Genomic DNA, 56,086 nt, shown 5'->3' on the forward strand with positions numbered 1-56,086 from the left:
GGCCGGCCCAGGTGCCGGACGTGATGAACACCTACCCGGACTGGAACAAGGACGCGACCAACTCGCGCGAGGACTGGCGCAATCTCGGCTCGGTCTTCCCGGGCGACAAGCTGTAAGGGGGCGGACATGAAGAAGACGATGATCGGCGGCGCACTGCGCCGCAGCGCGGCCGCGCTCGCCTGCCTGGCCGCCGGAGTCCTGCCCGCCGCAGCGGCAAACGAGGCGCGGCCGCTCGAGCCGGGCAGCGAATACCTGATGGTGGCCAACTACCCGAACAACCTGAACGTGGTCGATCTGGCCAGCGAGAGCGTCTACAAGACCTGCCCGCTGCCCGACGCCTTCGGACCCGGCACCACGCAGATCGCGCCCGACCGCCGCACCGCCTACATCCTCAACAACCGTTTCGGCACGATCTACGGCATCGATCTCGATACCTGCAGGCTCACCTTCCGCGCCGAGATGTCGCAGGGCGACAACGAGCGTGCCAAGTCGATCGCATCCTTCACCGTCAGCGCGGACGGCAAGGAGGTCTATGCGGTGCAGAACCCGACCACCATCCATCGCGACCACTATCGCGTGGGGGCGCCGCGCTTCGCGGTCTACGATACCCGTGCCGGTCTGGAGGCCAAGCCTGTGCGTGTGTTTCCGGCGCCGCGCCAGGCCAACATCATGCAGGCGGGTGAGGACGGCTCGGTCTACCTGGCCGGACCGAACCTCTACAAGGTGGATGTGAACACCGGTGCGATGACCGTCGCCCTGCCGATCCGCGACTGGCAGCGTTCCACGCACGCGCCGCTCGATGTGCTGTACATCTGGCCGGTGCAGACGCCGACGCGGGACTTCACCATCCTCTACACCACGGCGAAGTACCAGGACGACAAGCAGGACATGGCGACCGCCGAGTACCAGTACGGCTATCTGAACGTGAACCTGAAGAGCGGCGAGACCGAGGCACGCGAGTTCGGACCGCTGACCGAGATCTACTTCACCGGGCTGCGTTCGCCGAAGGACCGCAACATCGTCTACGGCCTGCTGCACCGCCTGACCAAGTACGACATCGCGCAGCAGAAGCTGGTGCAGGCCGCCGAGCTCGACCACACCTACTACACCGTGCTGAGCAACCAGGCCGGCAGCCGGCTCTACCTCACCGGCACCTTCAACGACATCTCCATCCACGATGCCGACACGCTGGCCAAGGTCGGGCAGGTGAAGCTGCCGGGCGGGGACATGTCGCTCGGTACCGGGCAGGTCTTCGTGCGCTGAGCGCCCGCTTCCGGACGGGGCAAGCCCGCAGCAGCGGGACACCACGGCGCGCCAAGCGGCGCACCGCGGTGTCCCGCGCGCCAAAACAATCATCGAGGAGACGAACATCATGCGCATGCGCATCACCACGGCCGTCCTGCTGGCCGGACTGGCGGCGCTCGGCACGGCCCGGGCAGAGACCTTGCACGAACGCGACGGCACCACACTGAGCGCGAATATCGACGGCATGGCCGGCGCCTTCTCCACGCGCGAGGACTATCTCGGCGAGGGCGGCAGGCAGTGGCGCGAGGGCTTCATCCATGGCGTGCTCGCGGGCACCACCCGTGCCGGCGGCGGCGAGCTGTACGGCGGCCTGGGCGCGATCGCACAAGGCACCTGGGGCGACGGCGATGCCGGCGGCTATACCGACGGCCGCGAGCGCGACGTCGACCTGGAGGATGCGTACGTCGGCTGGCGCAGCGCAGGTGGCGCGTTCGACGTCTCGTTCGGCCGCCAGCAGTTCGTGCTGGGCGACGGCTTCCTGATCGCGAGCGACCGGATCAACCTCGGCAAGGGGCTCGATGCGCTCGGTGTGGACGTGGATCGGGGCGGGGCCTACTACCTCGCCGCCAAGAAGAGCTTCCGCAACACCGCGATCGTGCGCATCGATCCCGAGGGGCCCTGGCGCGGCGACGCCTTCTGGCTGCAGTCGGGCAACCCCTACCAGCAGGACACCGAGCTCGGCGGCGCGAACCTGGAGTATGTGTCGGAGACGCATGGGACGCTCGGGCTGAGCTGGATGAAGGTGCTCGACGTCGACCAGGGCGCCGGGCTGGGCATCTTCGACCGTCGCGACGGCATGCGCATCGCCAGCGTACGCGGCCAGGGCAGCCTCGGCGTGGAGAACCTGTTCCTCGCCTTCGAGTACGTCGACCAGCGCGGCGGCAGCGCCGCGGTGAAGAACGACGCCGACGCCTGGCACGTCGAGGGCGGGTGGACCTTCGCCGACCTGCCCTGGCGCCCCACGCTCGACTACCGCCACGCACGCTTCTCCGCCGACAAGTCCGCCACCGCCCGCAACGAGGCCTTCGACCCGCTGTTCTTCGGCCTCAGCCGCGGCCTGGGGACCTGGTTCCAGGGCGAGGTCGCGTCCAACTACGCCGGCCCGGCCAACAGCGGCAATCGGGTGGACCGCGTGGAGCTGAGCCTGGCACCCCGCGAGGATCTCTCCATCGGCGTGCAGTACTGGAAGTTCGCGCCCGAGGGCGAGGCCGCGGACCTGGCCGGGCGCGAGTTCGATCTGTTCGCGTTCTGGCAGATCGACAAGCACTTCACCTTCGTGCCCCTGATCGGCCTCTACGAGCCGCGCGGTGCGGACGTGAAGGCGCTGCAGGGCAACGACCGCCGCAATGTCTATCTGCAGGCGGTGCTGATTTTCAACTATTGAGGGGGCGGCCTGCGGCCGTCCCGGGCAACACACATCAAACACGGAGACGAGGAATGGACCGATACAAGGGTGAACTGCTGAGCGACGACACGCGCCGCTTCCTGGCGCAGCCCAAGCGCATGGCGATCGGCGGCGAATGGGTGGAGGCCCTCGGCGGTGGCATGCTCGAGGTGGTGGATCCCGCCAGCGGGCAGGTGTTCGATCGCGTGCCGGCGGGCGAGGCGACCGACATCGACCGCGCGGTGGCGGCGGCGCGGCGCGCCTTCGAGCAGGGCGACTGGCCGCGCATGCGACCGGTGGACCGCGAGCGCCTGCTGCTGCGCCTGGCCGAGCTGGTGGAGGCGCATGCGCAGGAACTGGCCGAGATCGAGGCGCTCGACAACGGCAAGCCGGTGACCATGGCGCGTGCGGTCGACGTGGCGCTGGTGGTGGACTTCCTGCGCTACATGGCCGGCTGGGCGACCAAGATCGAAGGCTCGACGATGGAGGTGTCGGTCCCCCTGGTGCGCGACCGCGAGTTCTTCGGCTACACCCGGCGCGAGCCGGTGGGCGTGGTGGGGGCGATCATCCCGTGGAACTTCCCGCTGCTGATGGTGGCGTGGAAGGCGGGGCCGGCACTCGCCTCCGGGTGCACGATGGTGCTCAAGCCCGCCGAGGAGACGCCGCTGTCGGCGCTGCGCTTTGCCGAGCTGGTGCAGCAGGCGGGCTACCCCGCGGGGGTGTTCAACGTCGTCACCGGCCACGGCCACTCCGCGGGTGCGGCGCTGGCCGCGCACAAGGGCGTCGACAAGGTGGCCTTCACCGGCTCGACCGAGATCGGCAAGCTGGTCGGCAAGGCCGCGCTCGACAACATGACGCGGGTGTCGCTGGAGCTGGGCGGCAAGAGCCCGGTGATCGTGCTCGACGACGCCGACCCGGCGGTAGCGGCTGCGGGCGCGGCGCAGGCGATCTTCTTCAACCAGGGGCAGGTGTGCTGCGCGGGTTCGCGCCTGTATGTGCACAAGAGTCGTTTCGAGCGCGTGGTGGAGGGGCTGTCGGGGATCGCCGCGGACATGAAGCTCGGCGCCGGCATCGAGCCCTCGACGCAGATCGGCCCGCTGGTGTCGGCCGTCCAGCAGCAGCGCGTGCTGGGCTACATCCGCAGCGGCTTCGAGGAGGGCGCGCGCGCGCTGGCGGGCGGCGCAGCGGGCGAGGGCGAGGGCTACTTCGTCAAGCCGACGGTGCTGGTCGATACCCGCGACGACATGCGCGTGGTGCGCGAGGAGATCTTCGGCCCGGTGGTGGTGGCGATGCCCTACGACGATCTCGACGAGGTCGCCCGCCGCGCCAACGACACCCCATACGGCCTCGGCGCCAGCATCTGGTCCAACGACCTGTCGCGGGTGCACCGCCTGGTGCCGAAGATCAAGGCCGGTACGGTGTGGGTCAACTGCCACAACATCCTCGACGCCTCGATGCCCTTCGGCGGCTACAAGCAGTCCGGCATCGGCCGCGAGATGGGGCGCGCGGTGCTCGACCTGTACACCGAGGGCAAGTCGGTGATCATGGCCCTGTAAGGGGGGCGCGTCGCGCGGCTGCGGCGCTCCATGCCCTTTCGATCCCTTGTCGCGGCACCCGAGGCCGCGGGGAGAAAGCGTGATGAGTTTTTCCGAGTTGGCGGTGACGGCAACGCACGCAGTCGATCTGGCGTGGGCCGCGGGGGGGCCCGCGGAGCGCGAACGCCACTGGCTGCGCATCCATGGCGATGCTGCCCTGGCCGCCTGGCTCGCGGGGCTGCAGCCGACGCATCTTCATTTCGGCAGCGAGTTCTGCGAGCACCTCCTGCCCGCGGAGCGGGTGCTGCGCGAGGCGCTGCGGCGGGTGGAGGAGGCGGGCCTGCGCTTCGTGCTGCTCACGCCGGTCGCCTCGCCCGATGTGTTGGCCCGACTGCACGGGCTGCTGCCCATGCTCCCCGCCGGGACGGAAGTGGTGGCGAACGACTGGGGTGTGGCGCACGAGTTGCACACGCGCTTTCCGGCCTTGCTTCCGGTGGCGGGCCGCGTGCTGTGCCGCATGACCAAGGATCCGCGCCTGCATCCCGGCTGGGCGGGGCGCTGCGGTCACGGCCTGGCCGCGCCGACGATGCGCGCACTGTTCGAGCGCCTCGGCATCCTCCGGCTCGAGCTCGACATGCCGGTCTTTGCCGACGATGGGGCGCTCGAGGGGCTGCCGCTCCCCGCCGGCGTGCATCTGCCCTGCGTCTATGTGGCCAAGGGCCGCATGTGCCGGGCAGGTGGGCTTTCCATGAAGGGGCCGGAGCGCTTCGCCGTCGGACGCCGCTGCCGCAAGGAGTGCCTGCGCCTTGCCGCCGAGGCCTCACGCCCGGGACGGGACGATGCCTGCCGGACGACCCAGCTCGGCAACACCTTGTTCAGCCGCCATTCGGACGCGATGGCGCAGGCCTTGCGGCGGGCCGCCGACGCGGGGCGGATCGCCCGCCTGGTCGTTGCCGGAGAACCGCTGTGAGAATCGTCGCGCCTGTTTCGCGCGTCGCCGAGGTTGCAGTGCTCGCCGCGGCCGGCGCCACCGAGCTGTATTGCGGCCTGGTGCCGCCCGACTGGCGCGGACGCTTCCAGTCGATCAGCGCCAATCGCCGGCCGTCGGGCAATCTTGCAAGCTATGCAGACCTGGCGGAGGCGGTGCGGAGCGCGCATGCCCACGCTGCCGCGCTGTCGCTGGTGCTCAATGCCCAGCACTACGCTGCAGCGCAGATCGAGGCCGCGGAAGAGATCGCCGGGCGCTTTGCGGACCTCGGTGGCGATGCCCTGATCGTCAGCGACCTGGGCCTGGTGGAGCGCCTGGCGACGCGTTTCCCGGCGCTGCGCGTGCACGTCAGTTCGGTGGCGACCTGCCGCAACGCGGCGGCGGCGCGGCTGTGCCAAGCCCGCGGTGCGCGCCGGCTGATCCTGCCGCGCGACGTGACCCTCGCCGAGGCCACCGCCATTGCCGAAGAGGTGCCGGACATCGAGATCGAAGCCTTCGTGCTCAATGATGGATGCATCTTCGAGGAGGGCGCCTGCCACACGATCCACCTCCCGGGGCAACTGGGCGGGCCGATCTGCCTCGACCGCTACCGCTTCCGCCATCGTCGGCGCGACGGCGGGGAGCTGTCGGCACGCCTCGCCGCACGCTTGCAGGAGAACGACGAGGCCTACGAGCGCTGGCTGTGGTACCGCTTTTCCTGCGGCTTCAGCACCACGCCCGAAGGCTTGCCCTTCGGACCATGCGGGCTGTGCGCGCTGCCCGCGCTCAGGCGCGGACGGGTAGCCGCGGTCAAGATCGCCGGGCGCGAGGCGCCGACGGCGCGCAAACTGGCGAGCGTGCGCATGGTGAGGTCCGTGCTCGACCGGGTCTGCGCAGGGGCGGATGCCGCCGCGGTGCGCGCGTTCGCCACCCGCCTGCGGCCGTCCGAGGCGCATTGCGCCACCGGCCACATGTGCTACTACCCCGAAGTGCTGCGGGCGGAGGCATGCTGAAGTGAGCGCGCCACGTCGTGACCTGGCGGTCTGGATGCTGGTCGCCGCCGCGACCATCGCCTTGGCATGCCGGGCGGAGCTGGGGTCGTTCGTCCTCGCCGCCGCAGCGGCGCTGGGGGCGTATGCGGCGTGCAGATCGACGGGGCGCGCGAGTGCGCTCGCCCTGTCGGCGGCGCTGCTTTGGAGTTGCACGCTCGCCCTGGGCTGGCACTTCGCAGTCGACCATTTCGCGCTGCGCTACGTCTGGCTGTACAGCAGCACAGCGCTGCCGCTGCACCTGAAGATCGCCAACCTGTGGGGCGGCGATGAAGGCACCACGCTGCTGCTGCTGGCCTGCTGCGCGAGCCTGGCGGCGAGTGGTGCCCGCGCCGGACTGGACCGCGGGCGTCGCTCGGTGGCGGCTGCGATCGTCGCCGCCTATGGCGCGGTCGTCCTGTGGTTGGCTCCCTTCGCCGCAACGCCCGCCGACTGGCTGGCACAGTCGCCCTCGCAGGGCATGAACGCGCACCTGATGAAACCCTGGATGCTGTTCCACGCCCCGCTGGTGATTGCCGCCTACGCCTGGGTGCTGGCACTCGCCGGGCCTGCGCTCGACGCCCTGCGCGGCGGGCAGGGCAAGTGGCCGGCGCGCGCGCGCATGCGTGCGCGGAGGGCCTGGCTGCTGCTCACCGCAGGGATCGGATTCGGCATGCTGTGGGCCTTCGAGGATGCGATGTATGGCCAGGTGTGGCACTGGGATCCGGTCCAGACCGCGGTGTTCGTCCTGTGGTGCCTGCTGGGGGCGCACCTGCACGGGATCAACGGCTGGGGCGTGGGCCGCAGGCACTGGCGCATGATGCCGCTGGCCGCCGTGCTGGCCGCTGCGGCGGTGCCCTGCGTGATGGCGGTGACGCGCAATCCGGTGCTGGCGAGCTCGCACCGCTACGTGGGGGCCGAGTCCTGGGTGGCACATGGTGCGCTCGGCAGCGCGTTGCTGGTGCTCGCCCTCGTCGCAGCGTTTTCCGGTCGCGGTGCCGGCGTGAGCCTGCGGCAGGGGGGGGCGCGTTCGTCCGCTGGCCTGGGCCTGTGGCTGGCACAGCTCTGCTTCCTGGGCGCAGCCGCTGTCGCCGTGGTGCAGTTGCTGCTTGCGTCCGCTGCGGCGGCGAGCGGCGCGCCACGTCCGGAGGAATACAAGCCCTTCCTCGCGATGCTCGCCAACCTCGTGAGCGGAGGCGAACTGGAGGCGCTGCGCGCGGCCTTCGAGCAGTGGGACGTGGACGGCCATGTGCTCGCACGCGGCCTCTTGCCGTCGCTGGCCGGGGCCGGACTGGCTGGAGGCTGGTACTTCTTCCGCCGCATCTCGGTCGGGGCGGGCCGCCTGTCGCTGCTGGCGGCGCTGGCTGTGACGGGGGCGAGCGCAGCCTGGGGCGGGTTGATGACGCGGCACTACGAGGGTGCGGGGATCCTCTCCCAGCAGATCGTGGCGCTCCTGCCGCAGTTCGACGCCGTGCTCGCGGGCTGTGCGTATCTTGCGCTCGGCGGTGGCGCGTGGACGGTATTCATGGTGCATCGGCATGGGCTGCGCGGGATTGCGCCGGCCTTGCCACTGCTGGCCATCCACGCGGGGGTCGCGCTGGCCCTTTCCGGCGGCCTGCTGGCAACCGCGCTGAACAGCTACTCGCAGCATGAGATCGTCTTCGACGGCGCGCCGAGCGCGTGGACGCGCGATCGCCACGGCTACGCCTTCAGGCTGGTCGATCTGAGGGTCGCGAGCGCAGGCGATGGAGGCGTCGGTGGCGCCGCCGGCGTGCATGCGCTGACCGCGATCGAGGCGCGCGCTCCCTCGGGCAGGACCTTCGACGGAGAGACGCTCTACCGGGACTCGCGCGCGCCCCCGGAGCGCTACGATGGCCCGCTGCGGCAGATCTGCGAGATGCTGGACTACCGTTACGCCCGCCACATGGGCAGGCCCGGTTATCTGCTCGACCCCCTGGTCGATCAGGGCTGGAAGCATGCGGTGCAGTTCTGGGTTTCCCCCGCGGGTGTGGTGGAGGCGCTTGCGGGACGCGCTGGAGGCCGGGCGGTGTTCGTCGTGGTGAAGGTCTTCCCCCTGATCTCCCTGCTGTGGAGCGGGCTCGTGCTCCTGCTGCTGGGCAGTGCGTGGCTGGCTCTGGCGCCCCCGGGCGGGCCGGCTCGGGCGGAGCCCGGCGGAGGGCGTTGAATGGGCAGTGTCCGGGTTATTCCCAACGATGCTGCCGCTCATCCGCTCGCAACAAGCAGATACAATCGCGGCTCGTTTCTCGGGAAAACACAAGAATGCAAGCGACCGTCGACTGGATCAACGGCTGGGTCTGGAGCCCCGCCCTCGTTTACCTGTGCCTGATCGTGGGCCTGTACTTTTCCATCCGCACCCGTTTCATGCAGGTGCGCCACATCGGCGAGATGGTGCGGGCGATGTTCCGCGGCAAGAGCTCCGCGGCGGGCGTGTCGTCCTTCCAGGCGCTCACCATCGCGCTCTCCGGTCGGGTGGGTACCGGCAATATCGCCGGCGTCGCCACCGCGATCGGCTTCGGCGGTCCGGGCGCGGTGTTCTGGATGTGGATGGTGGCCTTCCTCGGCGCCGCCACGGCTTACGTCGAGTCGGCACTCGGGCAGATCTACAAGACCGAACACCACGGCCTCTACCGTGGCGGTCCGGCGTATTACATCGAGAAGGGCCTGGGCTGGCGCGTCTATGCGATCGTGTTCGCGGTCGCCACCGTGTTCGCGTGCGGCGTGCTGCTGCCCGGCGTGCAGACCAACAGCATCGCGGCCAGCATGGAAAACGCCTTCGGCGTGGCGCCGGCGGTCACCGGCACCATCATCGTGATCCTGCTCGGCCTGATCATCTTCGGTGGCGTGCGCCGCATCGCCCAGGTCACCCAGGTGGTGGTGCCCTTCATGGCGCTCGGCTACATCCTCGCCGCGGCCGTGGTGGTGGCGCTCAACGTCGACAAGGTGCCCGAGGTCATCCGCCTGATCCTGTCCTCGGCCGTCGGTCTCGACGCGGGCTTCGGCGCGATGATCGGCCTGGCCATCCAGTGGGGTGTCAAGCGCGGCGTGTATTCCAACGAAGCCGGCCAGGGCACCGGCCCGCACGCCGCCGCTGCCGCCGAAGTGCCGCACCCGGCTGCGCAAGGCCTCGTGCAGGCCTTCTCGGTGTATGTGGATACCCTCTTCGTGTGCTCGGCGACCGCCTTCATGGTGCTGATCACCGGCACCTACAACGTCACCGGACCGGACGGCGCGCAGGTGTTCACCGGGCTGGCCAACATCTCGGCGGGCACCGGCTTCACCCAGGCGGCGATGGAGCAGGTGCTGCCGGGCTTCGGCTCGATGTTCGTGGCGGTGGCGCTGTTCTTCTTCGCCTTCACCACGGTGATCGCCTACTACTACATCGCCGAGACAAACGTCGCCTATCTGACGCGCAATCTGCGCTCGGAGGCCTTGATCTTCGTGCTGCGCGTGGCGCTGATCGGTTCGGCCCTGTATGGCTGCGTGCGCACCAGCGACCTGGCCTGGGGCCTGGGCGACATCGGCGTCGGCCTGATGGCGTGGCTCAACATCTTTGCCATCCTGGTGCTGCAGAAGCCGGCGCTGCTGGCGCTCAAGGACTACGAGGCGCAGCAGGCCCAGGGACGCCTCGAGCCCCAGTTCGACCCGCGCGCGCTCGGCATCGTGAATGCCGACCTGTGGGTGAAGATCGCCGATCGCAGGAAGCGCGAAGGCTGATCGGGCGGGGGAAGCCCGCCGTCCCCGCGTGCAGGACCCGCCCGCCGACACTGGGCTATAGTGTGGGCGGGCTTTTTCATCCGGAAGGGCAATGCAGATCGTTCTAATCAGCGGCTTGTCGGGTTCGGGCAAGAGCATCGCGCTCAACGTGCTCGAGGATGCCGGCTACTACGTGGTCGACAACCTGCCGGCGGTGCTGCTGCCACAGCTGGCGGCGCACCTGCACGGTGCGGGCTGGCGGCGGGTGGCGGTTGCGGTGGACATGCGCTCGGGCGCGAGCATCGCGGCCCTGCCGCAGCAGGTCGAGGTCTTGCGCTCGACGGTGCGCGACCTGCGCTTCATCTTCCTCGAGGCGCGCGACGACGCGCTGATCGCGCGCTTCTCCGAGACGCGCCGGCGCCATCCGATGGCGGTGGACGGCTACACGCTCGAAGAAGCGATCCAGCGCGAACGCGACGCGCTCGCCAGCGTGGCCGAGCTCGGTCACCGCATCGACACCAGCGACCTGCACCCGAACACGCTGCGCGCGTGGGTGAAGGACTTCATCCAGATGGCACCGGCCGAGGGCATGACGCTGATGTTCGAGTCCTTCGGCTTCAAGTACGGCATCCCGCTCGATGCCGACCTCGTCTTCGATGTGCGCTGCCTGCCCAATCCGCACTACGACCCGCGCCTGCGTCCGCTCACCGGGCGCGACCAGCCGGTCATCGACTTCCTCCAGGGCGTGCCCGAGGTCGGGCGGATGTCGCAGGACATCCACGATTTCGTCGCCAACTGGCTGCCCGCCTACGTGCGCGACAACCGCAGCTACCTGACCGTGGCGATCGGCTGTACCGGCGGCCAGCATCGCTCGGTGTACATCGCCGAGTGGCTGGCCGAGCGTTTCCGCGGCCAGGTCGAGGTCATCGTGCGCCACCGCTCGACGGCGCGCCGGGCGGCGGACCGCGCTGCCGGCATCGTGGATGCGGCCGGAGACGGGAACGGGCGGTGAGGCTGGAGCTTGCGGACTGGCGCGGGCTGCTGCGGCCCGGCGATGTCCTGGTGGCGATCGGCGGGCTGCTCGTGTGCGGCTATGCGCTGCTCGCGCTGTGGCAAGGCGGTGCGCCGGACGGCGCGGTGGTTCGTGCCGGCGGCAAGGTGGTGGCGCGGGTGGACCTGGCAGCCGAGCGCACGATCGAGGTGCCCGGCCCGCTTGGCGTCACGGTGATCGAGATCCGGCCCGGGCGCGCGCGTGTCGCTTCCGATCCCGGGCCGCGCCAGTATTGCGTGCGTCAGGGCTGGCTCACCCAGGCCGGCGCGGTGGCGATCTGCGCGCCCAACGAGGTGAGCCTGAGCCTCACCGGGCGGGCTGCGGATTATGACTCCCTCAACTATTGAACTGACTCCCACCGCCGAGGACCGCCGCATCGCCCGCCATGCGGCGGCGGCGATCGTGCTGACCGTGGCCGAGGCGGCGATCCCGCTGCCGCTGCCCGGGGTCAAGCCGGGGCTGGCCAACATCGTGACCCTGGTGGTGCTGGCACGCTGGGGCTGGCGCGAGGCGGTGTGGGTGTCGCTGCTGCGCGTGCTCGCCGGCAGCCTGCTGCTCGGCCAGTTCCTCGCCCCCGGCTTCTTCCTGAGCCTTTCGGGCGCGCTCGCCAGCCTGGTGTCGCTCGGTCTGGCGGTGCGCCTGCCGGCACGCTGGTTCGGCCCGGTGAGCCACAGCATCCTTGCGGCATTCGCCCACATCGGCGCACAGCTGGTGGTCGCGCGCCTGTGGCTGGTGCCGCACGACGGGGTGTTCTACCTCACCCCGGTGTTCGCGCTCGCGGCGGTGGTGTTCGGCCTGATCAACGGGCTGATCGCCGCGCGCCTGCTGCGCGAGCTGCAGGCTGCGCAGCGGCCCGCGGGCGATCCGATGGAACGCTGACCCGCTCCTGCCGTCCAACCAGCCGATGCCGGCAAGGCAGCGCCGGCGCAGCGGAGGGTGGTGGCATGCACGGACGGTGGTGGAGGTGGCTTGGCACGGTGCTCGCGGTCGTCAGCGGCCTGGTGTTCGGCTGGGTCGCGGGCTCCGGCCTGGTGCATGCGGCACCCGTCGGGATGTCGCATGCCGTGCGGTACCCGCCGGCGCAGTGTGCGGCGGCGAGTGCTCAGCCGAGCGCCGCGCCAAGGTGCGCGAGCGCGCGCTTCCAGCCGTCCTCGGCCTCGGCCTTGCGGTAGCTCGGCCGGTAGTCGGCGTGGAAGGCGTGGGGTGCGTCGGGATAGACGTGGATGGTGCTGCGGCCGCCCGCAGCGGAGAGCGCCGCCTGCATCTTCTCCACGTCGGCGAGCGGGATGCCCTGGTCCTGGCCGCCGTAGAGCCCCAGCACCGGCGCGTGCAGCCTGCCGACGACGTCGAGCGGGTGCTGCGGGGTGAACTCCGAAACGGCGCCGCTCAGGCGTCCGTACCACGCCACGCCGGCTTTTACCGATGGCTTGTGCGCGGCGTACAGCCAGGTGATGCGCCCGCCCCAGCAGAAGCCGGTGATCGCGAGGCGGGCGGGGTCGCCGCCCTGGCTCGCCGACCATGCGGCGCAGGCGTCGAGGTCGCCCATGACCTGGGCGTCGGGCACCTTGGCGACGATGTTCTGCAGGATCGCGGGGATGTCGGGCTGGGTGGTGGGATCGCCTTGGCGGAAGAAGAGTTCAGGCGCGATCGCGAGGTAGCCCGCGTGTGCGAGGCGGCGGCAGACGTCGCGGATGTGTTCGTGGACGCCGAAGATCTCCTGCACCACGAGCACGACCGGCAACCTGTCGCCTGCGGCGGGCCGCGCGTAGTAGAGCGGCAACTCGCCGCCCTCGACGGCGATGGCGGCCGTGCCCGTGGCGAGGCCGGTGCCGCTCGTGCTGATCACGGTGCTGGCATGGACAGGCTGCACGGCGAGCGCGAAGCCGGTGGCGGCGATGCCTGCGAGAAAGCCGCGGCGGTCGAGGCGGGCGGCGGGGAGCAGGCTGTCGAACTGGCCGCGCTCGTCTTCGGTGGCGTGTTGCGCACGGCTGGGGGTGGCTTGCATCGTGGCGGTCTCCTCTGGGGGGTAGTGGTCATGCCCCGGAGAGACAGCGCCTTGTGCCTGGTCGTTCCGCGCGTGGAGCGGGAAAGGGGGCGCGTAAACGACGCGCGGCCCCCGAGGGGCCGCGTGGGGCTCGAGGGCGCCGCGATGCCGCCTCGAGGACTCAGCGCCGGCGCGGCGGGGGCGCTGCGGCGGCACCGGCCGGACGACCGGGCAGGTGGCGGAAGGTGATCCGGCCTTTGCTGAGATCGTAGGGCGACATCTCCAGCGACACGTTGTCGCCGGCGATGATGCGGATGTGGTGCTTGCGCATCTTGCCGCCCGAGTAGGCGATCAGGTTGTGACCGTTGTCCAGCGTCACGCGGTAGCGGCCGTCGGGCAGCACCTCGGTGACGGAACCGTGCATTTCGATGAGTTCTTCCTTGGCCATGTCGGGGCTCCTGTAGGGGTTCCGGTGCCCGCTCGTGTGCGGGATCGGAGAGGCGCGTTCCGCCGTGCACGGGCCTCGGAAGGGCCGACCGCCACGTTCTTGTGCGGCAGCGACCAAAAAAAAGACGGCACCAGATCGGCGGGCCGGCTGGAATGTTGCGATTGCGCATCCAGGCAAGAAGCCGGAGGCGTGCAGCGAAGGCGAGATCGAAGAGCGTACGCGGGGCGCTCGGGATCGCTGCGGGATGACGATGACGCGCTGCGTCACGCACGGTCGCGCCGGATTGAATGCGTACATTCCAAACCGGCCAAGAATCCAAATCGAACTATACCAGATCAGGCCTTGTCGGTCCATGGCTTCGTATTGCGTCGCAGCAAGCCATCGAGCCGGTTCGTGCAGCTGCGCGCATCGGCTGCGGAGAAGGTGCGCGGGCTGCCGGTGTCGACTCCGGTGCCGCGCAAGGTGCCCATGAAGTTGCGCAGGTCGAACAGCTCGCGGCCGTTCTTGCGGCCCTCGAGCTCGCCGGCGCGGAACAGGGGTGTCCTTGACGAACACCAGGCAGGCGTCGGTATCGCCCCGGATGCGCAGGGAGGGGCTCCTGCGGGACTGACGCAAAAAGAAAATGCCCGGACCGAAGTCCGGGCATTTTCCGTGAAACTTGGTAGGCCGTGCGGGATTCGAACCTGCGACCAACGGATTAAAAGTCCGCTGCTCTACCAGCTGAGCTAACGACCCAAAAGCGAGGCCGAATGATAATGGCCGATGGAAACGTCGTCAAGCGCCTTGCCGGTTTCGCGGTCCCCCGATGGAGCCGCAGGGTGGCTCGTCGGGGCAGAGCGGCCGGCGGTTTGCCTCTTCAGCCTGCGCGGGTCGGTAGCCAGTACTGGAGCTTCATCGTCGCAACGGCTCCCGCGATGATGGCGGCGGTGGTGATCGCTGCGCCGAGCGCGAGGGTCGACAGGCCCGAGACGCCCTGGCCGAGCGTGCACCCGAGCGCAGTGACGCCGCCGAAGCCCATCAGCAGGCCGCCGGCGATGTGACGCACGAGGTCGGCGGGGTCGCGGAAGCTCTCGATGCGGAAGCTGCCCGTGGCCAGCGCCATAGCCGCCGCGCCGGCGATCACGCCGAGCGCGCTGGCGATGCCGAAGCTCATCTGGCGGTTGGCATCGCTCCACAGCAGCAGCAGCTCGAGGGTGAAGGCCTGCGGGGCGACGAAGCTGAGCGACTCGGCGCGGCCGCTGTTGGTGGCGAGGAAGACCTCCTCGAGGGTGTCGGGGTGCTCGGCGATGTGGCCGAGGTGGCCGGTGACGTACCAGCCGGCCACCACCGCGAGGCCGACGATGGCCCCGCCGAGCAGCACCTCGGGGTGGCGCGCGTCGCGGCTGGCCAGCGCCCAGGCGAGCAGGCCGCCGCCGGCGAGCGCGCTGGCGGCGAGCGAGGCCTTGCCTGCCTCCATGCCGGCCGCCGCGAGGAAGGCGGGTAGGGTCTGGCCGTGGGGCAGCTGCAGCGCCACCGGGTCGAGGAACTCGACCCGCCACACGCCGGTGAGCCCGCGCAGCGTCATCGAGGCGCCGATGGCGAGGAAGACGAACACCACGACCGACTTGAGGTTGCCACCGCCGATGCGGATCAGGGTCTTGCCGGCGCAGCCGGAGGCGAGCGTCATGCCGACGCCAAAGGCGAGTCCGCCCACGATGTGTGACAGCCAGGGCAGGCGGGCGCCGGTGTAGAGGGTCTTGGCAGGGTCGAAGAGCCCGAGGGCGTGCAGCGCGCCGGTGCCGAGGGTGGCGAGCGCGACCGCGAGCGCCCACATCCGCATCCGCGTCCAGTCGCCGATGTTCACCGCGTCGGAGACCGCGCCCATGGTGCAGAAGCCGGTGCGCTGGCTGGAAGCGCCGAACGCGGCGCCGATCGCGAAGCCGAGCCAGACGATGGTGGAGGCGGAGACGAGGGCGTGGTCCATGGCGCGGCAGGGGGTCAGGCCGAACGCGGCTGGTAGGGCGTCGGATCGGGCACGCCGGCGGCTTTGAAACCGGCAGCGCGCAGGCGGCAGGCTTCGCAGCGGCCGCAGGCGCGGCCGTCGTCGTCGGCTTGGTAGCAGGTGACGGTGAGGCCGTAGTCCACGCCGAGGGCGGTGCCGCGGCGGATGATGTCGGCCTTGGAGAGCTCGATCAGCGGGGCGTGGATGCGCAGCTGCGCGCCCTCGACGCCGACCTTGGTGGCCAGCCGCGCCATGTGCTCGAAGGCCTCGATGAAGACCGGCCGGCAATCGGGGTAGCCCGAGTAATCGACCGCATTCACGCCGACGAAGATGTCGTTGGCGCCGAGCACCTCGGCCCAGGCGAGTGCGATCGACAGCATGACCGTGTTGCGCGCCGGCACGTAGGTCACCGGGATGCCGGTGTTGTCCTGATCGAGCGGCACCGCGATGCCGGGGTCGGTGAGCGCCGAGCCCCCGAACTGGCCGAGTTCGACGCTGGCGGTGCGGTGCTCGCGCGCGCCGAGCGCTTGCGCCACGCGCTTCGAGGCGGCGAGCTCGGCGGCGTGGCGCTGGCCGTAGGCGACCGACAGCGCGTAGGTCTCGAAGCCCATGTCGCGCGCGATCGCGAGGCAGGTGGCGGAGTCGAGGCCGCCGGAGAGCAGCACGACGGCGCGGGGCGGGGTGTGGAGGCTGGTCATTCCGTAGTCATTCTGGATGGCGGGGCGGGGTGGATCTGCTCGCGGCGTCGCCGGGCCGGAACAGCGGCGCTCAGCGGCCGCGGGCGTCGTTCCACAGGATCTTGTGGAGCTGGAGCTGGAAGCGCACCGGCAGGCGGTCGCGCACGATCCATCCGGCGAGCTCGGCAGGGTCCAGCGCGCCGGCGACCGGCGACAGCAGCACGCCGCAGCGTTCGGCGAGGCGGTGCTCGGCGATCTGCTGCTTGGCCCATGCGTAGTCGGCGGCGTCGGCGAGCACGAACTTGAGCTCGTCGTGAGCGTACAGCAGCGCGAGGTTTTCCCAGCGGTTGCGGGCGAGCTCGCCCGAGCCGGGGGCCTTGAGGTCCACGATGCGCGACACGCGGGGATCGACCCCCGCGATGTCGAGTGCGCCGCTCGTTTCCAGCGACACGTCGTGGCCGGCATCGCACAGGGCGGCGAGCAGCGGTAGGCAGCCCTTCTGTGCGAGCGGCTCGCCGCCGGTCACGCACACGTGGCGCAGACCGTGGCTGGCCACCTCGGCGAGGATGTCGTCGAGCGTGCGTGTCTCGCCGCCGCTGAAGGCGTAGGCAGTGTCGCACCAGGTGCAGCGCAGCGGGCAGCCGGTCAGGCGCACGAACACGGTGGGCAGGCCGACGCGGGTGGATTCGCCCTGCAGCGAGGCGAAGATCTCGGTGATACGGAGGCGCACGGCCGTCGCCGGCGCCGTTTCGACAGCGGACATGGATCAGCGCGCGCTCAGGCGCTGGCGGGCGACCTGGGCGGCGTTGCTCTGCGGATAGCGCTCGACAAGCGATTGCAGGGTGCGCTTGGCGCCGGCGGCGTCGTTCATGGCCTGCTGACTGTTGGCCAGGCCGAGCATGGCGTCGGGCGCGACGTTCTCCTTGGGGTACTTGTCCATCACCGTCTTGAAATGGCGATTCGCACTGGCGACGTCGCGCGCCTGCAGTGCGGCGTTGCCGGCCCAGAAGTGGGCGCCGGCGGTGAAGTTGCCTGCCGGGTAGCGGGTGATGAAGCGCTCGAACGCGGTCTGCGCGTCCTTGTGCTTGCCGTTCTTGAGCAGCGCGAGGGCGCCCTGGTAGTCGGCGGATTCGGTGTTCGCGGATGCGGGGGCTGGCGCGGGGGCAGGTGCCTGCGGGGGCGCGGCCGCAGCCGGTGCCGCCGGCGCCGCATCCCCGGAGGCCGGGGCGGCGGAGGCGGCGCCCGCCGCACCGGATTCGTACCGGCGCAGGCGGGCGTCGAGGTCGACGTAGAAATCCTTCTGGCGCTGCTTGAGCGTCTCCACCTCGTTGGTCAGCAGTTCGATCTGGCCACGCAGGCGCGCCAGCTCGGCGCGCATCTGTTCGTTCTGCATGGCGAGCTCGAGCTGGCCGCGGCTGGTGGTCTCGATCTGCCCCTGAACGTCCTGCCGGAGCTGGAAGATCTGGTTGCGGGCCTCGGTGTCACCCCCGAAGAGCTGGGCGTGCGCCGGGGCGCTCGGGATGAGGACGAACGCTGCGGCGAGCGGCAGAAGGCGTTTCATGTCGGGACTCTCTTAGAACTCGCCCGTGTAGAGCATGTCGCCGCGGCGGTTCTCGGCGTAGCAGTTCTCGGTGCGGTCTTCGCAGCGCGGCTTCTCTTCACCCAGGCTCACGGACTCGATCTGCGATTCCTTGGCGCCGAGCAGCATGAGGGCCTGCTTGACGACGTCGGCGCGCTTCTGGCCGAGGGCGAGGTTGTATTCGCGGCTGCCGCGCTCGTCGGTGTTGCCCTGGACGAGCATGTTCATCTGCGGGTTCTGCACCAGGAAGCGGGCGTGGGCTTCGATCAGCGGGCGGGCTTCCTGCTTGATCACGAAGCTGTCGAAGTCGAAGAAGACGCTGCGCTTGGAGAGGATGTTGTTGGGGTCGGTGAGCGCCGCGATGCCGCTGCCCTTGGCGCTGCCGGCAGTCACGGTGGCGACGCCGGTGCCGCGGTCCTGGACGGAGGCGGCGCCGTTCTCGGGGCCGGTGCTCGAGCAGGCGGCCAGGGTCAGGGCGAGCAGCGCGGGGAGGACGAGTTTCTTCATGGGTGATGCTCCAGTACGAGTGTTGATGACAGCAGAGAGGGGTATGCGGCTTTGTTGCCGCTTCATGGTTACCGGATCTGCGGACCCCAGGCGGGTTCGCGGACATCGGCGGCCTGCACCGTGAGCCGCTGGCGGATGCGCCCGTCGGTCGACACCGCCGACAGCACGCCACGGCCACCGGTGTCGGTGGCGTAGAGGATCATGCGGCCGTTGGGGGCGAAGCTGGGCGATTCGTCGCGTGCCGAATCGGTGAGGATGGTGGTCTGCCGGGTGGCGACGTCCTGCACGGCCACCTGGAAGCGGCCGGCATTGCGGGTGATGAAGGCGAGCAACTTGCCGTCGAACGACAGGCGCGGCGTCACGTTGTAGTTGCCTTCGAAGCTCACCCGCTGGGCGCTGCCGCCACTGGCAGGAATACGGTAGATCTGCGGACTGCCGCCGCGATCCGAGGTGAAGTAGATGTGGCCGTCGGCGCCCCAGAAGGGCTCGGTGTCGATGCCTGAGGATTGCGCGAGGCGGCGCACGCCGGAGCCGTCGGCACCGATCGCGTAGAGCTGCGACAGGCCGTCCTTGGTGAGCACGACCGCGAGCTGGCTGCCGTCGGGCGACCAGCTCGGCGCGGAGTTCGAGCCCTTGAAGTTGGCGACCACGCGGCGCTGGCCGGTGGCGAGTGTGTGCACGTAGACGATCGGCTTCTTCTGCTCGAAGGACACATAGGCCAGGCGCTGGCCGTCGGGCGACCACGAAGGCGAGATGATCGGCTCGCGCGAGCGCAGCGCGGTGGCGGCGTTCATGCCGTCGGCGTCGGCGATCTGGAGCTCGAAGTTGGGACCGGACTTGATCACGTAGGCGATGCGGGTGGCGAAGTAACCCGGCAGGCCGGTGAGCTTCTCGTACACGAAGTCGGCGATGCGGTGGCCGACCAGGCGGTTCTGCGCCGGACTCATCGGCAGCGACATGGCGCCGAGTTCCTGCTGCTTCTGCGCGTCGAAGAGCCGGAAGCGCACGTCGTAGCGGCCGTCGGCCATCGGGATCAGGCTGCCGGTGAGCACCGCGTCGGCGCCGCGGCTGCGCACCGCGGCGAGGTCGGGCGCCACCGATTCGGGCATCGGCAGCGGGCCGGTGTCGATCAGGGTGAACAGACCGCTGCGCTCGAGGTCGGCGCGCACGACGTCGGTGACGCTCTGCGGCAGGCGACCCTCGTTCTCGAAGATCGGGATGATGACCGGAAAGCGCGAGGCGCCGGTGCCGGTGATCTCGATCGAGAGCTGGGCGTGCGCACCCAGCGCGAGGCTGGCGAGCAGGCCGGCGAGGAAGAGGCGGAATGCGTGCAGTGTTTTGATCATGCGGGGTTTTCTCCAGCCGCGGATTATAGACATGACGGACTCAATCGTCCGCCAGCGGACGGAATTTCAGTTCGAGGGTACGCTCGAACTGGTTCTTGTTGTCCGGCAGCGGCAGCGGGCTCGAGCGCCGGATCGCGCGCTCGATGGCCTCGTCGAGGGCGGGCACGCCGGACGAGCGCTTGAGGCGGACATTGAGCACTTCGCCACTCGGCAGCTGGTCGACCTCGAACACCGCCTCCGGGTTGCCGGACAGGCCGGGCGGGCGCAACAGGTTGCCGCGCACCTTGGCAGCGATCGCCGCGCGGTATTTGTCGATGTCGCCACCGGGCGGACCCTGGCGGCTCGGACCGGCCGCGGCCGCGCGCGCACCTTCCTGCGCCATCAGGCTGGACAGGCGGGCCTGCTCGGCGCGCTGGGTCTCCTGCGCGAGGCGCTGCGCCATGTAGTCGTCGATCGGCTTGGTGTCCGGCTTGGGCTGGGGCTTGGGTTCGGGCTTGGCCTGCGGCTTGGGCTCGGGTTTCGGCTCCGGCTTGGGTTGGGGCTTGGGCTCGGGCTCGGGCTTCGGTTCAGGCTTGGGCTCCGGCTTCGGTTGTGGTTTGGGTTCGGGTTTCGGTGGCTCGGGCTTGGGCGGCTCCGGCTTCTTCTCGGGCGCCTTGGCGACGATCTCGGGCTTGGCCTGGGGCTTGGGCGGTTCAGGTCTGGGTTCCGGCTTCGGTTCCGGCTTCGGTTCCGGTTTGGGCTCGGGCTTCGGTTCGGGTTTGGGCTCGGGCTTCGGTTCGGGTTTCGGCTCAGGCCGGGGCTCCGGCGCCGGCTGCGGGCGCGCTGCGGCTGGCGCGCTGCGCTCCGGTGCCGAAGCCAGCCCGACCTCGAGCGCCGCGGGCGGCGGGCTCTGCCAGCGGATGCCGAAGAACAGGAACAGGAACAATCCCAGGTGGACCGCCACGGTCAACCCGAGGGACTGCCACTTGCCAGGCGGCTCGCGGCGGTGCGGTGCGGGGCGGTCCCTCATTTCTGCGAAGTCGCGCTCTGGGTGACCAGGCTGATCTTGCGCACTCCGGCGTCGCGCGCGGTCTCGAGCACGTCGATCACCTTCTGGTAGTCGAGCTTGCTGTCGGCGGCGACCAGGAAGGGCTGCTCGGGGTTCTTCGCGAGGGCGTCCTTGAGCGCGGTCGACAGCTGGTCGCGGCGCACCGGGCGCGAGCTCCCGCTGTTGCTGGCGCGCAGCGCATAGGCCCCGTCGGCCTTGACCTCGATGAAGATGGCCTCGGACTGAGGCGGCGGCGTGCCGGCGCCGGCGGAGGGCACGTTGATCGTGCCCTGCTGGATCATCGGCGCGGTGACCATGAAGATCACCAGCAGCACCAGCATCACGTCAATGTAGGGCACGACGTTGATCTGGTTCATGAGACGGCGTTGGCGCATCGTTGGAACTCCGTCCGGGTCAGCGCAGGTTGCGTTGCAGGATGTTGGAGAACTCTTCCATGAAGCTCTCGAAGCGGATGCCGAGGCGGTCGATGTCGTGCGCGAAGCGGTTGTAGGCCACCACCGCCGGGATCGCCGCGAACAGGCCGATCGCCGTGGCGACCAGGGCTTCGGCGATGCCGGGCGCGACCTGCGCGAGGGTGGCGGCGCCGACGCTGGAGAGGCCGCGGAAGGAGTTCATGATCCCCCACACGGTGCCGAGCAGGCCGATGTACGGCGACACCGACCCCACCGAGGCGAGGAAGGCGAGGTGGGCCTCGAGGTCGTCGATCTCGCGCTGGTAGGTGGCGCGCATGGCGCGGCGGGCGCCGTCGAGCGTGGCGCCGTGGTCGTGGCCCTTGCCGCGCAGCTTGGTGAACTCTCGGTAGCCGGCCTCGAAGATGCGCTCCATGCCTTCGGACTGGTGGCGGCCAGCCGACTCGTAGAGGGTGTTGAGGTCGCCGCCGCTCCAGAAGTCGCGCTCGAACTCGTCGGTCTGTGCACGCGCCTGGCGGATCTGGAAGGCCTTGCGGAAGATCCAGTACCAGGAGACGAGCGACAGGCTTGCCAGCAGCGCCATGACGAGCTGGACGAGGACGCTCGCCTGGGAGATCAGGCTGAGGATGGAGAGGTCGTGGGTGACGGTCATGCTGGGCTTTCGAGAAGGGCGTGCAGGGAGGCGGGGAGGGCTGCGGGCTTCATGCGCCGCATGTCCACGCAAGCCACGAGGACCTGCGCGGTGAAGAGAAGTTCGCCGCCGCGGCGGATCTCGTGGTCGAACACGAGACTCGCGCGGCGCCGGCTGGCGATGCGGGCGCTCACCTCGAGCGCGTCGTCCAGGCGTGCCGGAGCGCGGTAGTCGGCCTGCACCGAGCGCACCACGAAACCCACGCCCTGCTCGTCGAGCAAGGCGTGCTGGGCGACGCCGAGCGCACGCAGCCATTCGGTGCGCGTGCGCTCGCAGAATTTGAGATAGTTTGCGTAATAGACGACACCCCCTGCGTCGGTGTCTTCGTAATAGACTCGGACGGACAGGGAAAAACGCGACGACGCGGGGAGCGATTCGCCGCCCGCGTCGGAAACGGTTTTCGGTTGCATTGCAGCATTCTAGCCGAGCCGCGGCACCGAATGCACGTCTGTCGCGTTCTTGATCGATGGATTTTTCTCGCGCTTATTGCTTGTTGCAAAAGCGCTTTTCTGTGAATGTCGTTGGTTGCGGCGGCTCGCATGGGGCGTCCGCGACATCGGAATACGGACGTGGCGCTCCCCTTCTTCGGCAAGAAACCCGTTTCGCCCGCGCCCGGCGCACCGCGCGACGCGCGAGCCGGGCCGGGAGCGGACGCCCTGCGCGACGAGCGTCCCCCGCCTACCGAGTTGTCCGCGCTCGACTTCACCGGCACCGACCACGGGCGCGCGCTCGCACGCGTGGCCGGGCAGGTCGAGGTGCGCGAGTGCGGAAGCGGGATCGGCGCGGCCTTCGAGGAGGCTGCGGTGCTGTATGCGAACGGTAGCGACGACGACGCGCTCGCCGTGCTCGAGGCCGCCGTCGGCGCGGAAGGTGGCGAGGGCGGTGAGGGTGCCTGGCTGATGTTGCTCGATCTCTACCGCCTGCGCGGGGAGCGCCAGCGCTTCGAGTCGCGCGTGCTCGATTACGCCACCCGCTTCGAGCGCTCGCCGCCGCCCTGGGAGGATCTGTCGCGGGTGGCGGGCAAGGCGGCGGGCACCGAGCTGCCGCTGGTCAACCTGAGCGGGCAGCTCTCGGCAGCCGCCGAGCGCCAGTTCGCCCAGCTCGCCAAGATCGCGCGCCGCAGCGGCGGGGTGCGCATCGACGTCGCCAAGGTGCGCGGGGTGGACGATGCGGGCTGCGCCGTCTGGCGCGGCCTGCTTGCCGGGCTGGCGGCCGAGCGGCTTCAGGTGAGGCTGGTCAATGTGCGCGCGCTCGCCGACATCCTGTCGCAGGCCGTATCCCCCGGGAGGGCGCAGGCGCGCGATACCTGGCTGATGCTGCTCGAGCTGTTGCAGTACGCCGGCGACCAGGCGCGCTTCGAGGATGTCGCGGTCGACTATGCGGTGACCTTCGAGGAGTCCCCGCCGTCCTGGGAGGGGCGCGGCGACGCTCCCACGGCGCGCGCGGCGCAGGCGGACGAGGCGCAGCCGACCGATCCGGAGGCGTTCGCGTTCGAGGGCGAGCTCTGCGGGGCTGCCAACGATACCCTCCGGCGCCTCGCCGCCTTCGCGGTCGAGCGCCGCGAGGTCCGGATCGATTGCCGGCACCTGCGCCGGCTCGATTTCGTCTGCGCCGGCACGCTCTTCAATATTCTCGCCACGTTGCAGGCTCAAGGTAAACTCGTCTGTCTTCGCGACGTGAACGCCATGGTCGCCGGCCTGCTGCGGGTCATGAGCGTCGACAAGGTGGCTCACGTCACCCTGCGTCATTGAACAACACACCAGCCCCGATTTCCGCGGGGACGGAGAATCCTTCATGGAACAGTATCGCGGCACCACCATCCTGTCGGTGCGGCGCGGCAACCGCGTCGCGCTCGGCGGCGACGGCCAGGTCACCCTTGGCAACATCGTCATCAAGGCCTCCGCGCGCAAGGTGCGCACGCTCTACAACGGTCAGATCCTCGCCGGTTTCGCCGGTGGAACCGCCGACGCCTTCACCTTGTTCGAGCGTTTCGAGGCCAAGCTCGACAAGCACCAGGGCAACCTGTTGCGCAGCGCGGTCGAGCTCGCCAAGGACTGGCGCACCGACCGCATGCTGCGCCGGCTGGAGGCCATGCTTGCGGTGGCCGATCGCGAGCATTCGCTGGTGATCACCGGCAACGGAGACGTGCTCGAGCCCGAGCAGGGCATCGTGGCCATCGGCAGCGGCGGCGCCTACGCGCAGTCGGCCGCGCGCGCACTGCTCGAGAATACCGAGCTCGAGCCCAGGGAAATCGTGTCCAAGGCGCTTTCCATCGCCGGCGACCTGTGCATCTACACCAATCACCACCACACCATCGAAGTGCTGGATTGAGGCTGACCGCATGACCCAGATGACCCCGCCGGAGATCGTCTCCGAACTCGACAAGCACATCGTCGGCCAGGACAAGGCCAAGAAGGCCGTGGCGATCGCGCTGCGCAACCGCTGGCGGCGCGCTCAGGTGGAAGAGCCGCTGCGCAGCGAGATCACCCCCAAGAACATCCTCATGATCGGCCCCACCGGCGTCGGCAAGACCGAGATCGCGCGCCGCCTGGCGCGCCTGGCCAACGCGCCCTTCATCAAGATCGAGGCGACCAAGTTCACCGAGGTCGGCTATGTCGGCCGCGACGTCGACACCATCATCCGCGACCTCATGGAGATCGCGGTCAAGGACGGGCGCGAGCGTGCGATGAAGTCGGTGCGCGACCGCGCGCTGGATGCCGCCGAGGACCGCGTGCTCGACGCCCTGCTGCCGCCGGCGCGCCCGGTCGGCTTCAACGCCGAGCCCGAGCCGGCGCAGGATTCGTCCACCCGGCAGAAATTCCGCAAGAAGCTGCGCGAGGGGGAACTCGACGACAAGGAGATCGAGATCGAGGTCGCCGCGCCCTCGATGCAGGCCGAGATCTTCGCCCCGCCGGGTATGGAGGAACTCACCCAGCAGATACAGGGCATGTTCCAGAACCTCGGCGGCGGCAAGAAGAAGCAGCGCAAGCTGCAGATCCGCGAGGCCATGAAGCTGCTCGCCGACGAGGAGGCCGCGCGCCTGATCAACGACGAGGAGGTCAAGCTCGAGGCCGTGCGCGCGGTCGAGCAGAACGGCATCGTGTTCCTCGACGAGGTGGACAAGATCGCTGCGCGCAGCGACGTGCAGGGCGCAGATGTCTCCCGTCAGGGCGTGCAGCGCGACCTGCTGCCGCTGGTCGAGGGCACGACGATCTCCACCAAGTACGGCATGATCAAGACCGATCACATCCTGTTCATCGCCAGCGGCGCCTTCCACCTGTCCAAGCCCTCGGATCTGATCCCCGAGCTGCAGGGGCGTTTCCCGATCCGCGTCGAGCTGGAGTCGCTGTCTGTGGAGGACTTCGCCCGCATCCTCACCAGCACCGACGCCTGCCTCACGCGCCAGTACGAGGCGCTGCTCGCCACCGACGGGGTGAAGCTGGAGTTCGCCGACGACGGCATCCGCCGCCTGGCCGAGATCGCCTACCAGGTGAACGAGAAGACCGAGAACATCGGCGCGCGCCGGCTGTACACCGTCATGGAGAAGCTGCTCGAAGAGGTTTCCTTCGAGGCCGGGCGCAGCAGTGCGGAGCAGACCGTGGTAGTCGACGCCGCCTATGTCGACAGCCGGCTCGTCATGCTCGCCCAGCGCGAGGATCTGGCGCGTTACGTGCTTTGATCCCGGCTCGCGTCCGTTCGCGGACAAGCTCGCTTCGTCCGCGGGGACCGCGCGACGACGGGCTTGTCCGTGACCGCATCCGTCGCACCCCCTTCAGTCCGCTCCCGGTTTGCCCTGAATGCTGATCCGAATCGTCTCCATCCTGTTCCCGCTGTTCGCGATCACCGCGCTGGGCTATTTCGTCGGCCGGCGCATGAAGCCGGACCTGTCGCACGCCAACAAGCTGAACATGGATGTCTTCGTGCCCGCGCTGGTGTTCGGTGCGCTGGTCGGCAAGGACTTCCGCCTCGGCGAATACCTGCCGCTGCTGTTCGCGACCGTGGTGATCATCGTCGGCTCCGGTGTGGCCGGCTGGCTGGTCGCGCGTGCGGCCGGGATCGCCACCAAGACGCTGGTGCCGCCGATGATGTTCAACAACTGCGGCAACCTCGGCCTGCCGCTGGCGGTGCTCGCCTTCGGCGAGTCGGCGCTGGCTCCGGCGGTGGTGATGTTCGTGGTGTCGAACGTGATCCACTTCTCCTACGGCGCCTGGCTGCTGGACCACCATACCAAGCTGACCACGGTGTGGCGCTCGCCCTCCATCCTGGCGACGATCGCGGGCCTGGCGGTCGGCTTCCTCGGCATCGAGGTGTGGCCGCCGCTGCTGATGTCGATCGAGATGGTCGGCGACATCTCGATCCCCCTGATGTTGTTCGCGCTCGGCGTGCGCCTGGCCGATTCGCGCATCAGCGCCGTCGGCTTCGGCCTCTTCGGTGCGGTGCTACGCCCGGTGGTGGGCATGGCGCTGGCCTGGGCCCTGCTGCAGATGCTCGAGCTTCCGCCGCGCGAGCAGGCGCTGTTGCTCGTGTTCGGCGCCCTGCCGCCGGCGGTGCTGAACTACATGTTCGCCGAGCGTTACGACCAGGAGCCCGACAAGGTGGCCTCGATGGTGCTGATCGGCAACCTCGCTGCGGTGGTTTTCCTGCCGATCGCGCTGGCGCTGGTACTCGACTGAGGCACGGGAGTCGGAGCGGAGCCGGTACGGATCGGGCACCGCGAGGGCTCGCGCTTGGGGACGCGAGCTCAGCATCCCCCGAAGCGGTCCATCCTGCGGCGGTCGCGCTTGGTCGGCCGGCCGTGCAGGTCGGCGCCGGGCGCGGCGGCGAACTTGCGCAATTCACGGGCGCGTTCGCGCGCCTCGATGCTTTCCGCGGTCTCCTCGTAGAGCGCCTGCGCCACGGCGGCCGAGCCGCGCTTGTCCGCGATCGCGCGCACGATCACCGTACGCGTATCCTCGCCGATCGTGATGTCGAGGCGGTCACCGACCTTGAGTTCGCGTGCCGGCTTGGCCGCCATTCCGTTGAGCTTGACCTTTCCTCCATCGACCGCCTCGGTCGCGCCCGTACGGTGCTTGAAGAAACGTGCCGCCCACAGCCACTTGTCGAGGCGGGTACGCGCGGTGTCGGAGGGATTGCGGTCGGTCATGATGGTGGCGCTCGGTCGAAGGGCGCCGGATTGGCAAGGCGCCGCCGTGATTATCGAACACCCGGCGGCGTGCTGGGGCAGATGAAGCCTGCGAGCGTTCAGAACAGCCCGGAGATCGAATTGATCAGGCCTTTCTTCAACTCGGGCAGCGCCTCCTCGAAGACGAGGTTGACCTTGTTCGCGGTCGAGCCGATGCGGGTCTGATAAGTCTTGTAGGACGACTCTTCGTCGTACGACACCTGCGAACCACCGCTGTTGCCCTGGCGCAGGCTGTGGTTCGAACTCACCCTTGCCTTGCCGGCACCGCGGATGCGCTCCTTGATCTGCAGGTCGGTGATCATCGAAAAATACACGTCCTTGACCGCGGCGCCGGCGATGCCTTCGGCCAGCGAGCCGATCAGGCCGGCGGCGGCGATGCCACGGCCGCTGGCGCCGCCGGCGTATGCCGCTCCCGCCCCCAGGACCAGGCCGCCCGAGGCGGCTACCCCGTAGCCTTGGTCGATCGCCGCCTCGATCGCGGTGGGTGCCGATTTTCCGACCTGCAGGATGTTCGCCTGCAGGACGTAGTGCGCCGCCTCCGGGTCCTGCAGCAGGGTGTAACCCTTGGTCTGCAGCGCGGCGGCGATCTCGTCATTCACCGCAAGGTCGGGCTTGTCGGAGGTATTGCGGATCTGCAGGAAGATGGTGCGCTTGTCAGGGCCGACCGGGTCGAGGAAGACCGTGTCGGACATCTTGGTCTGCACATCGAGGTCGCGCTTGCTGATGGCGACGTGGGTGGCGGCGCAGCCGGCGAGGACCAAGGTGGCGACGGTGACGAGGGTGATTCGCTTGAGCATCGGGAGACCTCCTCGAGGACGGATGAAGATGGCAGGCGGCGGGTTTCGGTGCGATCCGGGGATGACTCTTGCAGGTGCTGAAAAGACCTGAAAATAGTCGTATGGAATTTCATTATAGAAAATTTGATGCCCGATTGTCATGTTCTGTGATGCGGTAGGAATTTCTTCGTCCCCAAAATGGAGAACCCCGGCGCCCTTGCGGGGGCCGGGGTTCGCTCGCTGCGGAGGGCGGGCGGCGATCAGCCGATCATGCCCGCGCCTACGGTGTTGTTGGTGCTCTCGTCGATGATGATGAAGGCGCCGGTAGCGCGGTTCTCCGTGTAGCGGTCGGCGATGATCGGCTGGGCGAGCTTGAGCGTGACGCGGGCGATGTCGTTCATCGCCAGCCCGGTGGTGGCCTCCTGTTCCAGGGTATTCACGTCCAGGCGGTAGTCGATCTTCGCGAGCTTGGCCTTCACCTCGCGCGTGGTGTGGCGTACCAGGTAGGTGCGTGCAGGCGACAGCGGGGTCTCGGACAGCCAGCACACCGTGGCTTCGATCTGCTTCACCGGCTCCCGCGCCTCGGCGGATTTCACGATCAGGTCGCCGCGCGAGATGTCGATCTCGTCTTCGAGCAGCAGGGTCACCGACTGCTCGTGGATGGCGCGCGGCAGCGCGACGCCGCCGAGCTCGATCTTCCTGACCCGGCTGCTGGCGCCCGAGGGCAGTACGGTGACCGCGTCGCCCACCGCGACCTCGCCCGATTCGACCCGGCCCATGAAGCCGCGATAGTCGTGCAGTTCGGGGTTGGCGGACTCTTGCGGTCGGCACACGAACTGCACCGGGAAGCGGAAGTCCTCGGCCTGTTCGGTGTGGGCGGCGGGGGCGTTCTCGAGGATGTCGAGCAGGGTCGGGCCGTCGTACCAGGACAGGCGCTCGCCGCGGTCGACGATCATGTCGCCCTCCAGCGCCGAGATCGGGATGAAGCGCACGTCCCGGATGCCGAGCTTGGCGGCGAATTCGAGGTATTCCCCCTTGATGCGCTCGAACACCGCCTGGTCGTAGTCGACCAGGTCCATCTTGTTGACCGCGACCACCAGATGGGGAATGCCGACCAGGCTGGCGAGGTAGGAGTGGCGGCGGGTCTGGGTCAGCACGCCCTTGCGCGCGTCGATGAGGATGATCGCGAGGTTGGCGGTGGACGCGGCGGTCACCATGTTGCGGGTGTACTGCTCGTGGCCGGGGGCGTCGGCGATGATGTACTTGCGCCGGCCGGTGGAGAAGTAGCGATAGGCGACGTCGATGGTGATGCCCTGCTCGCGCTCGGCCTGCAGGCCGTCGGTCAGCAGCGACAGGTCGACCGCGCTCATGCCGCGCTTGGCCGAGGTCTTCTCGATGGCGTTGAGGGTGTCGGCGAGGATGGTCTTGGTGTCGAACAGCAGGCGGCCGATCAGGGTGCTCTTGCCGTCGTCGACGCTGCCGCAGGTGAGAAAGCGCAGCAAGCCGTTGTCGATTTCGGGGAGGTGCTCGAGGGCGGACATGGTCATGATTCCGTGCAAAGGTCAGGCGTGAGGTGCGAAGAGTGGGGGGTGGGGGCTGCGACGAGCGCGGATGCGCTAGAAGTAGCCTTCCTTCTTGCGTTGCTCCATCGACGCCTCCGAGGTCTGGTCGTCCATCCGCGTCGCACCGCGCTCGGTGATCGTGGTGGTCGCCGTCTCGGCGAGGATCTTCTCCACGGTGTCCGCGTCGGATTCCACCGGCGCCGTGCAGGTGATGTCCCCCACGGTGCGGAAGCGCACCCGCACGTCCTCCACGACGTCGCCATCCTTCGCCGGCGTCAGCTCGGTCACCGGCTGCAGCAGGCCGTTCTTGCGCACCACCGGGCGGGTGTGGGCGAAGTAGATCGATGGCAGTTCCAGCTGCTCGCGCTGGATGTACTGCCACACGTCGAGTTCGGTCCAGTTGCTGATCGGGAAGGCGCGGATGTTCTCGCCCTTGTGGCTACGCGCGTTGTACAGGTTCCACAGCTCGGGACGCTGGTTCTTCGGGTCCCACTGCCCGAACTCGTCGCGGAAGCTCATGATGCGTTCCTTGGCACGCGCCTTCTCCTCGTCGCGGCGGGCGCCGCCGATGCAGGCGTCGAAGCCGAACTCCTCGATCGCCTCGAGCAGCGTCACCGACTGGTGCTTGTTGCGCGACTCGCCCGCGTGCTTCAGCACCACGGTGCCGCGCGCCATCGAGTCTTCCACCGAGCGCACGATCAGGCGCTCGCCCAGTTCGGCGGCGCGCCGGTCGCGGAAGTCGGTGACTTCCTTGTAGTTGTGGCCGGTGTCGATGTGCATCAGCGGGAAGGGGAAGCGGCCCGGGCGAAAGGCCTTCTCGGCCAGGCGCAGCAGGCAGATCGAATCCTTGCCGCCGGAGAACAGCAACACCGGGTTGGCGCACTGGCCGGCGACTTCGCGCAGGATGTGGATGGCTTCGGCCTCGAGCCAGTCGAGGTGGGACAGCGTCTGTTTGGTCAGCGTGGACATGGTGCGGTTACCGTTGCGGATGCTTGATCGGATGGGTTCTGAAGGCGCGCAGCGCTGCCCTGAGTCCGGCGCGCAGCGCGAGCAGGCGCTGCTGCAGGCTGCGGCGGCCGGCACCGATCGCGGGGCTGTGCGTGCCCTGGGCGGGGTGCTTGCCGTTCATGGCTCAGCTCGCCTTGACGTGGAGACCGCACTCCTTGGTCTCCGGGTTTTCCCACCACCAGCGTCCGGCGCGCACGTCCTCGCCGACCGCGATCGCGCGGGTGCAGGGGGCGCAGCCGATGCTGGGGTAGAACTGGTCGTGCAGGGCGTTGTAGGGCACCTCGGCGAGGCGGATGTAGGCCCACACCTCGGTCTCGCTCCAGTCCGACAGCGGGTTGAGCTTCTCCAGCCCGTTGGCGGTGTCGGTCTCGCGTACCGGCAGGCCGGAGCGGGTGACCGACTGGGCTGCGCGCAGGCCGGTGATCCAGGCCTTGCGGCCGGTGAGCGCGCGACGCAGCGGCTCCATCTTGCGCACGCCGCAGCAGGCCTTGCGCAGCTCGACCGTGTCGTAGAAGGCGTTGATGCCGTGGCTGCGCACATAGGTTTCGACCGCGCCCGCGTCGGGGAAGTAGATCTCGAGCTTCGTGCCGTAGCGGCGCTCGACTTCGCCGATCAGGCTGTAGGTCTCGGCGGGGAGCCGCCCGGTGTCGAGCGAGAAGATGGTGATCGGCAGGCCGTTCGACAGGATGAGGTCGGTCAGCACCATGTCCTCGGCGCCGAAGCTGTTGGCGAAGGCGAGCTCGCCGTGCGCGCCGAACTCGGCGACGGCCTCGCGCAGCAGTGCGAGCGTGGCTGCGGACTTGGCACCCACGGTGGCGCGCAGTGCGTCGGTGAGCTGCGGGCGGGTGGCGGCGTTGGTCGGGGCGGGGCGCAGCAGGCTGACGGCGGCGTTCATTGCTGCACCTCGCGGCCGGTGCCGCGCTCGACGCGGCGGAACAGCGGCAGCGGGTCCTTCACCGAGCGCTGGTAGGGCTGGGTGAAGTCGTCGATGCTGGCCACCGCCGCCTCGAGCTGTTCGTCGGTGTAGCGCTCGGCTTGCGGCTGCAGGGCATCGAAGCCGCAGCGCGTCATGTAGTTGAACTGGTCGCGCAGGACCTGGCCGATCGCGCGCAGTTCGCCCTGGTAGCCGTAGCGGGTGCGCAGCAAGGTTGCCGCGGAGTAGCTGCGGCCGTCGGTGAACTTGGGGAAGTGCAGGCCGACGATCTGCAGCAGCCCGAGGTCGTCAGCGAGTGCGGCGACGTCCTCGCCCGCGGCCAGCCACACGCCCACCTCGCCGCTGCGCGCACGCGCCAGCAGCTCTTCGCGGCGCGCCTGCCATACGGCGAGCGGCACCAGCACGGGGCCGGCGGGCACCGCGATGTCGGCAGGCACCTCGCCTTCGGCGAGGCTCACGGTCAGGCGGTCGTCGGCGACGACGCGGCCGTTCTTGATGATCTTGTCAGACATGGGCGGCTTTCCTTTGCGGCTGGCGGTCGGCATACACGCGTGCCTTGAAGGGCTCGGTGCCGACGCGTTGTACGGTGTCGATGAAGCGCTCGTCCTCATGGCGCAGTTCGACGTAGGTTTCGAGCAGCTTCTCGATCACGCCCACGATCTCGTCGAGGGCGAAGGACGGACCGATCACCTTGCCGAGCGTGGTGCCGTTGCCCTGTGTGCCGCCGATGCTGACCTGGTACCACTCCTCGTCGTTCTTATCGACGCCGAGGATGCCGATGTGGCCGACGTGGTGGTGGCCGCAGGAGTTCATGCAGCCGGAAATGTTGAGGTCGATCTCGCCGATGTCGTGCTGGTAGTCGAGGTCGTCGAAGCGGCGCTGGATGGCGTCGGCGATCGGGATCGAGCGTGCGTTGGCGAGGCTGCAGAAGTCGCCGCCGGGGCAGCAGATGATGTCGGTCAGCAGGCCGATGTTCGGCGTCGCCAGGCCGGCGGCACGCGCCGCCTGCCACAGTTCGAAGAGGTCGGTGCGGCGCACGTCGGCGAGCGCGACGTTCTGCTCGTGCAGCATGCGCGCCTCGCCGAAGCTGAAGCGGTCGGCGAGATCGGCGATCAGGTCCATCTGCTCGGCGGTGACGTCGCCCGGGGCGGTGCCGGTCTTCTTCAGCGACAGGACCACCGCCGCGTAGCCGGGCTGGCGGTGGGCGCGCACATTGCGCTTGACCCAGGTGGCGAAGGCCTTGTTGCCGGCGAGGAGTTCGTCGAAGGCGGCGTCCTGCGCGGGCAGGGTCTCGTAGGCAGGCGGGGCGAAGTGGGCCGACACGCGCGCCAGCTCCGCCGCGGTGATGGTGTTGGGGCCGTCCTTGCCGTTGGCCCATTCTTCCTCCACCTGGCGGCCGAACTCTTCCGGCCCGAGCGCCTTGACGAGGATCTTGATGCGCGCCTTCCACAGGTTGTCGCGGCGGCCCCAGCGGTTGTAGACGCGCAGGATGGCCTCGCAGTAGCTGATCAGGTGCTGCCAGGGCAGGAAGGGCTTGATCTCCTCGCCCAGGATCGGGGTGCGGCCGAGGCCGCCGCCCACCAGCACGCGGAAGCCGAGCTCGCCGGCCTCGTTACGGACCAGGTCGAGGCCGATGTCGTACACCCGCAGCACCACGCGGTCTTCGGCGGCGCTGTTGAAGGCGATCTTGAACTTGCGCGGCAGGAAGGCGAATTCCGGGTTGTAGGTCGCCCACTGGCGCAGGATCTCGGCGAAGGGGCGCGGATCGGCGACCTCGTCGGCGGCCACGCCGGCGAAGGGGTCGGCGGTGATGTTGCGGATGCAGTTGCCCGAGGTCTGGTTGGCGTGCATCTGCACGCTGGCCAGTTCGGCGAGCATCTCCGGCACGTCTTCCAGCTTCGGCCAGTTGAACTGCACGTTGGTGCGGGTGGTGAAGTGGGCGTAGCCGTGGTCGTAGCTGCGCGCGAGGTGGGCGAGCTTCCTCAGCTGGCGGCTGGCGAGGTGGCCGTAGGGCACCGAGATGCGGAACATCGGCGCGTGGCGCTGGATGTACAGCCCGTTCTGCAGGCGCAGCGGACGGAACTCGTCGGCCGAGAGCTCGCCGGCCAGGTGACGCCGCATCTGGTCGCGGAACTGGGCGACGCGCTGGTCGAGCAGGCGCTGGTCGTGTTCGTCGTATTGGTACATATGGGCTCTCTCTGTCGTATGCGTGGATTCGGGCCGGGGAGGGGCGTCGCGTGCTTGGTCGCTGCGGCTCAGTGCGCCATCAGCTTGGCGCCGACCAGCACCAGCATCGTCGCCAGGATCGGGCGCAGGACGCGGTCGGGTACCTTGGTGGAAATGTGGCTGCCGAGCCAGATGCCGGGCAGCGAGCCGACCAGCAGGCTGCCCAGCAGCAGCCAGTCGACGCTGCCGAGAAACCAGTGGCCGATGCCGGCGACCGCGGTCAGCGGCACGGCGTGGGCGATGTCCGAGCCGACGATGCGTAGCGCCGGCATCGCCGGGTAGAGGAAGAACAGCGCGGTGACGCCGAGCGCGCCGGCGCCCACCGAGGAGATCGACACCAGCACGCCGAGCACGGCGCCGGTGAGCACGGTCAGGCGGGCGGTGCGCGCCGGATCGGCGGGGCGGCCACCCGAGCGCGTCGCGGCATAGGCCTGGATGCGCTTGCGGAAGATCAGCGCCACCGCGGTCAGCACCAAGGCGACGCCGAGCGAGACCTGGATCAGGTGGGCCGCGCCTTCGATGCCGCCGGGCGCGAAGTGTCCGATCAGCGCCAGCGTGATCGCCGCCGCGGGAATGCTGCCGGTGGCGAGCAGGCGGGTGATCTTCCAGTCCACCGTGCCCTTGAGTCCGTGCGCCAGGGTGCCGCCGGCCTTGGTGATCGCGGCGTAGAGCAGGTCGGTGCCGACGGCGACCGAGGGGTGGATGCCGAACATCAGCACCAGCAGCGGCGTCATCAAGGATCCGCCTCCAACGCCGGTCAGACCGACGATGGCACCGACTGCGAACCCGGCGATGGTGTAGGCGAAGTCCATGTAACGCGCTCCTGGATGTTGCGGCGCATCGTAAGGACTTCAGTTAAGCGCAAGAAGCGGTTTGCAGTTAGACTTTAAGAACTGGTTGTTATATCTAGCGCGCCATGAACCTGCAGCAACTGCGTTACGTGCATGAAGTCGCCCGTCGCGGGCTCAATGTCTCCGAGGCGGCCGACGCGCTGTTCACCTCGCAGCCGGGGGTGTCCAAGCAGATCCGCCAGCTCGAGTCCGAGCTCGGCATCGAGATCTTCACTCGCCACGGCAAGCGCCTGGTGGCGGTCACCGAGCCGGGGCGGGCGGTGCTGGCGATCGCCGAGCGCGTGCTGCGCGACCTCGACAACCTGCAGCAGGTGGGTGACGAATTCGCCAACGAGGCCGTGGGCCGCCTGTCGATTGCGACCACCCATACCCAGGCGCGCTACGTGCTGCCCGACGTGATCCGCCGCTTCATGCAGCGCTACCCGCAGGTCAAGCTCGAGCTGCACCAGGGCAATCCGCGCCAGGTTTGCGAGATGGTGCTCGACGGCAGCGCCGACATCGCGATCGCCACCGAGGCCATCGCCGAGTACGACGAGCTGGTGATGCTGCCCTGTTACCAGTGGAACCGCTGCGTGGTCGCCACCCCGCGCCACCCCATCCTGCAGGCCGCGCCGCTCACGCTCGAGGCGATCGCGCGCTATCCGCTGATTACCTACGACGACGCCTTCACCGGCCGCGGCCAGATCAACAAGGCCTTCCTCGGTCGCGGCCTCAAGCCCAAGGTCGTGCTCACCGCGATCGACTCGGACGTGATCAAGAAGTATGTCGAGATGGACCTGGGCATCGGCATCCTCGCGCGCATGGCCTACGACCCCGCGGAGGATCGCAGGCTCGGCATGGTCGATGCGGCCCACCTGTTCGAGTCGAGCACGACACGGATCGGCCTGCGCCGTCGCGCCTGGCTGCGCGCCTATGTGTACGCCTTCATCGAGGGCTTCGCGCCGCATCTGTCGCGGCGCATGGTCGAGACCGCGCTCGCCGGCGGCGGCACCGATCCGGGGCTGTGAGGGGCGCGCGGGGGCGACGCAAGCACTGCCGCGTCAGGCGCGCTCGAACCAGCGCCGCAGGCGTGCGCCGCGCAATCCGGCGCCGAGGCCCGCGATCAGGCGCACGCGCGCCTTGAGCGGGTCGAGCGCGCCGGCGTCGAGCCAGTTGGCGGGGGCGTTGCCATGGTGCCGACGCACGCCGCCGCCGCAGCGGCTGGCGAGCACCACCGGTACCGCGTTGGGCAGTTCTTCCAGCGCGGGTCGCCAGGCCTCGGGCAGGCTGGCGTTGCCGGGCAGGGCCAGCACCAGGCCTGCGGCGCCATTGAGCAGCTGGGCGCGTGCGAGCGCGCGCGCCACCGCCGAGGCGAGTGCGGGCGAGCTGCCCGCAGCGACGGTGAGCAGCTCCACCGGCGGCAGGTGCTGCAACTCGTCCGGCAGCACGACACGGCTGTAGCGCGAGGGCGCGAGCGCGTGCAGCGCGGCGTCGCTGGCGAGCGTGGTGAGCGCGCCCTCGAACGAGAACGCATCGACCGCCGAGGGGTGGCGCTTGGCGAGGGCCGCGGCTGGCAGGATGCGGTCGCCGACCACCGCGAGCACGCCCGAGCGTGCGGCCGCCGGGCGGCAGGCGAGCTCGACCGCCTGGTAGAGGTTGAGCGGGCCGTCGGCCGATAGCGCGGTGGCCGGGCGCATCGCCGCAGTCATCACCACCGGCTTGGTGGTGGCGACGGTGACGTTGAGGAAACAGGCCGTCTCTTCCAGCGTGTCGGTGCCGTGGGTGATGACGATGCCGTCGACCGCGGGGTCGTCCATCAGCCTCTGCACCCGGCGCGACAGCACCAGCCAGTGCTGTGGCGTCATGTCCTTGCTGTCGACGCTGAAGATCTGCGTGGCGTCGATGCGGGCGAGCTCGGCCAACTGGGGCACGGCGGCGAGCAGCGCCGCGGGGCCGAGCTGGCCGGCGGTGTAATCGCGGGTGTCGGTGGCCGAGCCGGCCGTGCCGGCGATGGTGCCGCCGGTGGCGAGGAGCGCGATGCGCGGCTTGCGCAGGATCTGGAGGGCGTTGTGCTGCGGGATCATGTGGGCGGGATTCGTCAGGGGGCGGTCAGGCGTTGCCGGTGTCGCGCAGCGCGACGATGCGCCGCTCGCGTTCCAGCTCGACCAGGCGTAGCGCGGCATCGGGGGGTATGCCGAGGGTCTCCAGCACCCAGCCGGTGAGCTTGAGGCTGGACTCGAGGGTTTCGGGCACCACCACCGAGGCGCCGGCCTCGCGCAGCAGCAGGGCATGCTTCTCGTCGCGCGCGCGGGCGATGATCCGCATCATCGGCACCATGCGGCGGATGCCGTGCACCGCGTGGATCGCGGCGGCGGTGTGGTCCATGGTCAGCACCACCGCGCGCGCCTGGTCGAGGCGCAGCTTGCGCAGCAGCTCCGGGCGGCTGGCGTCGCCGAACACCAGCGGCACCCCCGCCTTGCGCTGGTGGGCGATGAGCTGGGCATTGTTCTCGATGGCGACGTAGCCCACGCCCTGCTCCTCGAGCATCTGCCCGACCAGCTGGCCGACGCGGCCGTAGCCGGCGATGATCACATGCCCGCCGAGCTCGCCGAGCTCGGCATCGTTCGCCTCGGCCGGCGGCGCGATGCGTCGGTCGATGCCGTCGCCCAGGCTCTGTCCGAGGCGTGCGACCACCGGCGCGGCGAGCATCGACACGCCGACCACGATCAGCATGAACTGGCCCACATCGCGTTCGAGCAGGCCCAGCGTGAGCGCCATGCCGATCACGATGAAGGCGAACTCGCCGCCCTGGCCGAGCAGCAGGCCGCCCTCGGCGGAGCGCCCCCAGGACAGGCCGAAAACGCGCAGCAGCACGAACACGATGAGCGCCTTCATGGCCAGCAGACCGACCACCGAGAGCGGAATCCACAAGGGCTCGGCGAGCAGCGCGCGCAGGTCGATGCCCATGCCCACCGACATGAAGAACAGGCCCATCAGCAGGCCCTTGAAGGGCTCGATGGTGATCTCCACCTCGTGGCGGAACTCGGTCTCGGCAATGATCAGCCCGGCGAGCAGGGCGCCGAGCGCCATCGACAGGCCGGCCACCCAGGTCAGCGCCGCCACGCCCAAGGTGGTCAGCAGGGTGAGCGCGGTGAAGGTGTCGGGTTGCTTGTCGACTGCGATCTGGTGGAAGAGCGGACGGACCACGCGGCGACCGACGAGGTAGATGCCCACCACGGTGAGCACGCCCTTGAGCATCGCGAGGCCGAGCAGGCTCGCGAAGCTGCCCTCGCCCGAGGCGGCACCGAGGATGCTGATCAGCACCAGCAGCGGCACCACCGCGAGGTCCTGGAACAGCAGGATCGCGAACGAGGCCTGGCCGAGCGGCGTGCCGAGTTCGTGGCGCTGGATCAGCAACTGCATGACGATCGCGGTGGACGAGAAGGCCAGCACCACGCCGAGTATGACCGCGGCCTCGATGCCGTTGCCGAACCACAGCGCGAGCCCCCCGACCGCCGCTGCCGAGAGCGCGACCTGCAGGCCGCCGAGCCCGAACACCAGCCGGCGCATCGACCACAGGCGCTCGACCGACATCTCCAGACCGATCATGAACATCAGGAAGATGACTCCGAGCTCGGCGAGAAACTCCACCTCGTCGGGGCGAGCGAAGGTGAACCACGACAGCGGCGGCCAGGCCTTTGCGAGCGAGGCGAGGCCGTAGGGGCCGAGCAGCACCCCGACCGACAGGAAGCCGAGCACCGGATTGATCTTCAGCCGCGACAGCAGCGGCATCAGCACCCCGCTGAGCGCGAGGAAGAGGATGATTTCCTTGAGGAAGGGAAAGCTTTCGTGGGCTTCCATGCGGGCCTTGTGCGAGGACTATCTGGTCAGTCTACGCCACGCCAACCGCAGGCGCGGCGAAAGACTCGCCTTCCGGGTGCTCGTCGTCGCGGTCGGTCGGCGTACTGCCGGCTTCCTCTTCCTGCTGCTGCAGCAGCCACATCTGCGCATAGGCGCCACCCTGCGCCAGCAGCGGAGCGTGGCGGCCGCGCTCGACGATGCGGCCCTTGTCCAGCACGATGATCTCGTCGGCGTTCATGATCGTCGACAGCCGGTGCGCGATTACCAGCGCGGTACGCCCCTCTGCGGCCAGCTCGATCTGCGCCTGGATGGCCTTTTCGGTCCGGGAATCGAGCGCCGAGGTGGCTTCGTCGAAAATCAGGATCGCCGGATTTTTCAATAGCGCGCGTGCGATCGCCACGCGCTGCTTCTCGCCGCCGGAGAGCTTCAGGCCGCGCTCGCCGACCCGGGTCTCGTAGCCCTCGGGCAGCTGGCGGATGAAGTCCTCCAGCTGTGCGGCGCGCGCAGCGGCTTCGACCTCCTCGCGGCTGGCGCCGGGGCGGCCGTAGTGGATGTTGTAGTACAGCGTGTCGTTGAACAGCACCGTGTCCTGCGGGACGATTCCGATCGCCGCGCGCAGGCTGTCCTGGGTCAGGCTGCGCAGGTCGTGGCCGTTGATGCGCAGCGCCCCGCCTTGCACGTCGTAGAAGCGATACAGCAGGCGGGCGAGCGTGGATTTGCCCGAGCCGGAGTGGCCGACCACCGCCACCGTGCTGCCGGCGGGGATGTCGAAATCGACGTCGAAGAGGATCGGGCGCTTGGCATCGTAGGCGAAGCTGACGCTCTCGAAGCGCACGCTCGCCGGCCCGGCGGGCAGGGTGTGGGCGTCGGGGGCGTCGGCGATCTCGCGGTGCGTGTGCATCAAGCCGAACATGCGCTCGATGTCGGTGAGCGATTGGCGGATCTCGCGGTAGAGCACGCCGAGGAAGTTGAGCGGGATGTAGAGCTGGATCATGAAGGCATTGACCAGCACGATGTCGCCGATCGTCATCTCGCCGCTGGCCACGCGGTCGGCCGCCTGCCACATCATCGCCGTCACGGCGACTGCGATGATCGCCGCCTGGCCGACGTTCAGCGCCGACAGCGAGTACTGGTTGGTGACCTGCGCCTTGGTCCACTTCTGCAATTGCTCGTCGTAGCGCCGGGCCTCGAACTCTTCGTTGTTGAAATACTTCACCGTCTCGTAGTTGATCAGGCTGTCGATCGCGCGCGCGTTGGCGGCGGAATCGAGCTCGTTGGCCTCGCGCCGCAGCGCGGTGCGCCAGTTGGTCACCTTGACGGTGAACACGATGTAGATCGTCAGCGCGCTGAGCGTGATGAGCGCGAACACCGCGTCGTAATTGACCAGCAGGATGCCGATCACCATGCCGATCTCGATCAGCGTGGGCAGGATGGAATACAGCGTGTAGCTGATCAGCGAGCCGATCGAACGCGTGCCGCGCTCGATGTCGCGCGTGAGCCCGCCGGTCTGGCGTTCGAGGTGGAAGCGCAGCGACAGCGCGTGCAGGTGGCGGAACACGCGCAGCGAGATCTCGCGCACCGCCTGCTGGGTCACGCGTGCGAACACCACCTCGCGCAGTTCGGTCAGCAGCGAGGTGGAGAAGCGCAGCGCGCCATAGGCCAGCAGCAGCGCCGCCGGCACCACGATGAAGGCCTGCTCGGGCGTGATCGTGAGGCCGTCGATCAGGTGCTTGAAGACGATCGGCACTGACACGTTGGCGCCCTTGGCCGCGACCAGGCAGGCGAGCGCAAAGAGCACCCGGCCCTTGTAGGCCCAGATGAAGGGGAACAGGCTCTTGAGCGTCTGCCAGTCGTGGCGCTCGCCGGTGGCGGGGGCGGGCAGGGCGGCGGAGGGGGCGCGTCTCATCGGAGGTCTGCCGGTGCGTGGAAGGCGCCCGATTCTGTTGCGCAGCCCTGCTGCGAGTCAAACGGCAGGCTCCAGAATCAGCCCGGCTTGACAGGCGATAAAGAAAACGTATGATTCAAACAAACGTTTGAAACATGCTGATCTCGATGACTTCGACCCCGCCCGCGCCGACCAACGACACCCGCGACCGCATCCTCGATGCAGCCGAGCGCCTTTTCGTGGAGAACGGCTTCGACGGCACTTCGATGCGCATGATCACCGGCGCAGCGAACGCCAACCTCGCCGCGATCAATTACCACTTCGGCGGCAAGGACGCGCTGGTGCAGGAGGTCTTCCGCCGCCGTCTCGCCGCCCTCAACGCGCGCCGCCTCGACGAACTCGACCGCCTGGAGGCCGAGGCCGCGGGAGCCCCGCTCAAGCCCAGCCGCATCGTCGAGGCCTTCTTCGGCACCGCGCTGGAACTCGCCGCCGACACCGAGCACGGCGGGCGCACCTTCATGCGCCTGCTCGCGCGTACCTACAATGAGCCCAACGCCTTCGTGCGCCAGTTCCTCGCAGAGGAGTACGCCGAGGTGATGGATCGCTTCCTTGGCGCGCTCTTCCGCGCCCTGCCCGAGGTGCCGCGCGCAGAGATCCTGTGGCGCTTCCACTTCATGATCGGTGCGATGGCCTTTGCGATCGCCGGACTCGGCGGATTGAGCGAATTGATGGAAGTGGGGCCGCAGGACGAGGATCCCGCCCGGCTGCTGCCGCGCCTGATGAGTTTCCTGCTCGGCGGCCTGCGTGCGCCCCTGCCCGACGGTGGTCTGCAAGGCTGACGACGATTTCGAACGGTACGCCCTCCGGCGCGCCGGCAAGAGGAGATGAAGATGATGACCTGGATTCTGCTGTTTTCCCTCCCTCCCTTGGCAGGTGCGCTCGCCTACGGGCGAGCGCCACTTTTTGCCTGGCTCGGGGCGGGGTTGGCCTGGCTGCTGGCGATGGGGGGCGCCGCCGGCTGGGGTTTCTGGCTGACGCTGTTCGCGATGGCAGTTTTCGCCGGCGTGCTGAGCGTCTTCCTGGTCGATTTGCTGCGTATGAAGTGGCTGACTTCGCGCATCCTCGGCGCCTTCCGCGCCACCCTGCCCACCATGTCGCAGACCGAGAAGGACGCGCTGGAAGCCGGTACGGTGTGGTGGGAAGGCGAGCTCTTCGCCGGCAAGCCGGACTGGAAGAAGCTGCAGGCCTATCCCTGGCCGACGCTGAGCGCCGAGGAGCAAGCCTTCCTCGACAACGAGACCGACGAGCTCTGCCGCCTGACCCATGACTGGGAATGCACCCGGCACGGCGACATGCCCGCCGAAGTCTGGCGGTACATCAAGGCCAAGGGCTTCCTCGGCATGATCATTCCCAAGGAATATGGCGGAAAGGGCTTCTCGGCCTATGCGCACTCCCAGGTGGTGACCAAGCTGTCTACGCGCTCGTCGGCGCCGGCGGTCACCGTCATGGTGCCGAACTCGCTCGGCCCGGCCGAGTTGCTGCTGCACTACGGCACGCCCGAGCAGAAGCAGCACTACCTTCCGCGCCTGGCTACCGGCCAGGAGATTCCGGCCTTCGCGCTCACCAGTCCATGGGCGGGCTCGGACGCCGCCTCCATCCCCGACGCCGGCGTGGTGTGCAAGGGCATGTGGAACGGCGAGGAAGTGCTCGGCATGCGGGTCAATTTCGACAAGCGCTACATCACGCTCGCCCCGGTGTGCACCGTGTTCGGGCTGGCCTTCCATCTTCACGACCCCGAGCGCCTGCTCGGTGGTGACGAAGTGCTCGGCATCACCTGCGCGCTCATCCCGCACGACCATCCCGGCGTCGACATCGGCCGCCGCCACTTCCCGCTCAACGCGGTGTGGATGAACGGCCCGGTGCGCGGCAAGGACGTGTTCGTGCCGCTCGAGTTCATCATCGGCGGCCCGAAGATGGCCGGCCAGGGCTGGCGCATGCTGATGGAGTGCCTGGCCGCCGGGCGCAGCATCTCGCTGCCCGGCTCCAACACCGGCATGCAGAAGATGGTGGCGCGCGCCGTCGGCGCCTATGCCCGTGTGCGCTACCAGTTCAAGACCGCGATCGGCCGCTTCGAGGGCGTGGAAGAGGCGCTCACCCGCATCGGCGCCAACACCTATCTGAGTGACGCGGCGCGCGTGATGACCGCCGGCGCGATCGACCTCGGCGAGAAGCCCTCGGTGGTGTCTGCGATCGTCAAGTACCACGTCACCGAGCGCGCCCGCCAGACGGTCAACGACGGCATGGACGTGATCGGCGGCAAGGGCATCTGCCTCGGCCCGCAGAATTTCCTCGGTCGCGCCTACCAGCAGATCCCGGTCGGCATCACCGTGGAAGGCGCCAACATCCTCACCCGCAGCCTGATCCTGTTCGGCCAGGGGGCGATCCGCTGCCATCCCTACGTGCTCGCCGAGATGCACTCGGCGCAGAAGGGCGACCTGAAGGCCTTCGACAAGGCGCTGTGGGGCCACGTCGGCTTTACCGTGTCGAACGCCGCGCGCGCGCTGATCATGGGCCTGACCGGATCGCACTTCGTCAAGGTGCCCGGTGACGTGGCGCCCGAGACGCGGCGCTATTACCAGCAGCTCACCCGCTTCTCGGCCGCCTTCGCCTTCATCGCCGACCTCTCGATGGGCACCATGGGCGGCGCGCTCAAGCGCAAGGAGAAGCTCTCCGCCCGCCTCGGCGACATCCTGTCGCTGATGTACCTTGCCAGCGCCACGCTCAAGCGCTTCGAGTCCGAAGGCCGCCATGGCGCCGACGCGCCGCTGATGCACTGGGCGATCTGGGACTGCATGTTCCGCATCCAGCAGGCCTTCGAGGGGGTGATCGCGAACTTCCCCAACAAACTCTTCGCCTTCGTGCTGCGCCGCGTCGTGGTGTTCCCGCTCGGGCGCCCCTACGTCGTGCCCTCGGACAGGCTCGGCCACAAGGTCGCCGCGCTGCTGCTCGAGCCCTCCCCGACGCGCGACCGCCTGACCTCCGACGTGCATCTGCCCACCGACATCGAGGAGCCGGTCGGCGCGCTCGAAGCCGCGCTCGCCGCCACCATCGCCGCCGAGCCGGTGGAGGCCAAGCTCAAGGACGCGCGTCGCCAAGGGCGTTTCGATCCGAGGAACCTCGCTTCCGGCGATGTGGACGAGATCTGGCGCGTGGCCCTGCACGCGGGCGTGATCGACGAGCGCGAGTTCGCGCTGGTCGAGCGCCGCAATCAACTCCGCAACAAGGTGATCCGCGTAGACGACTTCCCCTACGACCTCGACCTCGGTGCTGCCGTCCGGGCCATGCCCGAGCGCTCGCCGGCGCAACAGGTGAGCGCATGAACGCGACCGCACGGCATTCCGACGGGAAGCGCTCGCGTCCCGCAGGGAAAAAGGAAGGTAGCGCGGTGCCAAAGCCGATCTACATCGTCGATTACGCACGTACGCCCTTCCTGAAGGCGAAGAACGCGCCCGGCCCCTTTACCGCGTCCGATCTCGCCACCGCGGCGGGTAGCGCGCTGCTGATGCGCCAGCCCTTCGCGCCCGACCAGCTCGACGAGGTCATCCTCGGCTGCGCCAGCCCCTCCGCGGACGAGGTCAACATCGGCCGCGTGGTCGCGCTGCGCCTGGGGTGCGGCAACAAGGTGCCGGGGTGGACGGTGATGCGCAACTGCGCCTCGGGCATGCAGGCGATCGACTCCGCGATCGCCAACCTCCAGTGCGGCCGCAGCCAGCTCGTGCTCGCCGGCGGCGTCGATGCACTCTCGCACGCGCCGCTGCTGTTCTCCGAGAAGATGGTGCGCTGGCTCGCCGGCTGGTACGCGGCGCGCAGCACCGGCGACAGGCTGGCGATGCTGAAGACCTTCCGCCTCGGCCATCTCGCCCCGGTGATCGGCATCATGAAGGGCCTCACCGACCCGATCGTCGGCCAGCTGATGGGCCAGACCGCCGAGAACCTGGCGTGGAAGTTCGGCATCACGCGCGAAGACATGGACGCCTTCGCGGTCGAGAGCCACCGCCGCGTGTGCGCCGGGCAGGACGCCGGGCACTACGCCGACGAGATCGTCCCGCTGATCGACCGCGACGGCCAGGTGTACGCGGCCGACGACGGCGTGCGGCGCGACTCCTCGATGGCCAACCTCGCCAGGCTGAAGCCCTTTTTCGACAGGAAATACGGCCGTGTCACCCCGGGCAACAGCTCGCAGATCACCGACGGCGCCGCCTGGCTGGTGCTGGCCTCGCAGGAGGCGGTCGAGCGCCACGGGCTGCAGCCGCTCGGGCGCATCGTCGACAGCCAATGGGCGGGTCTCGCGCCCGACCAGATGGGGCTCGGTCCGGTGCACGCCACAATGCCCATCCTGCAGCGCCATGATCTGGCGCCCGACGACCTCGACGCCTGGGAGCTCAACGAGGCCTTCGCAGCGCAGGTCATCGCCTGCCTGCGCGCCTTCGCGGACGACGGCTACTGCCGCACGCACTTCGGCGTCGATGCGCCGGGTGCGCCCGATGCCGCGCGGCTGAACGTGGATGGCGGCGCGGTCGCGCTCGGCCACCCGGTCGGGGCGAGCGGTGCGCGCATCGTGCTTCATCTGCTCGAAGTATTGCGCCGCAAGGGCGGCGGGCGCGGCCTGGCGTCGATCTGCATCGGCGGCGGGCAGGGCGGGGCGATGCTGGTGGAGACGGTGCGATGAGCGCGAACATGCGACACGACTGGAAGCACTGGCGCCTGCGCCGTGAGGACACCGGGCTGGCCTGGCTGGATCTGGATAAGGCGGATGCGAGCACCAATGTGCTGTCGTCCGAGGTAATGAGAGAATTCGCCCGCGTGCTCGACGCGCTCGATGCCGCGCCGCCCAAGGCGCTGGTGATCGCTTCCGCCAAGCCGGCCGGGTTCATCGCCGGCGCCGACATCGAGGAGTTCTCGCGGCTGGATTCGGTGCTCGCCGCGCGCATGCTGGTCGAGCGCGGCTGGCTGCTGTTCAACCGCCTCGCCGCGGTGTCCTACCCGACGCTGGCACTGATCCGCGGCCATTGCATGGGTGGCGGTCTGGAGCTCGCGCTCGCCTGCCGCCATCGCATCGTCGTCGACGAACCCGGCACCAAGCTTGCGCTGCCCGAGGTCATGCTCGGCATCGTCCCCGGCTGGGGCGGCATGCTGCGCCTGCCCGCGCTGATCGGCCCTGCGGCGGCCCTCGACCTGATGCTGACCGGCAAGAGCGTCGACTCGAAGAAGGCCAAGCGCATCGGTCTCGCCGATGACTGCGTTCCCGCGCGGGTCATGGAGTCGGCGGCGCGCATCGTGGCGCTCGGCGCCAAGCCCTTCCGACAACTGCCGGCGAAGGAGCGTGCCACGCGCTGGGCGATGAACGGCCCGCTGCGCAAGATGGTCGCCGACAAGGCGCGCGCCCAGGCTGCGCGCAAGGTCAGCCGCGCCAACTACCCGGCCCCCTTCGCGATCGTCGACATCTGGGAGAAATACGGTGGCAACGCGCTCGACGTGCCGGCCAGCGACCCGTCCGCGCTCGACGCCATCTTCACCTCGCCCACCGCGCGCAACCTGGTGCGCGTCTTCCACCTGCAGGAGCGCCTGAAGGCCTTCGGCAAGGACAGCGACTTCACGCCGCGCCATGTGCATGTGGTCGGCGCCGGCGTGATGGGCGGCGACATCGCCGCGGTGTGCGCGCTGCGCGGCATGACGGTGACGCTGCAGGACCAGTCGGTCGAGCGCATCGCGCCCGCCATCGCCCGCGCCGCCAAATTGTTCGAGCGCCGCCACAAGGGCGATGCGAAGCAGGTCCGCTTCACCCTCGACCGCCTGATCCCCGACCCCAGGGGCGAGGGTGCGGCGCGCGCCGACGTGATCATCGAGGCGATCTTCGAGAACCTCGAGGTCAAGCGCGGCCTCTTTGCCGAACTCGAGGCGCGTGCGAAGCCCGACGCGGTGCTCGCCACCAACACCTCCAGCCTGCGCCTGGAAGACGTCGCCACGGCCTTGAAGGACCCGTCGCGCCTGGTCGGCATCCACTTCTTCAACCCGGTGCCGATGCTGCCGCTGGTCGAGGTGGTGCAGGGCGAGGCCACCGACGCCGAGGTGCTGCGCCGCGCCACCGGCTTCGTGCGCCGCATCGACAAGCTGGCGCTGCCGGTGAAGAGCGCGCCCGGCTTCCTGGTCAACGCCGTGCTCGGTCCCTACATGCTCGAAGCCCTGCGCTGCGTCGAGGAAGGCGTCGCGCCCGAAACCGTGGACGCCGCGCTGGTTGCCTTCGGCATGCCGATGGGGCCGGTCGAGCTGGTCGACACCGTGGGCCTGGACATCGCCGTGGCCGCGGGCAAGGCCCTGGCGGGCGAAGGCGCCGAGCCGCCGGCGCGGCTGCTGAAGCTGGTCGGTGAAGGCAAGCTCGGACGCAAGAGCGGCGAAGGCTATTACCGCTGGGTGGATGGCAAGGCGGTCAAGGCCGGCGACGAGGACGAACGCAAGGGTGGGCTATTGCGCAAGCGCAGGCCCGCGCCGCCACCGCCCATCCCCGCCGGGCTCGCCGAGCGCGTGCTCGCGCCGCTGCTGGCGGCCACGCGGCGCTGCGTGGAGCTCGGCGTGGTGGACGATGCGGATCTCGCCGATGCCGGCGTGATCTTCGGCACCGGGTTCGCACCGCATACCGGCGGGCCGCTGCACTGCTGCAAGGCAAAAGGGCGGCCCGAATAGGCCGAGGCTTCGGGGAAGAGCAAGTGTCGTCGTGGCAGGCAGTGTCCGCGACGCGGACCGGATTCCCCGCCGATGACATTCGGTATCCGAACTGGAGCGGTCCGGTTCGGGACTCAGTTTTTGACCAACGCGGGGCTACCCCGTAATCGACGACAAGGCGAGGAGACGACTCATGCAGATGAACAAACTTGCGATCAACATCCTTGGCGCAACGCTCGCACTCGCGGGCGGCAACGCCATGGCTGCGGGTTTCGCACTGCAGAACCAGAACGGTGCGGGCACGGGGAACGCCTTTGCTGGCGCGGCCGCTGCGGCCGAAGATGCTTCGACCGTCTATTTCAATCCGGCAGGGATGCTGCTGTTGCCCAAGGGGCACAACATTACCGGTGCCGTCACTTTCCTCGACCGAAGCGTGGAGTTTTCCGATCGTGGAACGGCTCGCTTGGTGCCCTTCGCTCTGGGTAGCGACGGTGGCGATGGCGGCAGTCTCGCGATCGTGCCGGCTGCTTACTGGTCGTATGCAGTCAGTCCCGATCTGGCCGTTGGTCTGGGCGTTGGGCCGACCTTCGGCAACAAGACCGAGTTCGACCGGGATTTCATCGGGCGCTTCTCCGGGTATTTTGCCGAGATCAAACAGATCAACATCAATCCGTCGATCGCCTACCGCGTGAATGACATGGTCGCCTTGGGGTTCGGTCTCAATTTCGCCAAGAACGAAACCGAATTCAAGCAAATGGCGCCCCTTGCCGCAGGCATTCCGATTGGCGTCCCGGTCACCATCAAGGGAGACGACACCGCGTTCGGCTGGAATGCTGGCCTGATGATTCAAGCGACACCTGCGACTCGCGTCGGCGTCACTTATCGCTCGGAACTCAGTTTCGATCTGAAAGGGACTCAGGAGATTTCCGGCGTTCGCACCTTCGACGTGAAAGCCAAGCTGAAGACTCCCGATCAGTTCTCGTTTGGCATGCACCATGCCGTCGATTCGAAACTCGAGTTGCTCGCCGACCTGACGTGGACTGGCTGGAGCTCCATCGAATCCATCAAGGTCCGTGGTGGTACGAACCCCGAGTTGCCCTATCACTTTAAGGACACCTGGCGTGTCGGTCTGGGTGTCGGCTACCAGATGAACAACCAGTGGAAGCTCAGGGCTGGCGTCGCATTCGACGAGGCGCCTGTTCGTTCGGCGGCTGATCGCACGATGACCCTGCCCGATACGGATCGCACCTGGCTGGCGCTGGGTGCGCGTTACACGCTGAACAAGAACGCATCGATCGACGTCGGTTATGCACACATCTTCTTCAAGGAAGGGCCGACCGAGCGCATCGTCTACAACGGCAGTACGCCCATCCAGCAGATCAAAGGCAAGTTCGACGTGAGCGCCGATCTCCTTTCTGTTCAGTACAACCACAATTTCTGACTCGCCGAGTAGGGCGCGGCCGGGCCGGGTGGTCCGGCCGTGTCCTGTCAGGAGAACCGCATGAGCCGTCTCATCATCCGTAAAGTCGCCGTCCTGGGCGCCGGTGTCATGGGGGCGCAGATTGCCGCCCATTGCGCCAACGCCGACGTGCCGGTGATCCTGTTCGATCTGCCGGCCAAAGAAGGCCCGGCCAACGGCGTCGTCGACAAGGCGCTCGCCGGCATGAAGAAGCTCGACCCCGCGCCCTTCGCCGCCAAGGACCGCGCGCAGTACGTCGAGGCCGCCAACTACGGCAGCGACCTCGCCCGCCTGGGCGAGTGCGACCTCGTGATCGAGGCGATCGCCGAGAAGATGGAGTGGAAGCTCGACCTCTACGCCAAGGTCGCGCCGCACCTGAAGGCGGGGGCGATCTTCGCCTCCAACACCTCCGGACTGTCGATCGAGGCGCTCGCCACGGGCATGCCGGCCGATCGCCGCAGCCAGTTCTGCGGCATCCACTTCTTCAACCCGCCGCGCTACATGCCGCTGGTGGAGCTGATCCCCATTGCCGCCACCGACGCGGCGCTGCTTGACGGCCTCGAGGCCTGGCTGACCACGCACCTGGGCAAGAGCATCGTGCGTGCCAAGGACACGCCCAACTTCGTCGCCAACCGCGTCGGCGTGTTCTCCATCCTCGCCGTGCTGCACCACACCGCCCGCCTCGGGCTGGCCTTCGACGAGGTGGACCTGCTCACCGGCCCGCGCATCGGCCGTCCGAAGAGCGCCACCTTCCGCACCGCCGACGTGGTTGGCCTCGACACCCTGGTGCATGTGCTCGGCACCATGCAGGCGACGCTGCCCGACGACCCCTGGTGCGCGCACTTCAGGACGCCCGAGTGGCTGCAGGCGCTGATCGCCAAGGGCGCGCTCGGCCAGAAGACCAAATGCGGCATCTACCGCAAGCAGGGCAGGCAGATCCAGGTGCTGGACCTGCATCTGCAGGACTACCGCGAGAGCGGCGGCGAGGTGCTCCCCGAGGTGGCCGAGATCCTCAAGCTCAAGAACCCGGCGGAGAAGTTCGCCCAGCTCGCCGCGCACCCTCATCCGCAGGCGCAGTTCCTGTGGTCGATCTTTCGCGACGTGTTCCACTACTGCGCGGTGCATCTGGGCGACATCGCAGACAGCGCGCGCGACATCGACCTCGCGATGCGCTGGGGCTTCGGCTGGGCGCAGGGGCCGTTCGAGACCTGGCAGGCTGCGGGCTGGAGGGCAGTCGCCGAAATGATCCGCGACGACATCGCGCATGGCCGCGCCATGTCCGCGGTGCCGCTGCCGGCCTGGGTGTTCGAGCGCGACGGCGTGCATGCGCCGGCCGGCTCCTACAGCGCGGCCGAGGACTCGCTCAAGCCGCGCTCCGCGCTGCCGGTGTACCAGCGCCAGCTCTACCCCGACCGCGTGCTCGGCGAGGCGCCGGACGATCGCGGCGAGACACTGTGGGAGAACGCCGGCGTACGCCTGTGGCGGCGCGCCGACCAGGACGCGCGCATCGGCATCGTGTCGATCACCTCGAAGATGCACGCGGTGGGCGAGGAGGTCATGGATGGCCTCCTCGAGGCCATCGCGCGCGCCGAGACGGATCTCGACGGCCTGGTGATCTGGCAGCCGGCGCCCTTCGCGGTCGGCGCCAACCTGCAGCAGGTGGGCGAGGCCTGCCGTGCCGGGCAGTTCGAGCTGCTGGAAAGGATGGTGGCCAAGTTCCAGCGCACCTCGATGACGATCAAGCACGCGCAGGTTCCCGTCGTGGCCGCGGTGCAGGGCATGGCGCTGGGCGGCGGCTGCGAGTTCGTGATGCACGCGGCGCATCGGGTGTTCGCGCTCGAGAGCTACGTCGGCCTGGTCGAGGCGGGCGTGGGCCTGATCCCGGCGGGCGGCGGCAGCAAGGAGTTCGCCCTGCAGGCGCATACGCTGGCGCAGCGCGCGGCCGGGGGCGACGTCTTCCCTTACATCCAGAACGCCTTCCAGACCATCGCCATGGCCACCGTGGCGAAGAGCGCGCAGGAGGCGGTGCAGCTCGGCTTCGGCCGCACCGGCGACGACATCCTCTTCAACGCCAACGAGATCCTCTACGCCGCGATCCGCCGCGCGCGCGCGCTGGCCGAGTCGGCCTGGCGGCCGGCGCTGGTCAATCCGGCGGTCACCGTGGCCGGACGCAACGGCATCGCGACCTGCGAAATGATGCTGGTGAACATGGCCGAGGGCGGTTTCATCTCGGCGCACGATTACCGCGTCGCCAAGGCCGCAGCCACCGCGCTGTGCGGTGGCGAGGTCGACACCAACCGCCGCGTGAGCGAGCAGTGGATCCTCGAGGTCGAACGCGCGCAGTTCGTCGAACTGCTCAAGACCGAGAAGACCCAGCAGCGCATCGCGCACATGCTGGAAACCGGCAAGCCCCTGCGCAACTGAGGGAGAAACAGACAATGAGCAAACAGATCCAGGACGCCTACATCGTCGCCGCGGTGCGCACCCCCGTCGCCAAGCGCAACGGTGCCTTCCGCGCCGTGCGCCCCGACGACTTGCTGGCCAGGGTGCTGCGCGAGGTGGTCGCCAAGGTGCCCAGTCTAGACAGGACCGAGATCGGCGACGTCGTCACCGGCTGCGCGATGCCCGAGGCCGAGCAGGGCATGAACGTGGCACGCATCGGCCTGCTGCTGGCCGGGCTGCCCGACAGCGTGCCGGGCATCACCATCAACCGCTTCTGCGCCTCCGGCCTGCAGGCCGTGGCCGATGCCGCCAGCCGCATCCGCCTCGGCGAGGCGGACGTGATGATCGCCGCCGGCACCGAGAGCATGAGCGCGATGCCGCAGATCATGGGCAACAAGGTCAGCCTCAACCCCGAGATCTTCGCGCGTGCCGAGAACCTCTCCATCGCCTACGGCATGGGCCTCACCGCCGAGAAGGTCGCGCAGCAGTGGAAGGTGAGCCGCGAGGACCAGGATGCGTTCGCCGTCGAGTCGCACCGGCGCGCCTGCGCCGCCATCGCTGCCGGCCAGTTCGCGGACGAGATCCTGCCCTATGCGGTGAAGTCCTATGCCCCGGGTGTCGACGGCACGGTGCGCATCACCGAGCGCCTGGTCGAGCACGACGAGGGCCCGCGTCCGGACGCCGCTGCCGACAGGCTCGGCAAGCTCAAGCCGGTGTTCGCCGCACGCGGCTCGGTGACCGCGGGCAACAGCTCGCAGATGTCCGACGGCGCCGCGGCGGTGCTGCTGATGAGCGAGACCGCGTTAAAGCGCTACGACGTGACCCCGATCGCGCGCTTTTCCAGCTTCGCGGTCGCCGGCGTGCCGCCCGAGGTCATGGGGATCGGCCCCGTCGAGGCCATCCCGCGTGCGCTTGCGCGTGCCGGCGTGGCGCTGGCCGACATCGGCTGGACCGAGCTCAACGAGGCCTTCGCCGCGCAGGCGCTGGCGGTGATGCGCCAGCTCGGGATGGATCCGGCGAAGGTCAACCCGCTCGGTGGGGCGATCGCCCTCGGCCACCCGCTCGGTGCCACCGGCGCGATCCGCACCGCCACCCTGATGGCGGCGATGCAGCGCGACCCCGGCCTGCGCTACGGCATGATCAGCATGTGCATCGGCACCGGCATGGGTGCGGCGGGGGTGTTCGAGCGCGTGTGAGCGTGACCGGCGCACGGGAAGTCCATCCCCGACTTCCCTTGCGCCGAGCTTCTACCATGCTGAGCGTGAGCTGTCGTTTTGGAGGGCGCCTCGCGTGCTTCGGGAGCGCATCCCATTTGCAGCATTCTCATGCGAACGGAATTTCTTGGCCGGTTGATGGCGCGCTCGGCGTATTGTGGATTTCACCTAGTTCGCTGCCTTCGGGTATTCCCCGGCGTGATCGTCTGGTAACAATCTTTTATAATCCGCGCGTTTATCGACGCGGGACCGCCTCCGGCGTCCGGACGCCTGGCGCTCCCGGATGCGTTGACGGCGCCCGTGCCTCCAGTGGAATCAACGGGCGAGAAGCGCATGATCAGAATCAAACGCGGTCTGGACCTGCCCATCGCCGGCGCGCCCGAGCAGCGCATCGAGGCCGGCAGGCCGGTGCGCAGCGTGGCCGTCGTCGGCTTCGACTATCACGGCATGAAACCGACCATGGCGGTGCAGGTCGGTGACCGGGTGAAGCTCGGCCAGGTCCTGTTCTCCGACAAGAAAACGCCCGGTGTGGTCTTCACCGCGCCGGGTGCCGGCACCGTCAGCGCCATCCATCGCGGCGAGCAGCGCGTGCTGCAGTCGGTGGTGATCGACCTCGACGGCGATGATGCGGTCGAATTCACGCGCTACACGGACGCCGAACTCGACAGGCTCGACGACGCGACGGTGCGCAGCAAGCTGATCGACTCCGGACTGTGGACCGCACTACGCGCGCGGCCCTTCAGCAAGGTGCCGGCGATCGACGCGAATCCGCACTCGATCTTCGTCACCGCGATCGACACCCATCCGCTCGCCGCCGACCCGACCGTAGTGATCGCCGAGCACACGGACGACTTCGCTCGCGGCGTGCGTGTGCTCGCGCGCATCGCGCCGGTCGTCGTGTGCCACGCCGATGGGACCCGGATGCCCTGTTCCGGGCTGGCCGACGTGCGCACCGAGACCTTCGCCGGCCCGCATCCGGCCGGCCTCGCCGGCACGCACATCCATTTCCTCGATCCGGTGCATGCCGAGAAGTCGGTGTGGTCGCTCAACTACCAGGACGCGATCGCGATCGGCAAGCTCTTCTCCACCGGCCGCCTGTGGACCGAGCGCGTGGTGTCGATCGCCGGCCCCATGGCCGCGAAGCCGCGCCTCGTGCGCACCCGCCTCGGCGCCAACCTCGACGAGCTCGTCGCCGGCGAACTGAAGACCGGCAAGAAGGTGCGCGTGATCTCCGGCTCGGTGTTCGGCGGGCGGACCTCGCGCGGAGCCTGCGCCTTCCTCGGGCGCTACCACCTGCAGGTGTCCTGCCTGGAAGAAGGCTCCGAGCGCGAGATGCTGCACTACCTGCGCGCCGGGGCGAACAAGCACTCGGTGATGAACCTCTACATCTCCAAGCTCTCGCCGGGCAGGCTGTTCGACTTCACCACCTCGACCAACGGCTCGCCGCGCGCGATGGTGCCGATCGGGAACTACGAAGAGGTGATGCCGCTCGACATCCTGCCCACGCAATTGCTGCGCGCGCTCATCGTGGGCGACACCGACATGGCGCAGAAGCTCGGCTGTCTCGAGCTGGACGAGGAAGACCTCGCGCTGTGTTCCTACGTGTGCGCGGGCAAGTACGAGTACGGTCCCATCCTGCGGGACAACCTGACCCGCATCGAGAAGGAGGGTTGAGCATGAGTCTGCGCTCCTGGCTCGACAGCATCGAGCATCATTTCGAGAAGGGCGGCAAGTACGAGAAGTACTACGCCTTGTACGAGGCCGTGGACACCGCGCTCTACAAGCCGCCCCTGGTCACCCGCAACACCGCCCATGTGCGCGATGGTCTCGACCTCAAGCGCATGATGATCACGGTGTGGCTGTGCACCTTCCCGGCGATGTTCTTCGGCATGTGGAACGTCGGCTACCAGGCCAACACCATCCTCGCCGGCAGCGCCGAGCTGATGGCGGCGCAGGAAGGCTGGCGCATCGGCCTCATCGGCGCGTTCGCCGGCTTCGATCCGGGCAGCTTGTGGGACAACTTCATCCACGGCGCGGCCTATTTCCTGCCGATCTACCTGACGACCTTCATCGTCGGCGGATTCTGGGAGGTCCTGTTCGCGTCGATCCGCAAGCACGAGGTCAACGAAGGCTTCTTCGTCACCTCGGTGCTGTTCGCGTTGACCCTGCCGCCCGACACTCCGCTCTGGCAGGTGGCGCTCGGCATCAGCTTCGGCGTGGTGATCGCCAAGGAAGTTTTCGGGGGGACCGGGAAGAACTTCCTCAACCCCGCGCTCGCCGGCCGCGCCTTCCTTTACTTCGCCTATCCTGCCGAGATGTCGGGCGACGCGGTGTGGACCGCGGTCGACGGCTTCACCGGGGCCACCATGCTGTCTCTCGGCGCTGCCGGCGGGATCGAGGCGGTGGCCGGCGCCGGCATCGACTGGATGAGCGCCTTCCTCGGCACGGTGCATGGCTCGATCGGCGAGACCAGCACGCTCGCCATCCTGATCGGCGGTGCGGTGCTGCTGGTGATGAAGATCGCCTCGTGGCGCATCGTCTCCGGCGTCATGCTGGGCATGGTCGCCACCAGCCTGATGTTCAACGCGATCGGCTCCGACACCAACCCGATGTTCGCCGTGCCCTGGCACTGGCACCTGGTGATGGGCGGCTTCGCCTTCGGCATGATGTTCATGGCCACCGATCCGGTGTCGGCCTCGATGACCAACACCGGCAAATGGATCTTCGGTGCGGTGGTGGGGATCATGACCGTGCTGGTGCGCGTGGTGAACCCCGCCTTCCCCGAAGGCATCATGCTCGCCATCCTGTTCGGCAACCTTTGTGCGCCGCTGATCGACCACTTCGTGGTCACGGCCAACATCAAGCGGAGGCTTGCGCGCAATGTCCAATAGAGAATCCACAAGCCGAACGCTGATGGTGGCGCTCGCGGTCAGTCTGGTGAGCTCGGTCTTCGTCGCCGGCGCGGCGGTGTCGCTGAAGCCGGTGCAGGTGGAAAACCGCCTGCTCGACAAGCAGCGCAGCATCCTTTCGATTGCCGGCCTGGGCGATGCCGAGATGTCTTCGCGCGAGGTCAAGGATCTCTTCGCCGGGCGCATCAAGGCGCGCGTGGTCGATCTGCAGACCGGCGAATACACCGACGCCCACGATGCCCAGCTTTTCGACCCGCTCAAGGCTGCGCGCGATCCCAAGCTCTCCGACGCCCTCGACGGCGAGGAAGACATCGCGCTGATCAAGCGCCGCGAGCGCTTCACCACGGTCTACATGGTGGAGAAGGACGGCAAGCTCGAATCGCTGATCCTGCCGGTGCGCGGCTACGGCCTGTGGTCCACGCTGCATGGCTTCGTCGCCTTGAAGGGCGACCTCAACACCGTGGTCGGCCTCGGCTTCTACCAGCACGCCGAGACACCGGGCCTCGGCGGCGAGGTCGACAACCCGAAGTGGAAGGCGCTGTGGCCCGGCAAGGTGCTGTTCGACGCGCAAGGCAAGCCCGCGATCCACATCGTCAAGGGCGGGGTCGATCCGGCCAGCCCCGACGCGAAGCACCAGGTCGACGGCCTCGCCGGTGCCACGCTGACCAGCAACGGCGTCGACCGGCTGCTCCAGTTCTGGCTCGGCGAACAGGGCTTCGGCCCCTATCTCGCCAAACTCCGCACCCAGGGGGTCTGATCATGTCCAAGCCCACCGTCAAGGAAGTCCTCCTCAACCCCATCCTCAACAACAACCCGATCGCGCTGCAGATCCTCGGCATCTGCTCGGCGCTCGCGGTCACCTCCAACCTCAAGACCGCGGTCGTGATGTCGATCGCGCTGACCCTGGTGACGGCGTGCTCGAGCATGTTCATCTCGATGATCCGCAGCCAGATCCCGAGCTCGATCCGCATGATCGTGCAGATGGTGATCATCGCCTCGCTGGTCATCGTGGTGGACCAGCTCCTGCGCGCCTACGCCTTCAGCCTGTCCAAGCAGCTTTCGGTGTTCGTCGGCCTGATCATCACCAACTGCATCGTGATGGGCCGTGCGGAAGCCTTCGCGATGCAGAACCCGCCGCTGCTGTCCTTCATGGACGGCATCGGCAACGGTCTCGGCTACAGCGCGATGCTGATCACGCTCGGCGTGATCCGCGAGCTCTTCGGTGCCGGCAAGCTGTTCGGCATCGAGATCATCGCGCTCGCCAAGGACGGCGGCTGGTACGTGCCCAACGGGCTGCTGCTGCTGCCGCCCTCGGCCTTCTTCCTGATCGGCCTGATCATCTGGGGCCTGCGCACCTGGAAGAAGGAGCAGGTCGAGAAGCCTGCCTTCCGGATGGCGCCGCAGGTCGTGGAAAAGGAGGCCT

Annotated in this window: 51 protein-coding genes and 1 tRNA gene (2 of these 52 running past the window's edge); 27 read left to right on the forward strand and 25 right to left on the reverse strand. The window is 68.7% G+C overall.

Annotated elements, in window-relative coordinates; translation table 11 throughout:
- From qhpC to ACZ5PP_RS16130, 11 genes are all read left to right on the forward strand, one after another.
- A protein-coding gene (qhpC, locus tag ACZ5PP_RS16080) for a quinohemoprotein amine dehydrogenase subunit gamma (RefSeq protein WP_004308014.1) crosses the window boundary here: on the forward strand, positions 1–116 show its final stretch. The gene continues 211 nt to the left of window position 1, outside the view; 116 of the gene's 327 nt are visible here — the last part of the coding sequence; its start codon lies off the left edge, out of view; the stop codon is at positions 114–116.
- A gap of 10 nt (positions 117–126) precedes the next feature.
- Positions 127–1,263, forward strand: a complete 1,137-nt coding sequence (peaD, locus tag ACZ5PP_RS16085) for a quinohemoprotein amine dehydrogenase subunit beta (protein WP_004308012.1) — start codon at positions 127–129, stop codon at positions 1,261–1,263.
- Between the two features lie 109 nt (positions 1,264–1,372).
- Positions 1,373–2,689: an alginate export family protein gene (locus ACZ5PP_RS16090; protein ID WP_004308008.1), complete on the forward strand. Its 1,317-nt coding sequence runs from the start codon at positions 1,373–1,375 to the stop codon at positions 2,687–2,689.
- A gap of 53 nt (positions 2,690–2,742) precedes the next feature.
- Positions 2,743–4,245: an aldehyde dehydrogenase family protein gene (locus tag ACZ5PP_RS16095; protein ID WP_004308006.1), complete on the forward strand. Its 1,503-nt coding sequence runs from the start codon at positions 2,743–2,745 to the stop codon at positions 4,243–4,245.
- 82 nt (positions 4,246–4,327) lie between these two features.
- Positions 4,328–5,194 carry a hypothetical protein gene (locus tag ACZ5PP_RS16100; protein WP_004308005.1) on the forward strand — a complete coding sequence of 289 codons (867 nt, stop codon included), beginning with the start codon at positions 4,328–4,330 and terminating at the stop codon, positions 5,192–5,194.
- Positions 5,191–6,204, forward strand: a complete 1,014-nt coding sequence (locus tag ACZ5PP_RS16105) for a U32 family peptidase (RefSeq protein WP_004308004.1) — start codon at positions 5,191–5,193, stop codon at positions 6,202–6,204. Before ACZ5PP_RS16100 ends, ACZ5PP_RS16105 begins: the two co-directional genes overlap by 4 nt.
- Before the next feature lies 1 nt (position 6,205).
- Positions 6,206–8,404 (forward strand): cytochrome c biogenesis protein CcsA, encoded by a 2,199-nt coding sequence (gene ccsA / locus ACZ5PP_RS16110; RefSeq protein ID WP_245537153.1) that lies wholly within the window; start codon positions 6,206–6,208, stop codon positions 8,402–8,404.
- 95 nt (positions 8,405–8,499) lie between these two features.
- The gene (locus ACZ5PP_RS16115; RefSeq protein WP_004307999.1) at positions 8,500–9,954 is read left to right on the forward strand and encodes an alanine/glycine:cation symporter family protein; all 1,455 of its coding nucleotides are present in this window, start codon (positions 8,500–8,502) and stop codon (positions 9,952–9,954) included.
- A 91-nt stretch (positions 9,955–10,045) separates the two neighbouring features.
- On the forward strand, positions 10,046–10,945 hold the full coding sequence (gene rapZ, locus ACZ5PP_RS16120) for an RNase adapter RapZ (RefSeq protein ID WP_004307996.1): 900 nt from the start codon (positions 10,046–10,048) through the stop codon (positions 10,943–10,945).
- The gene (locus ACZ5PP_RS16125; RefSeq protein ID WP_004307994.1) at positions 10,942–11,331 is read left to right on the forward strand and encodes a NusG domain II-containing protein; all 390 of its coding nucleotides are present in this window, start codon (positions 10,942–10,944) and stop codon (positions 11,329–11,331) included. The genes rapZ and ACZ5PP_RS16125 overlap by 4 nt, the downstream gene beginning before the upstream one ends.
- Positions 11,312–11,863: a Gx transporter family protein gene (locus ACZ5PP_RS16130; RefSeq protein ID WP_012584631.1), complete on the forward strand. Its 552-nt coding sequence runs from the start codon at positions 11,312–11,314 to the stop codon at positions 11,861–11,863. Before ACZ5PP_RS16125 ends, ACZ5PP_RS16130 begins: the two co-directional genes overlap by 20 nt.
- A 223-nt stretch (positions 11,864–12,086) precedes the next feature.
- On the opposite strand, the gene ACZ5PP_RS16135 is transcribed toward ACZ5PP_RS16130, so the two are convergent.
- From ACZ5PP_RS16135 to ybgC, 13 genes are all read right to left on the reverse strand, one after another.
- Complete coding sequence (locus ACZ5PP_RS16135) at positions 12,087–12,989, reverse strand: dienelactone hydrolase family protein (RefSeq protein ID WP_138860519.1); 903 nt, start codon at positions 12,987–12,989, stop codon at positions 12,087–12,089.
- Between the two features lie 160 nt (positions 12,990–13,149).
- On the reverse strand, positions 13,150–13,416 hold the full coding sequence (gene infA / locus ACZ5PP_RS16140; protein ID WP_002925671.1) for a translation initiation factor IF-1: 267 nt from the start codon (positions 13,414–13,416) through the stop codon (positions 13,150–13,152).
- A 659-nt stretch (positions 13,417–14,075) separates the two neighbouring features.
- Positions 14,076–14,151: transfer RNA gene (locus ACZ5PP_RS16145), tRNA-Lys, on the reverse strand.
- A gap of 121 nt (positions 14,152–14,272) precedes the next feature.
- On the reverse strand, positions 14,273–15,379 hold the full coding sequence (locus ACZ5PP_RS16150) for a YeeE/YedE family protein (protein WP_464826296.1): 1,107 nt from the start codon (positions 15,377–15,379) through the stop codon (positions 14,273–14,275).
- Positions 15,380–15,393: 14 nt separating this feature from the next.
- A complete protein-coding gene (gene queC / locus ACZ5PP_RS16155) occupies positions 15,394–16,095 on the reverse strand; it encodes a 7-cyano-7-deazaguanine synthase QueC (protein WP_043744186.1) in 702 nt (233 codons plus the stop codon).
- A 70-nt stretch (positions 16,096–16,165) separates the two neighbouring features.
- The gene (gene queE / locus ACZ5PP_RS16160; RefSeq protein ID WP_004307984.1) at positions 16,166–16,837 is read right to left on the reverse strand and encodes a 7-carboxy-7-deazaguanine synthase QueE; all 672 of its coding nucleotides are present in this window, start codon (positions 16,835–16,837) and stop codon (positions 16,166–16,168) included.
- Positions 16,838–16,840: 3 nt separating this feature from the next.
- Positions 16,841–17,635 carry a tol-pal system protein YbgF gene (gene ybgF, locus ACZ5PP_RS16165; RefSeq protein ID WP_464826297.1) on the reverse strand — a complete coding sequence of 265 codons (795 nt, stop codon included), beginning with the start codon at positions 17,633–17,635 and terminating at the stop codon, positions 16,841–16,843.
- A gap of 12 nt (positions 17,636–17,647) precedes the next feature.
- Positions 17,648–18,160, reverse strand: coding sequence for a peptidoglycan-associated lipoprotein Pal (pal, locus tag ACZ5PP_RS16170; RefSeq protein WP_004300882.1), 513 nt, complete (start codon positions 18,158–18,160; stop codon positions 17,648–17,650).
- A 68-nt stretch (positions 18,161–18,228) separates the two neighbouring features.
- Positions 18,229–19,506: a Tol-Pal system beta propeller repeat protein TolB gene (gene tolB / locus ACZ5PP_RS16175; protein WP_004300883.1), complete on the reverse strand. Its 1,278-nt coding sequence runs from the start codon at positions 19,504–19,506 to the stop codon at positions 18,229–18,231.
- A 40-nt stretch (positions 19,507–19,546) separates the two neighbouring features.
- On the reverse strand, positions 19,547–20,515 hold the full coding sequence (locus ACZ5PP_RS16180; RefSeq protein ID WP_464826298.1) for an energy transducer TonB: 969 nt from the start codon (positions 20,513–20,515) through the stop codon (positions 19,547–19,549).
- Complete coding sequence (gene tolR / locus ACZ5PP_RS16185) at positions 20,512–20,928, reverse strand: protein TolR (RefSeq protein WP_012584638.1); 417 nt, start codon at positions 20,926–20,928, stop codon at positions 20,512–20,514. Before tolR ends, ACZ5PP_RS16180 begins: the two co-directional genes overlap by 4 nt.
- 19 nt (positions 20,929–20,947) lie before the next feature.
- Positions 20,948–21,616 (reverse strand): protein TolQ, encoded by a 669-nt coding sequence (gene tolQ, locus ACZ5PP_RS16190; RefSeq protein ID WP_004300886.1) that lies wholly within the window; start codon positions 21,614–21,616, stop codon positions 20,948–20,950.
- Entirely contained in the window at positions 21,613–22,065 is a 453-nt protein-coding gene (gene ybgC / locus ACZ5PP_RS16195; RefSeq protein ID WP_004300887.1) for a tol-pal system-associated acyl-CoA thioesterase, read from the reverse strand. The genes tolQ and ybgC overlap by 4 nt, the downstream gene beginning before the upstream one ends.
- A 159-nt stretch (positions 22,066–22,224) precedes the next feature.
- Here ybgC and ACZ5PP_RS16200 point away from each other — a divergent pair, with 159 nt between their 5' ends.
- The 4 genes from ACZ5PP_RS16200 (at position 22,225) to ACZ5PP_RS16215 (ending at position 26,328) form a co-directional block, all read left to right on the forward strand.
- Positions 22,225–23,406: an STAS domain-containing protein gene (locus ACZ5PP_RS16200; protein ID WP_004300888.1), complete on the forward strand. Its 1,182-nt coding sequence runs from the start codon at positions 22,225–22,227 to the stop codon at positions 23,404–23,406.
- 43 nt (positions 23,407–23,449) lie between these two features.
- On the forward strand, positions 23,450–23,986 hold the full coding sequence (gene hslV, locus ACZ5PP_RS16205) for an ATP-dependent protease subunit HslV (RefSeq protein ID WP_004300889.1): 537 nt from the start codon (positions 23,450–23,452) through the stop codon (positions 23,984–23,986).
- 10 nt (positions 23,987–23,996) lie between these two features.
- Positions 23,997–25,334 (forward strand): ATP-dependent protease ATPase subunit HslU, encoded by a 1,338-nt coding sequence (hslU, locus tag ACZ5PP_RS16210; protein WP_004300891.1) that lies wholly within the window; start codon positions 23,997–23,999, stop codon positions 25,332–25,334.
- 118 nt (positions 25,335–25,452) lie between these two features.
- The gene (locus tag ACZ5PP_RS16215) at positions 25,453–26,328 is read left to right on the forward strand and encodes an AEC family transporter (protein ID WP_004300892.1); all 876 of its coding nucleotides are present in this window, start codon (positions 25,453–25,455) and stop codon (positions 26,326–26,328) included.
- A 68-nt stretch (positions 26,329–26,396) separates the two neighbouring features.
- Here the strand turns inward: ACZ5PP_RS16215 and ACZ5PP_RS16220 are convergent, their stop codons facing one another.
- The 9 genes from ACZ5PP_RS16220 to ACZ5PP_RS16260 form a co-directional block, all read right to left on the reverse strand.
- The gene (locus ACZ5PP_RS16220; protein ID WP_012584640.1) at positions 26,397–26,798 is read right to left on the reverse strand and encodes an RNA-binding S4 domain-containing protein; all 402 of its coding nucleotides are present in this window, start codon (positions 26,796–26,798) and stop codon (positions 26,397–26,399) included.
- A 98-nt stretch (positions 26,799–26,896) separates the two neighbouring features.
- Positions 26,897–27,634: a complement resistance protein TraT gene (locus tag ACZ5PP_RS16225; protein ID WP_464826299.1), complete on the reverse strand. Its 738-nt coding sequence runs from the start codon at positions 27,632–27,634 to the stop codon at positions 26,897–26,899.
- Positions 27,635–27,873: 239 nt separating this feature from the next.
- Positions 27,874–29,154 (reverse strand): sulfate adenylyltransferase subunit CysN, encoded by a 1,281-nt coding sequence (gene cysN, locus ACZ5PP_RS16230; protein ID WP_004300897.1) that lies wholly within the window; start codon positions 29,152–29,154, stop codon positions 27,874–27,876.
- Between the two features lie 75 nt (positions 29,155–29,229).
- Positions 29,230–30,144, reverse strand: a complete 915-nt coding sequence (gene cysD, locus ACZ5PP_RS16235) for a sulfate adenylyltransferase subunit CysD (RefSeq protein WP_004300898.1) — start codon at positions 30,142–30,144, stop codon at positions 29,230–29,232.
- A gap of 7 nt (positions 30,145–30,151) precedes the next feature.
- Complete coding sequence (locus tag ACZ5PP_RS16240; protein ID WP_004300900.1) at positions 30,152–30,304, reverse strand: hypothetical protein; 153 nt, start codon at positions 30,302–30,304, stop codon at positions 30,152–30,154.
- Positions 30,305–30,307: 3 nt separating this feature from the next.
- The gene (locus ACZ5PP_RS16245) at positions 30,308–31,078 is read right to left on the reverse strand and encodes a phosphoadenylyl-sulfate reductase (RefSeq protein WP_004300901.1); all 771 of its coding nucleotides are present in this window, start codon (positions 31,076–31,078) and stop codon (positions 30,308–30,310) included.
- Positions 31,075–31,629, reverse strand: a complete 555-nt coding sequence (locus ACZ5PP_RS16250) for a DUF934 domain-containing protein (protein WP_004300903.1) — start codon at positions 31,627–31,629, stop codon at positions 31,075–31,077. The genes ACZ5PP_RS16245 and ACZ5PP_RS16250 overlap by 4 nt, the downstream gene beginning before the upstream one ends.
- On the reverse strand, positions 31,622–33,304 hold the full coding sequence (locus ACZ5PP_RS16255) for a nitrite/sulfite reductase (protein ID WP_012584641.1): 1,683 nt from the start codon (positions 33,302–33,304) through the stop codon (positions 31,622–31,624). The genes ACZ5PP_RS16250 and ACZ5PP_RS16255 overlap by 8 nt, the downstream gene beginning before the upstream one ends.
- 68 nt (positions 33,305–33,372) lie before the next feature.
- On the reverse strand, positions 33,373–34,155 hold the full coding sequence (locus ACZ5PP_RS16260) for a sulfite exporter TauE/SafE family protein (protein ID WP_004300907.1): 783 nt from the start codon (positions 34,153–34,155) through the stop codon (positions 33,373–33,375).
- A gap of 104 nt (positions 34,156–34,259) precedes the next feature.
- Between ACZ5PP_RS16260 and cysB the strand changes: the two genes are divergently transcribed.
- Positions 34,260–35,201 (forward strand): HTH-type transcriptional regulator CysB, encoded by a 942-nt coding sequence (gene cysB, locus ACZ5PP_RS16265; RefSeq protein WP_004300909.1) that lies wholly within the window; start codon positions 34,260–34,262, stop codon positions 35,199–35,201.
- Between the two features lie 33 nt (positions 35,202–35,234).
- On the opposite strand, the gene ACZ5PP_RS16270 is transcribed toward cysB, so the two are convergent.
- Genes ACZ5PP_RS16270 through ACZ5PP_RS16280 form a run of 3 tightly spaced genes read right to left on the reverse strand, consistent with a single transcriptional unit; the run spans position 35,235 to position 39,940 of the window.
- A complete protein-coding gene (locus tag ACZ5PP_RS16270; protein WP_004300911.1) occupies positions 35,235–36,257 on the reverse strand; it encodes an asparaginase in 1,023 nt (340 codons plus the stop codon).
- Between the two features lie 25 nt (positions 36,258–36,282).
- Entirely contained in the window at positions 36,283–38,034 is a 1,752-nt protein-coding gene (locus tag ACZ5PP_RS16275) for a cation:proton antiporter domain-containing protein (RefSeq protein ID WP_273422215.1), read from the reverse strand.
- 31 nt (positions 38,035–38,065) lie between these two features.
- A complete protein-coding gene (locus ACZ5PP_RS16280; protein ID WP_012584643.1) occupies positions 38,066–39,940 on the reverse strand; it encodes an ABCB family ABC transporter ATP-binding protein/permease in 1,875 nt (624 codons plus the stop codon).
- A gap of 134 nt (positions 39,941–40,074) precedes the next feature.
- On the opposite strand from ACZ5PP_RS16280, the gene ACZ5PP_RS16285 reads away from it, so the two are divergent.
- The 11 genes from ACZ5PP_RS16285 to ACZ5PP_RS16335 form a co-directional block, all read left to right on the forward strand.
- Positions 40,075–40,758, forward strand: coding sequence for a TetR/AcrR family transcriptional regulator (locus ACZ5PP_RS16285; protein ID WP_012584644.1), 684 nt, complete (start codon positions 40,075–40,077; stop codon positions 40,756–40,758).
- Positions 40,759–40,812: 54 nt separating this feature from the next.
- Positions 40,813–43,299 (forward strand): acyl-CoA dehydrogenase, encoded by a 2,487-nt coding sequence (locus ACZ5PP_RS16290; protein WP_273422269.1) that lies wholly within the window; start codon positions 40,813–40,815, stop codon positions 43,297–43,299.
- 65 nt (positions 43,300–43,364) lie between these two features.
- Positions 43,365–44,648 (forward strand): acetyl-CoA C-acetyltransferase, encoded by a 1,284-nt coding sequence (locus ACZ5PP_RS16295; RefSeq protein WP_041589612.1) that lies wholly within the window; start codon positions 43,365–43,367, stop codon positions 44,646–44,648.
- Positions 44,645–46,660, forward strand: a complete 2,016-nt coding sequence (locus ACZ5PP_RS16300; RefSeq protein WP_012584647.1) for a 3-hydroxyacyl-CoA dehydrogenase NAD-binding domain-containing protein — start codon at positions 44,645–44,647, stop codon at positions 46,658–46,660. Before ACZ5PP_RS16295 ends, ACZ5PP_RS16300 begins: the two co-directional genes overlap by 4 nt.
- Positions 46,661–46,832: 172 nt before the next feature.
- The gene (locus ACZ5PP_RS16305) at positions 46,833–48,080 is read left to right on the forward strand and encodes an OmpP1/FadL family transporter (protein ID WP_012584648.1); all 1,248 of its coding nucleotides are present in this window, start codon (positions 46,833–46,835) and stop codon (positions 48,078–48,080) included.
- Between the two features lie 60 nt (positions 48,081–48,140).
- The gene (locus ACZ5PP_RS16310; RefSeq protein WP_012584649.1) at positions 48,141–50,522 is read left to right on the forward strand and encodes a 3-hydroxyacyl-CoA dehydrogenase/enoyl-CoA hydratase family protein; all 2,382 of its coding nucleotides are present in this window, start codon (positions 48,141–48,143) and stop codon (positions 50,520–50,522) included.
- Positions 50,523–50,536: 14 nt separating this feature from the next.
- Positions 50,537–51,736, forward strand: coding sequence for an acetyl-CoA C-acyltransferase (locus ACZ5PP_RS16315; RefSeq protein ID WP_012584650.1), 1,200 nt, complete (start codon positions 50,537–50,539; stop codon positions 51,734–51,736).
- 351 nt (positions 51,737–52,087) lie between these two features.
- A complete protein-coding gene (locus ACZ5PP_RS16320; protein ID WP_004300934.1) occupies positions 52,088–53,428 on the forward strand; it encodes a Na(+)-translocating NADH-quinone reductase subunit A in 1,341 nt (446 codons plus the stop codon).
- A gap of 2 nt (positions 53,429–53,430) precedes the next feature.
- Complete coding sequence (locus ACZ5PP_RS16325; protein WP_464826300.1) at positions 53,431–54,645, forward strand: NADH:ubiquinone reductase (Na(+)-transporting) subunit B; 1,215 nt, start codon at positions 53,431–53,433, stop codon at positions 54,643–54,645.
- Complete coding sequence (locus ACZ5PP_RS16330; protein ID WP_012584651.1) at positions 54,635–55,420, forward strand: Na(+)-translocating NADH-quinone reductase subunit C; 786 nt, start codon at positions 54,635–54,637, stop codon at positions 55,418–55,420. Before ACZ5PP_RS16325 ends, ACZ5PP_RS16330 begins: the two co-directional genes overlap by 11 nt.
- 2 nt (positions 55,421–55,422) lie before the next feature.
- Positions 55,423–56,086, forward strand: partial view of an NADH:ubiquinone reductase (Na(+)-transporting) subunit D gene (locus ACZ5PP_RS16335; RefSeq protein ID WP_004300940.1) — the 5' portion only. It continues 5 nt past the right edge of the window; the window shows 664 of its 669 coding nt (coding positions 1–664); it begins with the start codon at positions 55,423–55,425; its stop codon lies beyond the right edge, outside the window.

Source organism: Thauera sp. DNT-1 (assembly GCF_055393985.1).

What these genes read in the sequence shown, in the direction of transcription:
- ACZ5PP_RS16275 (WP_273422215.1), bottom strand. Translation starts at nt 38,034, where the DNA reads ATGGAAGCCCACGAAAGCTTTCCCTTCCTCAAGGAAATCATCCTCTTC.
- peaD (WP_004308012.1), top strand. Translation starts at nt 127, where the DNA reads ATGAAGAAGACGATGATCGGCGGCGCACTGCGCCGCAGCGCGGCCGCG.
- ACZ5PP_RS16310 (WP_012584649.1), top strand. Translation starts at nt 48,141, where the DNA reads ATGAGCCGTCTCATCATCCGTAAAGTCGCCGTCCTGGGCGCCGGTGTC.
- ACZ5PP_RS16325 (WP_464826300.1), top strand. Translation starts at nt 53,431, where the DNA reads ATGAGTCTGCGCTCCTGGCTCGACAGCATCGAGCATCATTTCGAGAAG.
- hslV (WP_004300889.1), top strand. Translation starts at nt 23,450, where the DNA reads ATGGAACAGTATCGCGGCACCACCATCCTGTCGGTGCGGCGCGGCAAC.
- ACZ5PP_RS16270 (WP_004300911.1), bottom strand. Translation starts at nt 36,257, where the DNA reads ATGATCCCGCAGCACAACGCCCTCCAGATCCTGCGCAAGCCGCGCATC.
- rapZ (WP_004307996.1), top strand. Translation starts at nt 10,046, where the DNA reads ATGCAGATCGTTCTAATCAGCGGCTTGTCGGGTTCGGGCAAGAGCATC.
- ACZ5PP_RS16285 (WP_012584644.1), top strand. Translation starts at nt 40,075, where the DNA reads ATGCTGATCTCGATGACTTCGACCCCGCCCGCGCCGACCAACGACACC.
- ACZ5PP_RS16095 (WP_004308006.1), top strand. Translation starts at nt 2,743, where the DNA reads ATGGACCGATACAAGGGTGAACTGCTGAGCGACGACACGCGCCGCTTC.
- pal (WP_004300882.1), bottom strand. Translation starts at nt 18,160, where the DNA reads ATGAAGAAACTCGTCCTCCCCGCGCTGCTCGCCCTGACCCTGGCCGCC.
- cysB (WP_004300909.1), top strand. Translation starts at nt 34,260, where the DNA reads ATGAACCTGCAGCAACTGCGTTACGTGCATGAAGTCGCCCGTCGCGGG.
- tolQ (WP_004300886.1), bottom strand. Translation starts at nt 21,616, where the DNA reads ATGACCGTCACCCACGACCTCTCCATCCTCAGCCTGATCTCCCAGGCG.
- ACZ5PP_RS16245 (WP_004300901.1), bottom strand. Translation starts at nt 31,078, where the DNA reads ATGAACGCCGCCGTCAGCCTGCTGCGCCCCGCCCCGACCAACGCCGCC.
- ACZ5PP_RS16260 (WP_004300907.1), bottom strand. Translation starts at nt 34,155, where the DNA reads ATGGACTTCGCCTACACCATCGCCGGGTTCGCAGTCGGTGCCATCGTC.
- ACZ5PP_RS16300 (WP_012584647.1), top strand. Translation starts at nt 44,645, where the DNA reads ATGAGCGCGAACATGCGACACGACTGGAAGCACTGGCGCCTGCGCCGT.
- hslU (WP_004300891.1), top strand. Translation starts at nt 23,997, where the DNA reads ATGACCCAGATGACCCCGCCGGAGATCGTCTCCGAACTCGACAAGCAC.
- ACZ5PP_RS16280 (WP_012584643.1), bottom strand. Translation starts at nt 39,940, where the DNA reads ATGAGACGCGCCCCCTCCGCCGCCCTGCCCGCCCCCGCCACCGGCGAG.
- ACZ5PP_RS16305 (WP_012584648.1), top strand. Translation starts at nt 46,833, where the DNA reads ATGCAGATGAACAAACTTGCGATCAACATCCTTGGCGCAACGCTCGCA.
- ACZ5PP_RS16115 (WP_004307999.1), top strand. Translation starts at nt 8,500, where the DNA reads ATGCAAGCGACCGTCGACTGGATCAACGGCTGGGTCTGGAGCCCCGCC.
- ACZ5PP_RS16290 (WP_273422269.1), top strand. Translation starts at nt 40,813, where the DNA reads ATGACCTGGATTCTGCTGTTTTCCCTCCCTCCCTTGGCAGGTGCGCTC.
- ACZ5PP_RS16090 (WP_004308008.1), top strand. Translation starts at nt 1,373, where the DNA reads ATGCGCATGCGCATCACCACGGCCGTCCTGCTGGCCGGACTGGCGGCG.
- ACZ5PP_RS16180 (WP_464826298.1), bottom strand. Translation starts at nt 20,515, where the DNA reads ATGAGGGACCGCCCCGCACCGCACCGCCGCGAGCCGCCTGGCAAGTGG.
- ACZ5PP_RS16255 (WP_012584641.1), bottom strand. Translation starts at nt 33,304, where the DNA reads ATGTACCAATACGACGAACACGACCAGCGCCTGCTCGACCAGCGCGTC.
- infA (WP_002925671.1), bottom strand. Translation starts at nt 13,416, where the DNA reads ATGGCCAAGGAAGAACTCATCGAAATGCACGGTTCCGTCACCGAGGTG.
- ACZ5PP_RS16330 (WP_012584651.1), top strand. Translation starts at nt 54,635, where the DNA reads ATGTCCAATAGAGAATCCACAAGCCGAACGCTGATGGTGGCGCTCGCG.
- ACZ5PP_RS16150 (WP_464826296.1), bottom strand. Translation starts at nt 15,379, where the DNA reads ATGGACCACGCCCTCGTCTCCGCCTCCACCATCGTCTGGCTCGGCTTC.
- ACZ5PP_RS16225 (WP_464826299.1), bottom strand. Translation starts at nt 27,634, where the DNA reads ATGCTCAAGCGAATCACCCTCGTCACCGTCGCCACCTTGGTCCTCGCC.
- ACZ5PP_RS16130 (WP_012584631.1), top strand. Translation starts at nt 11,312, where the DNA reads ATGACTCCCTCAACTATTGAACTGACTCCCACCGCCGAGGACCGCCGC.
- ACZ5PP_RS16135 (WP_138860519.1), bottom strand. Translation starts at nt 12,989, where the DNA reads ATGCAAGCCACCCCCAGCCGTGCGCAACACGCCACCGAAGACGAGCGC.
- tolR (WP_012584638.1), bottom strand. Translation starts at nt 20,928, where the DNA reads ATGCGCCAACGCCGTCTCATGAACCAGATCAACGTCGTGCCCTACATT.
- cysD (WP_004300898.1), bottom strand. Translation starts at nt 30,144, where the DNA reads ATGTCCACGCTGACCAAACAGACGCTGTCCCACCTCGACTGGCTCGAG.
- ACZ5PP_RS16250 (WP_004300903.1), bottom strand. Translation starts at nt 31,629, where the DNA reads ATGTCTGACAAGATCATCAAGAACGGCCGCGTCGTCGCCGACGACCGC.
- ACZ5PP_RS16220 (WP_012584640.1), bottom strand. Translation starts at nt 26,798, where the DNA reads ATGACCGACCGCAATCCCTCCGACACCGCGCGTACCCGCCTCGACAAG.
- ACZ5PP_RS16320 (WP_004300934.1), top strand. Translation starts at nt 52,088, where the DNA reads ATGATCAGAATCAAACGCGGTCTGGACCTGCCCATCGCCGGCGCGCCC.
- ybgC (WP_004300887.1), bottom strand. Translation starts at nt 22,065, where the DNA reads ATGCAACCGAAAACCGTTTCCGACGCGGGCGGCGAATCGCTCCCCGCG.
- ACZ5PP_RS16215 (WP_004300892.1), top strand. Translation starts at nt 25,453, where the DNA reads ATGCTGATCCGAATCGTCTCCATCCTGTTCCCGCTGTTCGCGATCACC.
- ACZ5PP_RS16100 (WP_004308005.1), top strand. Translation starts at nt 4,328, where the DNA reads ATGAGTTTTTCCGAGTTGGCGGTGACGGCAACGCACGCAGTCGATCTG.
- ACZ5PP_RS16240 (WP_004300900.1), bottom strand. Translation starts at nt 30,304, where the DNA reads ATGAACGGCAAGCACCCCGCCCAGGGCACGCACAGCCCCGCGATCGGT.
- queC (WP_043744186.1), bottom strand. Translation starts at nt 16,095, where the DNA reads ATGACCAGCCTCCACACCCCGCCCCGCGCCGTCGTGCTGCTCTCCGGC.
- ybgF (WP_464826297.1), bottom strand. Translation starts at nt 17,635, where the DNA reads ATGAAACGCCTTCTGCCGCTCGCCGCAGCGTTCGTCCTCATCCCGAGC.
- tolB (WP_004300883.1), bottom strand. Translation starts at nt 19,506, where the DNA reads ATGATCAAAACACTGCACGCATTCCGCCTCTTCCTCGCCGGCCTGCTC.
- cysN (WP_004300897.1), bottom strand. Translation starts at nt 29,154, where the DNA reads ATGTCCGCCCTCGAGCACCTCCCCGAAATCGACAACGGCTTGCTGCGC.
- queE (WP_004307984.1), bottom strand. Translation starts at nt 16,837, where the DNA reads ATGTCCGCTGTCGAAACGGCGCCGGCGACGGCCGTGCGCCTCCGTATC.
- ACZ5PP_RS16315 (WP_012584650.1), top strand. Translation starts at nt 50,537, where the DNA reads ATGAGCAAACAGATCCAGGACGCCTACATCGTCGCCGCGGTGCGCACC.